The following is a 57,671-nucleotide window of genomic DNA, read 5'->3' as shown; positions in this document are numbered from 1 at the left end:
CTTGCTGTCGATAGTAACCATTTAACCGTGTTGGCGGCAGTCGCCAAATCAAGTAATTGATATTTTTGTGATACTTGCTCTCTTCGGACTCAAATCCTAACATGGACCTTCTTCAACGCGCTGCCAACCGATCATCACTTCGGGTATGTCTTGCAGCGCAGTGGCACTTGCTGACTAAGGATAATAATGACAACCCTCTCTCCCGACGGCCCCTTCCGCGGCCGTCCCGTTATCGCGTTGCTGGCCGTCGTGGCGCTGATGCTGGCCGCTGTCAACCTGCGTGGCGGCCTGGTGGTGGTGGGCCCACTGGTGATGGAAATTCGAGCCGCGCTGGATATCGGCGCCAGTGCCTTCAGCCTGCTGACCACGCTGCCCTTGCTGTGTTTCGGTGTCATGTCCATTTGCGTGCCCTGGCTGACCCGTCGCTGGGCGCCCCAGTGGCTGTCCATTGCCGGCCTGATGGTGATAAGCCTGGGCGTGGGGCTGCGGCTGGTCGACAATTATCCGCTGGTGATCCTCGGCACCCTGTTGCTGGGCTCGGCCATCGCCGTGCTCAACGTGTTGATCCCGGGGCTGGTGAAAGCCTTTTTCCCGCGGCAGGTGGGGCTGATGACCGGTCTGTATTCCGTGACCCTGAGCCTGGGGGCGGGCATGGGCGTGTATCTGGCGGTGCCGATGCTGGAGCAGTTTGGCAGCTGGCGCTATCCGGTGGCGCTGTGGGCGATACTGCCACTGGTCTGCCTGCTGTTCTGGCTGCCGATGCTCGGGGTAAAAGGGGTGGGACGGCCGGTCAACCCGGTGCGCATCAGCCTGTGGCGAGACAAACTGGCCTGGTCCATCACCTTCTACATGGGGCTGCAGTCGTTTTATTTTTATTCCATGGCGACCTGGCTGCCCAAAATTCTGCTGGAAAACGGCCTGGACGCCCATGAAGCCGGCACCGCCACCGCCTTGATCAACCTGGTCAGCATTCCTTTCAATCTGCTGGTACCGATACTGGCGGCCAAAATGCGCAGTCAGCGGATGCTGGTGCTGGGTACCTTTCTCGTTTCTTTCTCCGGCATCGCCGGGCTCTGGTGGCAACCGGCGGCGGCCCCCCTGCTGTGGGCCTCGCTGATTGGCATGGGCTGTGGCAGCGCACTCAGCCTGGCGCTGTCGTTTTTTGTGCTGCGGGCCGGCAATACCGCCCAGGCCACGGCGCTGTCTGCCATGGCCCAGAGTATCGGCTACCTGCTGGCGGCGCTGGGCCCGGTCTCGCTGGGTTTGCTGCGTGATATCGGCGGCGATTGGCAGTGGGCGCTGTTGCTGATGCTGGCGTTACAGTTGGCGCAACTTGCCGTTGGCAGCTTTGCCGCTCGTCCCATCAACGTGGTGCCGGATCAGCAACGGTAACCCGGCTCCGGCTTGTCTCCCCGCTGCCTATACTTGGCGGCACAGAGGGAGGATTTGTCATGAAACAGGTTGCTCTGCTGGTGCCCCTGGCGCTGGCCCCGGTCGGCATCGGCGCACAGGTACCGGAACCCCCTCCGCTGCAACTGGCGGCGGACTATCAACAGCAGGATGTGGTTCACTACAGGGTCAGCGAAAAGCTGGACGGGGTGCGGGCCTACTGGAACGGGCGCGAGCTGCTGTCACGCGGCGGCCATCGTTTTTCGACGCCCGACTGGTTTGTGGCCGGCTTTCCCGATACGCCACTGGACGGTGAACTCTGGCTGGGGCGAGGACGATTCGAAGATCTCTCGGCCGCGGTGCGCCGTTACCGGCCCGACGAGGCTGAATGGCGACAGCTTCGTTTCATGGTATTCGACCTTCCCGCCAGCGACTTGCCGTTCGAGGCTCGCCTGAGTGCGCTGGAACGACTGTTTCTGCATCTTGATACCCCCTACCTGGAGTTGATTGAACAGCGCCGGCTGCCCGATAACACCGCCCTGGCTGCCTATCTGGCCGAGGTGGAAGATCTGGGGGGCGAGGGGCTGATGTTGCGCCACCGCGACAGCCGTTATCTGCCCACGCGCAATCAGGATCTGCTCAAGCTCAAGCGGTTTCAGGATGCGGAGGCGATCGTGCTGGCGCACCTGCCCGGACAGGGCAAATATGCGGGCATGCTGGGTGCCCTGCTGGTGGAAACGGAAGATGGCCGGCGCTTTCGGCTGGGCACCGGTTTCAGCGATGGGCAGCGACAACAGCCGCCGCCGGTGGGCAGCATGGTAACCTATCGTTACCGGGGCGAGACCGGTCAGCGATTGCCCCGCTTTGCCAGCTTCGTGCGAGTCAGAAACGACGCGCCGGAGCGGCCCTGAGACTGGCCTGGCGTCGGTCTCGGGAGTAAGGTGGGGGTCATTATCCCTATCACCTCGAGGAACCTCGTTTTGTGTCTTATCGCCTTTTGCTGGCAGCCGGAACAGCGCCGGCTGCATCTGCTGGCCAACCGGGACGAATTCTATGCCCGCCCCACGGCGCCGGCCCACTGGTGGCCGGATTATCCCGACATCTGGGCCGGGCGTGATTTGCAGGCCGGGGGCACCTGGCTGGGTATGAGCCGGAGTGGGCGCTTTGCCGCCCTGACCAATGTGCGGGAAGGCGGGGCCCGCTCCGGGGGGCGTAGCCGGGGCGAGCTGGTGGCCGATTTTCTGGCCGGCGAGCAGGATCCCGGAGCCTATTTACGTCACAAGCTGGTCAAAGGCGATGATTACGCCGGTTTCAACCTGTTGGTGGGGGAGCTGACCCGTGGTGAGCTATGGTATGGCGGCAACCGCCCGGGGGCGGATGCCCGCCGGCTGGAGGCGGGGCTCTATGGCCTGTCCAACGCCATGCTCGACACCCCCTGGCCCAAGGTGGAGCGGCTCAAGCAGGGGTTGGCCACACTCGGCCCGGTGCATGAAGGAACGGCGTTCGGCCTGCTGGATGACGACACCCGGGCCGCGCTTGAGCATCTGCCCAATACCGGCGTCGGCCCTGAGTGGGAAAGTCTGCTGTCGTCCATCTTCATTCAGAGTCCGGACTACGGCACCCGGGCCCAGACGGTGCTGTGCGTCGAGCAGGGCAGGGTGGCGATTACCGAGCAGGGACGGGGGCCAAAAGGCGCCGCGCTGGAACGACGACAGGCAAGCTGGACGCTGGAGCGGACCGAGACTAACAAGGGGCAGGGGAGCCGCGTCTGATTCCGGAGCGGCTGTCGGCCGCGTACTGATGCGGTTTGTTATGCCGGTTCATCCGAGGGCCCGACCCAGAACAGTGGGTTGTAAGCAACTTCCCAGAGATAACCATCCGGATCAGAAAAATAACCTGCGTAGCCACCCCAATCCGTTTTCTGAGCGGGCTTCGTGATAACGGCACCGGCTGATGCAGCCTGAGCAATGACCTGGTCGACCTCTTGCTCCGAACTCACATTGTGCGCCAGGCTGAATCCGGCGAATCCGCCTGATTCTTCAGACACCGACGCATCGGTCGCCAAAGCTGCACGGCCGTACAATCCCAGCCAGGTACCATTCAGCGTAAAAAACGCCACCTCAGGTGGAGAGTCCATGCGCGGAAAACCGAGTCCCCGCTCGTAGAACATTACAGAACGCGGCAGATCACTCACACCTAAAGTGATCATGCTAATCCGTGGTTTCATCATTATTGCTCCCTGCGTACGGCTGTGCCCTGTTATGAGACTGGCGCATACTATTGGTTTACTATCATCTGAAAACCGCCGTAAATAAGCCGACTTCCATCAAATGGCATCGGGTTATCCTGCATTCGTGGATCTTCCATAATTGCCTTCATACCAGCGTCTCTTGCCTGTCGAGAGGGCCATATCACCCAGGAAAAGACGACCGTTTCATCTTCACGGCATTGCACGGCCTGTGGAAATGACGTCTTTTCACCCGACGGTACGTCGTCCCCCCAGCACTCAACCAATCGCGTTGCACCGTGTTCTTTGAATAGCTGGGCCGCTTCAGTTGCATGGCGAATATACTCATCTTTGTTTTTCGTAGGCACTGCGGCGACGAAGCCTTCTACATAGTCCATTGCTAATCCCCTTTAGCTTCATAATGTTTTAATACTACGCAGGCGCATGCACACGGAGTTGAAATTTGTTTAAGTCTTTTGCAAGTCATTGTTATCAATGAAGAGTTATCATTGTTGCTCTAAATGAAAAACGGGCCCCGCAGGGCCCGCTGTAGTTATAGGCAATCGCTATAAACAATCCGGCATGAACCAGTTCGCGGTTGCCCTTTCAGGGCTGCTCTGCGGAGGCCAGGCGGGCTGAACGCCGGTTGAGCAGACTATAGAGGCCGAAGGCGGTTACAAAGGACAGGGGCGCCGACAGGTTGCTCCACTGTTCGCCCGCCATCATGCAGCCGATTCCGAGTCCCGCTGCCGCCAGCCAGGCACCCAGGCCGGCCGAACGTAAACGAGGGGCCTGCTCGCCGTAGCGTACCGTGCCCGGGTCGAAGAAAATATGGCTCAGCGCCAGACCGACCCAGGCCACCACGAAGATGCCCTGATAGGCCAGCGCCTGCAGGATGAACTCGAACACATTGGTCAGCATCAGCAGATAGACCACCACGCCCACCAGCACGCCGCAGACCAGCTTGGGCAGCCGCAGCCCCAGCCCTTTTTCCAGACAGCTCTGCAGGTTGATGGTGGCCAGATAGAAGTTGGCGGTGTTGATGCGGGTCTGGCTGACCCAGACGAAGGCCAGACCCGCAAGGCCCATCAGCTTCAGCAGAGCCAGCACCACCGACACCTCGGTTACGGGCCCATCGGTGGGAATACTGGCGGCCAGGAATATGCCGACCACGCCGTTGACCAGAAAGGTAAACGCATAGAATGGCAGGCCGAAATTGAAACGGGCGTGGTAGTCGGCGTCTTCCTCTTTGCCCATGCGGGCATAATCCCAGGTGTACATCATCAGGATCCACACCCCCATGAAGTAGCTGAAGCAGCGCCACCAGCCGTCGGCTGGCGCACCGCCTTCCGGCCCCAGTTGCAGCCAAGTATGGCTGTAGCCGTAGGTGTTGAGGGTCATCAGCACCGCTGCCGCCAGCCCCAGCAGGTAGAAGGGCAGCAGCACGCCGTTCAGCTTGTCGAGCCAGCGCTGCACGCTGCCCAGCACCAGAGGCACGCTGTATAACACCACCAGCAGATAGGCCTGGTTCAGGGTCAGGGACGGAAAGTAACCCTGAATGGCCACCGCAATCACCGAACCTTCGAACACTCCGTAATAAATGGCGGTGGCGAAGAAGATCAGGGTGGCAAGGGCCGCCCCCGATCTCCCCAGCAGGGTCTGGGAAAAAAGCCCCACCGACAGCCCGGTACGGATGGCATGGCGGCTGATAACGGCATTGATCAGGCTGTAGCACAGCGCCGAGAGGCCCAGACCGATAAGGGTATTGACGGTGCCGTAATTAATGGCCAGGGTGGCAGACACGACCAGCCAGAACATGGCACTGCACACCGACCACCAGGCCATGGTAAGGCCGAAACGGGACATGCGTGCGCTCTGGGGCACGGGTGAACGGGTAAAGTCCGGATCCGAACTCCGGGGATGCGAAATATTCGCCATGGCAAACTCCTTTTCACTCGGGATAAGGCTCAACCTCTGTTGAGCCATTACTAACCCATGCAGCATAAAAGGAACCGACAGGAAGAAAATTGCACCTGAGCGCATCGGCTATTGCCAGCCAGCGCATCACTGCCCGGTGCGCCAGTGGTCAAAAACGGGTGCACCCATCGTCAAGTCGGCCAGGGAAAACGGCTTTTATACTGGCTGCGTAACTCGGCGGTTACAAGCTGTTAACCGCTGTTCAGCCAGTCATAAAACGGAAGGTAGACGATGGCCACACATGTAGATCCCATAACCCTGGCGGTGGTGCGCGGAGCGCTGGAAACCACTCAACGGGAGATGACCCTCACCCTGGAAAAGACCGGGCGCTCCAGCGTGTTCAACCTGGCTCACGATTACAGTAACGCCCTGTTCGACCATTTTCCCGAGATGATCCTGCAGGGCCAGGACATTCCCATTCATCTGGGCTCGCTGATCCCGGCGATGAAGGCGGTGGCCGAGTTCTTCGACGGCGACGTTCAGGAAGGGGATGTCATCTACCACAACGACCCGGCCTACAAGGGCAGCCATATTCTCGACTGCTGTATGTACAAGCCGGTGTTCTACAAAGGCGAACTGGTGTTCTGGACCGTATGCAAGGGCCATCTCACCGATATCGGCGGTCCGGTGCCGGCCGGTTATAACCCGGATGCCAAGGAAATTTATGCTGAAGGCCTGCGCATTCCACCGGTCAAGCTGTGGGAAAAGGGCAAGCGCCGAGACGACGTGATCAACCTGCTGCTTACCAACATGCGCGCCCGTCGGGATCAGGAAGGGGACATCAACGCCCAGTTCGGCGCCTGCCGGGTGGGGGAACGCAACCTGCTTGCCCTGCTCGACAAATACGGGGTGGACACGGTCAAGGCCTGTATTGCCGAGCTCAAGGACATGGCCGATCGGCAGATGCGTTCACTGATCCGCGACGTGCCCGACGGCGTCTACCAGGGCAGTGCCGTGCTGGAAGACGCGGGGCACGGCTTTGGCGAGATGGAAATCACCAGTACCATCACGGTCACCGGCGACCAACTGCACATTGCCGTGCAGAGTCCGCCGCAAATCCCGTATTTCATCAACTCTTACGAGGGTAACTCCCTGTCCGGCGTTTATCTGGGCCTGATGATGTTCGCTCAGCTCCCGCCGCCCTATAACGAGGGTCTGTATCGCTGCGTAACCGTGGATTTGGGCGAAAAAGGCACGTTGTGCAATGCGGTGGAGCCGGCGCCACACGTTAACTGTACCACCACCCCGATGGAAACCCTGACCGACGCCGTGCGCCAGGCCCTGGAGCAGGCCGCTCCCGAGCGGGTCACCGCTTCCTGGGGTCATGCCAGCGGTATCAACATTGCCGGCATCGATCCGCGCAGCGGTGAGCAGTACGTGACCATGGTGCTGGCGTCCATTATCTCCGGTGCCGGTGCTACCCAGGTGATGGATGGCTGGCATGCGGTGGGGCCGCTTTGCTGCTTCGGTGCGCTCAGCTCCGGCGATGTGGAACTGCTCGAATATTCCTACCCTATCATCATCCATCGCTATGGTTTGCTGCAGGACAGCGGCGGTGCCGGCAAGTTCAGGGGCGGCTCAGGCACGGCCTGGGTAGTGGAGCCGAGGGGGCACGAGATGCAGGTGATTGCCTTCGGCGAAGGCCGACAGATCCCCACCATGGGGGCGGCGGGTGCCGAGAACCGGCTGCTCGAGCCCAAGCTGGGCAAGCTGGTCGTGACCACCCCGGAGCAGGAAACCGTGCACAAACACAACACCATCATCACTATCAAGCCCGGTGAGCGGGTGACCAACATCAACCCGGGCGGAGGCGGCTATGGGCTGGCTCTAGAGCGGGATCCGGAGGCGGTACAGCAGGATGTACGCAACGGTCTGGTATCGCTGGAAGCGGCCGAACTGGAATACGGCGTCAAACTGAACCCCGAAGATCTGAGCATTGACCTGGCTGCAACCGACCGCCTGCGTGGCTGAACCAATTAAAAGGTAAGGAAACTGATTATGCGTAGTAAATATCGCCTGGGTGTGGATGCTGGCGGCACCTTTACCGACTTTGTACTGGCCGAGAACGATGGCAACATTCGGGTGTTCAAGAGCCCGTCTACCCCCGAGGACGGCACCATCGCCATCCGCAACGGTCTGGGCCAGATTGCCGAAGCCCTGAACAAGCCGGTGAGTCAGATAGTGCAGGAATGCGATCTGTGCATCAACGGTACCACGGTGGCACTCAACGCCCTGATCGAAAAAAAGGGCGTCAAGGTCGGCCTGCTGTGCAGCACCGGTCACGAAGACAGCATCGAGATCCGTCTTGGCCACAAGGAAGAGGGTTATCGCTACGAGGCCGACTTTCCGCCGGCTCACATGATAGTACCGCGCCATTTGCGCCGGGGCATCGACGGTCGTTTCCTGGCCGACGGTACCGAACACAGCCCGCTCAACGAACAGCAGATCCGCGAGGCGGTGGCCTGTTTCAAGGAGCAAGAGGTCGAAAGTGTGGCCATTTCCTTCCTGTGGGCGGTGCGTAATCCGGCTCACGAGCGACGCGCCAAGGAACTGATCGAGCAGCTGATGCCCGGGGTGTTCGTGTGTACCGGCAGCGAGGTCTATCCGCAGATCCGTGAGTACACCCGCACCTCCACCACCATCGTTAATGCCTACCTGAGTCCGGTGATGCGCCGCTATGTGGAACGTATCGACGATTACTTCAAGAGTCTGGGTGCCAGGTATCCGGTGCGTTATTTCCAGTCTAACGGCGGCCTGGCGATTGGCGAGGCCATGCAGGGCAGGGCGGTCAACGCCATCAACTCGGGCCCGGCTTCGGCGCCCCAGGCCGGCCTTTATGTGGCCCGGCCGTTCGACATCGAGAACGTGATCACGGTGGACATGGGCGGCACTTCGTTCGACATCACCCTGACCAAAGACAGCCACACCAACCTGAGCAAGGACATTGACTTTTTACGCTACCGTATCGGCGTGCCCATGATCCAGGTGGAAACTCTGGGCGCCGGCGGCGGCTCCATCTGCCAGGTGGACGAGTTCGGCATGCTGCAGGTGGGACCGGAGAGTGCCGGTGCCACCCCGGGTCCGGTGTGTTACGGCAAGGGCGGCACCCGTCCCACCGTGACCGACGCTAACCTGGTACTCGGCTACCTTAACCCGGATGCCGTGCTGGGCGGCACCATACGGCTGGACCGGGATGCGGCCTGGCAGGCGGTGAAAAAGCACGTGGCCGATCCGCTCGGTATCAGCGTGGAAAAGGCAGCCTATGGCATCAGTACCATCGTCAACCTCAACATGGTCAGTGGTATCCGCAGGGTGTCCATCGAACGAGGTTATGACCCGCGAGATTTCGCCCTGATTTGCGCCGGTGGCGCGGCCGGCATGCACATTACCGCGCTGGCCGAGGAAATTGGCAGCCGTACCGTGCTGGTGCCCAAGGTGGCTTCCGTGTTCTGCGCCTTTGGCCAGGTTATCTCGGACGTGCGCTACAACTATCTGGCCTCGGAGCCCATGCCGATCCACCGGGAGGCGGATCTGAGCCTGCTCAACGAGCGCTTTCACGAGCTTGAGCGCCAGGGAACGGATCACCTGCTGGCCGACGGCTTTCAGATGGACGACATCGGCCTGTCACGCAGCGTGGAAATGCGCTACCAGGGCCAGATCCACGAATGCCCGGTGGAGCTCCCCGGCGGAGAAATAACCCCCGACACGGTAGACGCCCTGCTCGAGGCTTTCCATCGCCGCCACGAAGAGCTGTATACCTACAGCGAGCCGAACAACCCGGTAGAGCTGGTGAACATTGAATCGACCCTCACCGGCCGGGTGAGCAAGCCACCGGTACAGCAGCTGGTGGCTGCGGGCCGCACTCAGGCTGATGCCCTGACTGGCCACAGGCAGATGCTGTTCGATGCCGATGGTCACTGGATTGAAACCGGTGTGTACAGCGGCGAGCGGTTGGACGTAGGCCTGGAGATCATGGGGCCGGCGGTGGTGGAAGAACCGACCACCAACATAGTGGTGCGCCCGGGCTGGTGCCTGGTGCTGGAGTCCAACAATTGTTACCGGCTGACCAGAGTGAAGTAATGTAACCGCTTTGTCACAATGTCCCTTGTGATTGCCGCTGGTCCGGGTTTACCATGGGCCAGCGGTTTTTTTGACCGGGCAAGACGCAATGGATTTGCGAAGGAGTGAGCATGCATTCATGCCATCTGACCAACCTGCTGCCGGTGCCGGAGCGGCAGGAGTACTGGCAAGGGGTGATAGGAAGTACCTATTTTGATCTGGCGTTGCGCTTTACCGAACAACATCGTTTTTACGGTCAGCTGTGGCGCTGGGAAGTGGCGCAGTTCGGCATTTCTTTTCTGAGTAGTTCCCCCACCAGTTACCGACGTCTGCGACAGCATATCAACCCGCACGACGATAATCATTTCCTCATCACCATTCCCGAGCGGCAGGAAGTGCGCTTCAGCCAGGAGCGGCGTAGCGTGCGCTGCCGGCCCGGTAACTTCATTCTGGAACGCAGCGACAAGCCCTATGAATTTGAATACGGTCAGGATAACAGTCTGTGGGTGTTGCGGGTTCCGGGTTCCTTGCTACGTGCCCGACTGCGGTTTCCCGAGCGCTATCTGTTCAGCGAGTTCGATCGCAGCCAGGGACTGGGTGCCATTTTTTTTGATTTCTTCCACAGCATCATACATCAGGTGGCCTATCTGGATGACCGCCAGACGGAAGCTCTGTTACGTCAACTGATAGAGCTGTTCGCTCTGGCAGTTGAGGGCGATCAGCGAGCCATCGGCAGCGAAGACAGCGGCTTGTGCCAGGTGCACCTGCAACGGGTCGAGCAGTATATTCGGGAACACATCCGTGATCCTAATCTGAACCCGGAACAGGTGGCGGCGGCCTGCGGCATTTCCACCCGCTATTTGCACAAGCTGTTTCAGGAAGGGGAGTTCAGCGTGGGTCAGTGGGTTCGCGAAATCCGTCTGCAGGGGGCCGAGGCGGAAATCCGCCGGAGTAGCAGCGGTCGCACCCTGGCCGATATCGCCTACAAGTGGGGCTTCAGCGATCAGGCCCACTTTTGCCGCAGCTTCAAGCGCCGGTTTGGCATGACCCCCAAGGAAGCCCGACAGCCGGGTGTCTGAGCCGGGTGCCTGGCAGCTGAACCCTGTACTGACCATGAAAAAGGCGGACCCCTGGGTCCGCCTTTTTCATTCGACAAGCCGTGAAACCGGAGCCTGCACCAGATCGCGGTTTTCCTTTTCAGCCTCGCGTACATCCTTGAGCACTGCCTTGAAAATCAGCAATATCCACAGAGTGAGGAAGGGCCAGATGAGAATATAGGCACCCGAGATCAGTTCGCTCAGGAGGCAGGGTGAGATCATGAACGAACATAGATCACACTTTTCAAAATACAGGGCGCTGTGGTTGTTCGTAATTTGCCCACTTTGATAGGGGGCTCTCGAAATATTGAGCGATAAAAACGGGGGCGATTAAAAAGCAGACACTCATGCTCTCACCCTGGCTCAGGAGGTCTTCTTGGCAAAACGAGGGGATATTCAGGCTGGCCTTAGGTCATCGTTGTGAAAATCTCATCGCTAACGGTGAGCTTTGGTGAGCTTTTCCGTATCACCCCTTGCTAGCATGAGGCTTATTTTGCAGATGAAGTTGTTCAGTTTAATAACGGCAGCTTCACGACACAAATAGAACGGGCAAGGGAAAAATGTTTTGCAAAAAAATAAAAGCCGAAAATGAAACATTGCGGCAATCACTGTCCGGCAGGGAAAGCATTATCTCGGCTATCTCGGAAAACGTGGCCGTCATCGAGTTCAGGCCCGATGGCACCATCATGGATGCAAATCCTCTTTTTCTGGAACTGACCGGCTATCGACTGCCCCAGATAATCAATCAGCATCACGCCATGTTCTGTGATCAGGACTATGTGAACACGCAGGATTACCTGGCGTTCTGGCAACGCTTGAAAGAGGGAAAGTCCCACCGGGGCACCTTCCGCAGGTTTGATGCTTTCGGCAGTGAGGTCTGGCTCGAAGCAACTTATTTCCCGGTGAAAGGCGAGGCCGGTCAGGTAGACAGAATACTGAAAATTGCAGCAGATGTGACCCGGGATACCCTCAGCCTGCGTTCTCATATCTCGGTGAGTCAGGCGTTGGACCGTTCTATGGCCGTCATCGAGTTCAGCCTGAAGGGAACATTCTTGCTGCCAATGAGAATTTCATGAGGGCCACCGGCTATCAGCTCGCCGAGCTCAAGGGATATCATCACCGTATTTTATGTGATGGTGATTTTTATCATGAATATCCCGACTTCTGGGCATCATTGGCCGCTGGCGTGTTCAACTCCGGCAGGTTCAGGCGATTCAGACGTGACGGAGTGCCGATTTGGCTGGAGGCGACCTATAACCCGATCAGAGACGCCGACGGAAAGGTGATCAGAGTCGTCAAATTTGCTACAGATATCACCGACCAGGTGTCGAAAGACGACAGAATTGAGCAGGCCGCTCTGCTTGCGCATACTACGGCGCATCAAACAGCCGGTGAGATCGAAAACAGTCAGCAAGCCATTACCTCGGCCATGAATACCTCGGTGTTGATTGCCGACAGAGTCAAAACAACGGAAGCCGTGCTGGACAGGCTGAATGAGCAGGCCAAAAGTATTTCCGATATTGTGGGTACGATAAGCAGTGTTGCAAGTCAGACCAATCTGCTGGCGTTGAATGCCGCTATCGAGGCGGCTCGAGCCGGTGAGCAGGGGAGAGGCTTTGCCGTGGTGGCCGATGAGGTCAGACAACTGGCATCCAGAACCACCAAGGCGACGGAAGAAATAGCCGTTATCGTGGCCCAGAACAGAGAAGTCACTCAGGAGGTCGTCGAATCCATTTATGAGATCGACGCCTATTCGGAGAAATCCCGGCAACAAATCATTCAGGTCAGGGACATTTTCGACGACATCCTGGCCGGTGCCAAGCAGGTGGTCTCTGCCGTCGAGACATTGGGTTAGGGCTCCGTTGTCGCAGGTGCTGAAACCCTTGTTCAACCATAGTGCATGGTAGCGGCGTATCTTACATGACATTCATATAAAACAGGTTTCTGATGTTACCAAGTAGCTACAATCAGGCTCTCGTGGTCTGTTCCGTTCTTGTCGCCATTCTTGCGTCCTACACGGCTTTGAACATGGCCAGCAGAGTGTCCAGTACGTCGGGCAGGTCCGCCTTGTTGTGGCTGATTGGCGGCTCTTTCGCCATGGGGTTTGGCATCTGGTCAATGCACTTTATCGGCATGCTCGCTTTCCAGCTGCCCATTACGCTGGGCTATGACGTCCCCCTTACCCTGCTTTCATTGCTAATTGCCATCGTGTCCTCGGCACTGGCTCTTTATCTGGTCTGCAAGGACTCCTTGCCCTGGGGGCGGCTGGTGTCGGGCGGTGTACTGATGGGGCTGGGTATTGCCAGCATGCACTATACCGGCATGGAAGCCATGCTGATGACGCCGCGTATCATTTATGTGCCCTGGATATTTGTGCTGTCCATCGTTATCGCCATTCTTGCTTCGGTGGCAGCCCTGTGGCTGGCTTTTCGTCTGCGTCAGGAGGTCAAGCGGGCCACCTTTAGCCGCATTGGCGCGGCGCTGGTCATGGGCTGTGCCATCATCGGCATGCATTACACAGGGATGGCCGCCTCGAAATTTCCGCTCAACAGTTTTTGCAGTGCGGCCAACAGCGGCATCGATACCAAATGGCTCGCCGTGCTGGTTATCATTGTGAGCCTGGCCGTTTTTGCCATTGCGCTGATCGTGTCGATGCTGGATGTACGCACGGACCGGCTGGCCAACTCGCTCGACCAGGCCAATAACGAGCTGATCAAGCTGGCCCTGCATGACAACCTGACCCTGTTACCCAATCGTGTCCTGCTGAACGACCGGCTGGAGCAGGCGATACACCGGGTCGAGCGAAAGGGGGGCGAGTTTGCGATTCTCTTTCTGGATCTGGATGGTTTTAAAGCCATCAACGACATGTATGGCCATCATGTGGGCGATCTGTTGCTGAAGGAAGTCTCGCACCGCCTGCTGGCGAATACACGTGAAGGTGACACAGCGGCAAGACTGGGCGGGGACGAGTTTGTGCTGTTGATGGAGCCGGATTCACCCGAAAACTCTGCCGTTCTGGCCCAGCGGGTGATTGAGGCGATAGAACAACCCTATCACATCTCGAATCTTCCCCTGTACGTCTCGGCCAGCATCGGCATTGCCATTTATCCCCATGACGGCAAGACAGAGCACGAGCTGATGGTGAACGCCGACGCCGCCATGTATCACGCCAAAAAACAGGGTCGCAACGGATACCGTTTTTTTGAACACAATATGAACACCGACGTGCACCTGCAAATGCAACTGCAGCAGGATCTGCGCCAGGCGATTCACCGCAACGAGCTGGTGCTGCACTATCAGCCAAAACTGGTGGCGCCGGATGGCCCCATGACGGGGCTGGAAGCCCTGTTGCGCTGGCAAAGTCCCAAACACGGTTGGTTGACACCGGATCGTTTCTTGCCGCTGGCCGAAAGCTCCGGGCTGATAGTCCCTATCGGCAACTGGGTCATCAACGAGGCCTGTCGGCAGATGAAAGCCTGGTACCAGCAGGGGCATTGCGACTGGAGTGTGGCGGTGAATCTGTCCGCCGTTCAGTTGGAGCACGCGAGTCTGGTGGAGGTGGTCCGCACGGCATTGGCGCAACACGAGCTGGCGCCCTCGCACCTGGTGCTTGAAATCACCGAGTCCACTGCCATGCGCGATGCCGAGGCCAGCCTGAAGGTACTGAACCAGCTGTCTGCACTTGGCGTGTCCATTTCCATCGATGACTTTGGTACGGGATACTCCAGCCTGCTGTACCTCAAACGGCTGCCGGCCAATGAGCTGAAAATCGATCGCGGCTTCATTACCGAGCTGGCTCAGGGTAACGATGACGAAGCCATCATTCAGGCGATCATTGCGCTGGGTAAGACACTGGGCATGAAAATCGTTGCCGAAGGCGTGGAAACGCCGGAGCAGCAGGAACTGTTGACCCGGCTGGGGTGTAATACCCTACAGGGGTACCTGCTGGGCAAACCGGCTCCGGCCGATGTGCTGCCCGGCACGACGGCACAATCCAGTCCGGATATTGAGCTGTCTCCCGCTTTCCAGTAACTCTTCTCATCTTTTCTCTGCTCCCCGAGCCCGTCCGGGCTCGGGGTTTTCATTGCCAGTCTGTTTGTGCTTCCCACCATCGAGTAACGTGTATAAGATCGCCCCTCAAAACAGTCTCGTTTGGACTCTTCCGTTATCAGCAGCTTAAAACAGTCAGTCATGCCCATCATCAGCAATGTCATTGAACGCCTTCTGTCCGCCAGGCTGTTTTTGATCATGGGGGTTATTTCATTATTTTACTGCCATTTAGCTCTGGCTGAGGCGCCCGGGCATGCTGAGCCCCGATATCGGATAGAACGGCTCCAGGTGAGCGAGATAGGGGAAGAAAACAGAAGGTGGGCGTTTATCCGTCGGCTCCCGCGGGCGGAGATAGCACTGCCCTGGTCTGGCGGCTTTACACCCCGGCCGGATTTTTTTCTGCTCACCCTGACAACCGAACGTGATGATGAGCACCTGATCCTCGAGGTATCGCCGACTTTTCTGGAAAAGGTCACCCTGCAGCCACTCTCCGGCGGTGCCCTGGTCAACTACAGCTCCGACGCTCAGCTCAGGGGACTGGCGGCTCCTCCCAGTGACGGCGGCAACGACTTCAGGTATCCGGTATTCGATCTGAGCATGACGGAGCGGGGCGAACATTATTTTTTGCTGACTCTGGACAGTCGATCATCCAGGGCTCTCAAGCTGTCCTTTTATCCGGCCGACGACTACAGCCACAAGGAGATAAGGTCGGCGACCGGCTTCATGTTCTTTTATGGCACCCTGAGCATGCTCGCCCTGATGACATTATTTACGGGCATTGCCATAAAGGAAAAAATCTACCTGATTTACTCTTGTTATGTGATTGCCAGCACCGGTATTCACTTCATCGCTCAGGGCTGGGCGAAAAGCATGAATATGTCGTTTGGGCCCGTTTCGCAACTGGATATGATGGTGCTGATGATGTGTCTGACCCTCATGACCGGGGTCGAGCTGATTCGCATCACCAACTTTCAGCTGCACTATCCCACACTGTGGAAGTGGACCCGGGGTTTGTGCTGGTTGATTGCCATTGTTTCTGTCTGCTTGCTGTGCCTTGGTCATTACGCTTTTGTATCGGCCAGCCTGCAATTGGTCTTTCTCTTTCTCATGGTTTACATCACGACCATGGCGACGATCATGAGTATCAAGGGAGAAAAGGCGGCCAGGCTATATCTGGTGGCCTTTCTGATACACAACACTTCGACCATCCTTGCCATACTGAGAAGCTTCGGAATACTGCCGGTAAACGACATCACGCTTTTTTCGATCAACTTCACCATTATCATCCATGCGCTGTTTATTTATCTGGCCATTACCAACAAAATCTACACCCTTAAACTGAACTCGGAGAGACTTGCTCAAACCGAGCTCAAGCTGAACTTTGAAGTCAGGATCAGAGAGCTGCAAGGCCGGTTTTTCAAGCTGCTGACGCACGACTTTCGCACGCCCATCAGCATCATATGCAACGAACTGGAAAACACAGCCCCCTGTCAGTCCCGAAGCATGGAGAGCGTAAGAAAAAATGCAACCAGGCTGGAACAGATGATTGATCAATATATTGATACCAGCTTCCATCTCGACCTGGCTAAAAAAGAAGCCGCTCCAACAGATATCGGCTCTCTGCTGGAGCGGGTGGTATCCAACTTTCAGTTCACATGCCACGATCACGACATCCGGGTGGCATCCTCTTCCCCGCAGGAGTGGAACATCAATGCCGGTATGCTGGAGATCATCATCGGAAACCTGATCAGTAATGTGATTCGGCACAGTCCCGGTGGCACCCGCTGCCAGATTGAGTACTGGACGGGCAACGACCGGCTTTATCTCGGGGTGAACGATAATGGCCCGGCCATCGGCAACCTGAAAAAAGGGGTCGGTTTAACTCTCACCTGGGAAGCCGTAGAATCCTTGGACGGGTCTATCAGCTTTTCTTCCTGCCACCAACAAGGGAACCTGTTCATCCTTTCTTTTCCTGCCACGATGGCATCAGAATGACGCTGAGCCGGTATTATCAATGCGCTCGGTCATGATGGTTTTTTCGATTGCAGCCGACATTCATGGGGATGGGTCATGATCACGATTTTTGTTGTAGAAGACGATCCCGTCTGGAACCAGACCGTGAAAGACGCTCTGGTCAAAGCAGGATACCGGGTGACCAGTTGTCACACTTTATCCGACTTGTGGGACTCACTGGCCGATACCAGGCCCAATGCCATTATTCTGGATGCCCGGCTGCCCGACGGCAGTGGTTTTGACGCGCTGGCGCGCATCAGGAAAGCATCGCCTCATAGCTGTATTCTGATGCTGACCGGCATGGTGCAGAGCCAGTTCAGAATAAAGGGCTTACTCGACGGGGCCGACTGTTATCTGACCAAGCCGGTGATAACAGACGAAATATTGGCCAATCTTTGTGCCCTGTTGAGGCGCACGCCTCAGCAGCAGCGGCAAGTGCAGCCGCTGTCCTTGTCCATCGAACGACAGAGCCTGATATCGCCCAATGTCGGGGATATACCGTTAACGCCTCAGGAATACACGGTATTCAGGGTGATGGCGTTACAACCACTGCATCCGGTCAGTAAAAACAAACTGATTTCATCGCTGGGCTATCAGGAGTACGAATACGATAACCACCGGCTGGAAACCCTGATGTACCGTCTGCGGCGCAAGCTGAAAAACATCGAGAACGAGCTGAGCATCAAAGCCGTTTACGGCAAGGGTTACTGCATCAGTCACCCGGTGCAGATTATTTCGTGATCCTGGAGGGTCTTTATCCATTAAGACTCACATGACTCAAAAAGGCGAGCTCGGCAGTCCGCCTACAGCTTGATGACTCACCGATGTTGGCAGCCTGATGCCATGTTCAGTGCTGGGTATTCAGCTGCGTCAGCAGGGCGCCCAGATCGTTGTGGATGTACCGCTCATCGACGCAATGGGCCAGGTTGTCGTTGATAAAGCGCACGAAGTTGGCGGCGGCATAGGGCATGCGCCGGTTGCCGTGGCAGACCAGATACCAGTGGCTGCCGAGCGGAAATCCGGGAATGGCCGGGCGCCCCAGCTTGTGCTCGCCCTCGGCCAGGGTGTGTTCCGACAACACCGCCAGCCCCAGCCCCTGCTCCACGCTCATGCGGATCACCTCGTTGCTCTCTATCTGCATGACCCGCTTCAGTTGCAGGTTGCGCTTGCGCAGCCATTCTTCAAACACCAGCCGGGTGGCGCTACCCGGCTCGCGCAGCAGAAAGCGCTCTTCCAGCAAGGCCGAGAAATCGGCGGGGGGATGGTGCACCGCCCAGTGATCCGGTGGAGTGATCAGCACCAGCGGATTATGGATAAAACGGCCACTCAGGGTGTGCTCGCCGGTGGGAGGATGGCTGAACAGGTAAAGGTCGTCCTGCTGGTGCCGGTGGCGATCCAGAATATAGCCCCGGTTACCGACGCTGATGGATACTTCGACTCCCGGGAAGCTACGGTTAAAGGGCCCCAGCAGGCGCGGCAGTATGTATTTGGCGGTGGTGACCACGCCGATGCTGAAACTGCCGCGGGTGCCCTGGCGCGCGTCCTGCAAAAAGCCGTTGAAGTCTTCGAACCGGCTCAGGGCGTCCAGTGCCGCATGGTACAGCTCGGTGCCGACCAGAGTAGGGGTGATGCGCCCCTCACCGATGTTCAGCAGCGGCTCGCCCACCGCTTCGGCCAGGCGCTTGAGCTGCTGGGACACGGTGGGCTGGGTCAGGTGCAGCTGGCTGGCGGCCCTGGATACCGAGCCCAGGCGCACCACGGCCACATACACCTGCAACAGACGAAAAGTCAGATGGCGAACATTCATTGATGATTATCTATATTGGTTGTCATTAACATTTATTGGTAACTATATCTCGTGTTTCGCATTATGTCTGCCATCTTCAGGGTCAACCAGGCATCGGCACTGCCCTCATCCGGTTGACCACAGTGACAACATCATGACAAGAGAGGAATTCATGCCAGATATAGTGGTGGCGTTTTTTTGCGCTGGGTGTGGTGGCGGGGCTGGCCCGTTCGGATCTTAAGGTGCCCAAGGCGGCCTATGACACCCTGAGCATACTGTTGATGCTGACCATCGGTTTCAAGGGCGGGCTGGCACTGCACGGCAACCTGCACTGGGGGCTGGTGCCGGAGCTGCTGGCGGTGGCGGCGCTGGGGGTACTGATCCCGCTGCTGTGTTATCCGGTGGCTCGCCGGCTGCTGCGCCTCGATCAGGCCAACAGCGCCAGTCTGGCGGCACATTATGGCTCGGTCAGCGCCGGTACCTTTGCGGTGGCGCTGGCCTACGCCCAGAGCCTGAGCCTGGACATTGCGCCCGAGACCACCCTGTACCTGGTGTTGCTGGAGCTGCCCGCCATCATCGTCGCCATTTCTCTGTACAAGCGGCTGTCGGGGCAGGGCGTGCAGGCCGGTCATGGTAGCGTCTGGCACGAGGCGCTGACCAGTCGGGGCGTGGTGCTGCTTACCGGCGGCGTGCTGATTGGTTACTTCTACGGGCCCCAGCAGGCGGCGCCGGTGAGTGATTTGTTCATCGGTGCCTTCAAGGGACTGCTGGCGCTGTTTTTGCTGGAGATGGGACTCTGTGCCGCCAAGGCGCTGTGTCCGGTGCCCTGGCGGCGCTGGCCGGTGATGCTGTTTGCACTGCTGGCGCCCTGGTGCTGGCCGGGCTGGGTACCCTGATGGCCCTGCTGTTGGGGTTGCCGCAAGGCACGGCGCTCATTCTGGTGGCGCTGGTGGCCAGTGCCTCTTACATAGCGGCGCCGGCGGCCATTGGCGCCGCCATCGACAAGGCAGACATCGGGCTGGCCATGCTGGCGTCGCTGGCGGTGACCTTTCCCTTCAACGTGCTGGTGGGCATTCCGCTCTATGCCCGCTGGTTGCAGAGCTTTTACTGACCATGAAAAAGGCGGACCCGAGGTCCGCCTTTGTCGTTGCAATGGTCGTTACCACTGTCGTTACAACCGTCGTCAGTGGTATTACACCAGCTCACGATTTTCTTTTTTGGCCTCGCGTACATCCTTGAGTACCGCCTTGCAAATGACTACCAGTATCCACAGGGTGAGGGCGGGCCAGATCAGGATATAGGCTCCCAGGATCAAATCGTTCATTATCAGGACTCCTTGGCAAGATGAGCGGAATTGAGCGACGCCGGCGCGGTTTCGGCGCCGAGCCCCTGGTCGTAGTGACCAACCCGCTGTTTGATGAGATCGAAGTCGAACTGCTCCCGGTCAAGCAGGCTGACCACCACGCACACCAGGGTGCTGACACCGTAGGCGACCAGGGATGACAGCAGTACCGTGTATTCACGCAGAAAGCCGGTGGCAAAGAACATCAACGCCAGAGCGGCCAGTATGCCCGCCACAAAACCGGCGTGCTTGCCCAGAAAACCGAATGCCATCAGCCCGATCACCACGCCGCCGCCAATGCTGGCCAGCAGCTCGAACAGCACGGCGATAACACCGGTCATGGGCACCAGCTCGAAGCGGGCCACGCAGAACATGAGCAGGGCGGCCAGCACCGAGCTGGTGAAGGCGCGGTTGGTAACCCGGTTCCAGAAGCAGCTGGCGATCACCGGGAACACGATGGCGCCCCACAGCGCGCCTACAAACACCAGCATCACCAGAATATCGAGCGAGAAGCTGGCGAACACGATGCCCACCATGGTGGCCACTATCATGGTCATCCGGCCGATGAACAGCATGCGCTTGGGACAGGCCTTGCCTTTGGCGATGTTCTTGCCGTAGACGTCGGCCATCATGATGGCCGACAGCGCCGACAAATCCGAGTCGGCGGTGGACGACAGGGAGCCGATCACCAGAATGAAGAACAGGGCGATGAATACCGGTGGCAGATAGGCGGACACCATCTGCGGGATCAGGTTGTTCATGTCGCCGTTGAGCGGCTCTACCCCGGTAGTCAGGGCCATCAGGCCGATCATGCCCAGACCGATGACGATGGCGCCATAGCCCAGGGTGGCGGTGATAAAAGTGGGTTTGATGTGTTGCTCGTTCACCGCGAACAGGCGCTGGGAAATGGTCTGATTGCCGATGGCATAGGCCAGCACGGCCACGAAGTAGGGTGCTCCCTGGTGCAGAATGGCGTCGGTCGAGAACAGGTTGGCCTGCTCGGCGGTCAGGTTGTCGAAGCCGTTCATGACTTCGGCCGGGCCACCCATGGCGAACAGCACCGCCGGGATGATCACCACGGCAATGGCCATCAGCGCGATCAGCTGGGCGAAGTCGGTCAGCACCGAGGCGCGAAAACCGGACCAGAGCGTATAGCTGAGCACCCCTGCACCGGCGATGATGACCCCGGTCTGGAACGACAGCGGCGACAGCACCGACACCAGGGCACCGGCGGCGGTGAAGTTCACCATCAGGCTGATGATGCTGCCCAGCAGGTTGGACAGCGCCAGGATCAGCTGGCTGGAAGAGCCGTGGCGGGCGTGAATGATTTCACCCAGGGTATGGGCCTTGGGCGCCAGCGCCCGGAAACGGCGGCCGAAGGGATAGATGAACAGTATCATCAGCGCGCCCCACAGACCGTAATGCAGAGGGCCGGATACCCCGTAGGTATAGCCCGAGGTGGCGGCGGCGTAGAAGGATGCGGCCCAGATCCAGGTGGCGGTCATGCTGGCCGCCCCCATGCCGAAGCCGACGCTCTGGTTGGACACCATGAAGGCGTCGGTGTCTTCCTGTTCTTTCTTGATAAAGGTGGTGATCAGATAGGTACCGCCATAGAAGGCGGCCAGCAACAGCAACACAGTGGTGCTGGAAAATTGATAGAGTTCCAAGTTCATCTCCCTGTTCATGCGAGTGAAACGGGCATACGCGCAGGCAAAGGCGACCGGATGAACGGCACCTGAGCTGACGCAGGTTAAGACGACCTGGCTAGCGGCAACGGACGCGGAGATCCCGTAGAAAACGGATCGGCAATAAATAAAGACTGTGATTTAGAGACGTTGGCGATAGCCTGGTAATGTGCGGTCGACGGCACTGGGCCGTGAGCTAGGGTAAAGATTCAATGGTGCCGAACATATGGCGAATGCCTCCTTTGTGTACAATCCTTCCGATTTTGCGGGGACAATACCTTAGCCCCAGACTCGGGTAATGTCCACCCCCGGGGGTTTGCCGACTAGCCGCCAAACCGCCGTTTCGTTATAATCCGCGCACCCCCAGATCCACCCATATGCTGAACGTTGTTGAAACGTCTCTGAAACGTTGTTGAACAGGAGTAGTCATGCAAGCAAAAGTTGCCGTCATCATGGGTTCCAAGAGTGATTGGCCCACCATGCAGGGTGCCGCGGACATCATGGATAAACTGCAGGTCGCCTATGAAGTGGAAGTGGTGTCGGCGCACCGCACCCCGGACCGACTGATGGAGTTTGGCGAACAGGCCGTGGCGCGCGGTTTTGAAGTCATCATCGCCGGTGCCGGCGGTGCCGCCCACCTGCCGGGCATGGTGGCGGCCAAGACCCGGTTGCCGGTGCTGGGCGTGCCGGTACAGAGCCGTGCCCTGAACGGCATGGACAGCCTGCTGTCCATCGTGCAGATGCCCAAGGGTATTGCCGTGGGTACCCTGGCCATCGGTGAGGCCGGCGCCTTCAATGCGGGCCTGATGGCATGCCAGATCCTGGCCAACAACGATCCGGCCCTGGCCGAGCGGCTGGAAGCCTTCCGCCAGGCGCAGACCGAGACCGTGCTGGACAATCCGGACCCGCGGGAGGAAGCATGAGCCGAATCTGGGTACTGGGCGCCGGCCAACTGGGCCAGATGCTGAAACATGCCGGCATGCCGCTGGATCTTGAGGTGTGCCCGGTAGACATCGAGTCGGAAGAGACCTTTCCGCTGCAGCCCCACGAGCAGGTGACCGCCGAGCGGGAACAGTGGCCGGACACCGCCGCCACCCGTCAGCTGGCCGCGCACCCGGCGTTCGTCAACCTCGAGACCTTCCCCATTCTGGCCGACCGCTTTACCCAGAAGTCGCTGATCGACAAGCTGGGGCTGGCCACCGCGCCCTGGCAACTGGTTGAAACCGACACCAGCGCCGAGCAACTGCATCAGCAACTGGGCGAGCGGGTGCTGCTCAAGCGCCGCACCGGCGGCTACGACGGTCGCGGTCAGCACTGGTTGCGCGAGCCGGGCCTGGACGCCATACCCGACGACTGGCACGAGCAGGCCATCGCCGAGCAGGCCATCGACTTCGATGAAGAAATGTCGGTGGTGGGCATGCGGGGTGCCGACGGTCAGTGCTTTTTCTACCCGCTGACCCTGAACCTGCATGTGAACGGCATTTTGCTGGGTTCGGCGGCGCCATTGGCGCGGCTGGCGCACCTGCAGGCGGAAGCCGAGCGGATGCTGGGTACCCTGATGAACGACCTCGATTACGTGGGCGTGATGGCGATGGAATGTTTCCGGGTCGGGGATCACCTGCTGATCAACGAGCTGGCGCCGCGGGTGCATAACAGCGGTCACTGGACCCAGGCCGGTGCCAACATTAGTCAGTTCGAGGCCCATCTGCGTGCCGTGGCCAAGCTGCCCCTGGTGCAGCCTACCGTTAAAAACACCAGCGTGATGGTGAACCTGGTGGGCACCGAGCGCAACGATGCCTGGCTGTCGGTACCCGGTGCCGAGCTGTACTGGTACGGCAAGGACGTACGTCCCGGCCGCAAGGTAGGGCACATCAACTTCTGCCTCGACAGTCATGCGGACACCAAGGCCGCCCTCGACCAGCTGCAACCCCTGCTGCCGGTCAACTACGTTCAGGTACTGAACTGGTTGCGCAGCCAGCTCGACTGAGCCTTCAAGCCCCGCTTCGGCGGGGCTTTTTATTAGTTGTGTTGCCGTCACCGCTTCAACTGACGAGCCCTGCATTGCCTCTCGCCTCACATTGATATTCTGTTTCGTTTTCGCCGAACTTGTTATGCTGAATATCTACTCTATTCGATAGGAAGTATCGCCGATGGCAGCGGAGGCTTTCACCCAATGGCTGGTCCGGCACAAGGGGCTGGGCTGGATATTACTGGTTGTGGTGCTGCTGTTCTGGCTGTGGCGGGGGGAGCTTTATCAGGCACGGGTGGACGCGCCGGCGGCAGAGCCGGTGCCGGCCGCCGAGGCATATCATGTCGAAGTGATGACCCTCGATGCCGAACCCTACCAGCCCGGCGTGATGTTGCAGGGGCAACTGTTGCCCCTCCGTTCCCTGATATTGCGGGCCCGGGCCGGCGGCACCCTCATCGAGCTGCCCAGGCTCGGACAACGGGTCAGTGAGGGCGACAGGCTGCTCACCCTGAGCGACGATGGTCGTACGGTCAAGCTGGCGCAGGCCGAGGCCGAACACCGGTTGCGTCAGGCCGAAGTGACCGCCGCCGCCCGGCTGTGGCGCAAGCAGATGATCGCCGAAACCAATTATCTGGCCTTGCAGTCGGCGGCCGCCATGGCGCAGGCGGAACTGGCCGAGGCCCGGCTGGCGCTGAGTCATACCCGCATCGAGGCGCCCTTTGCCGGCAGCATCGACGCCCTGCCGGTGGAGCGGGGGCACTTTGTGCAGACCGGTGACGCATTGCTGACCCTGGTGGATGTGTCTACCCTCAAGCTCACCGCCGCCGTGCCTCAGCAGCAGGTGGCCGGCCTCGCTCCCGGATTGCCGGTGACGGCGGAGCTGCTGGATGGCCGTGAACTGCAAGGAGAGCTGGTGTTTGTCGCCCAGTCCGCCGATGCCGCCACCCGCAGTTTCGCGCTGGAAGCCCGGCTGGATAATCCGCGGGGCTGGCGGGTGGCGGGGGCCAGTGCCGGGCTGCGTATCGCCCTGCCGGCGCGGCCCGCCCATCGGTTGTCGCCGGCGCTGCTGGCGCTGGACGATAACGGCCGACCGGGCGTGCATATCGTGGACGAGCAGAACCGAATGCAACGGGTGCCGGTGACGCTGCTCAGCATCACCCCCGACGAGGCCTGGATCGGGGGTCTGCCGCAGCCGGTGCGGATCATCACCCGGGGGGCGGGTTTTGTGATCGAGGGCAACACCGTCAGGGTCCGTGACGCGGAGCCGGTGCGATGAGGGCGCTGATCGCCGCGGCGGTGTATCGCAGCCGCGCCACCCTGATGGCCTTTCTGTTTCTGCTGCTCGGCGGTGTGGGTGCCTATCAGGACATTCCCAAGGAAGCCAACCCGGACGTCACCATCCCCATGATGTATGTGTCCATGCGGCTGGAAGGCATCAGCCCGGAAGATGGCGAGCGGCTGCTGGTACGGCCGATGGAGCAGGAGCTGCGCACCCTTGAAGGGGTGAAGAAAATGACCTCCACCGCCAGCGAGGGTTATGCATCGGTGATGCTGGAGTTCGATGCCGGCTTCGATCCCAAACAGGCGCTGCAGGATGTGCGGGAAAAGGTCGACTCGGCGCGCAGCAAGCTGCCGCAGGAGGCCGATGAGCCGGTGGTAAACGAAATCAACGTGGCGCTGTTTCCGGTATTGTCGGTGGCCCTGTCCGGCCCCCTGACGGAGGCCGAGCTGGTGATGACGGCCCGGCGACTGAAAGACGAGATTGAAGGCATTCCCGAGGTGCTGGAGGTGGACATCGGCGGTGATCGGGAAGATCTGCTGGAAATTCTGGTCGACCCCCAGGTGCTGGACGGCTACGGCATCGATTACACCCAGTTGTTCAACCTGGTGTCACGCAATAACCGGCTGGTGGCCGCCGGCAGCCTGGATACCGGCGCCGGCCGGCTGGCGATCAAGGTGCCCGGGGTCATCGAGGATCTGGACGACGTGCTGGGCCTGCCCATCAAGGTAAGCGGCGATCAGGTCGTTACCTTCGGCGATGTCGCCACCCTGCGGCGCACCTTCAAGGATCCGACCGGTTTTGCCCGCATCAACGGCGAGCCGGGGCTGGTGCTGGAAGTCAGCAAACGCGCCGGCGCCAACATCATCAACACCATCGCCCGGGTCAAGACCCTGCTGGCAGAAGCCGAGCCGCTGCTGCCGCCGGGGGTGGAAATCAACTACATCATGGATCAGTCAGTCCAGATAGAAGACATGCTCTCCGACCTGCTCAACAACGTGCTCACCGCCGTGGTGCTGGTATTGATCCTGATCCTCGCCACCATGGGCGCACGCTCGGCCATCATGGTGGGACTGACCATCCCCGGTGCCTTTCTTGCCGGTATTCTGATCATCTGGGCCATCGGTTTTACCATGAACATCATCGTGCTGTTCTCGCTGATCCTGGTGGCGGGCATGCTGGTGGATGGCGCCATCGTGGTGTCGGAGCTGGCCGACCGACACCTGCATGAGGGGCAGTCGCCCCGGCAGGCCTGGCTCAACGCCGCCCATCGCATGAGCTGGCCGGTGATCGCCTCCACCGCCACCACCCTGGCGGTGTTTGTGCCGCTGCTGTTCTGGCCCGGGGTGGTGGGGGAATTCATGAAATACCTGCCCGCCACCGTCATCATCTGCTTGCTGGCCTCACTGGCCATGGCGTTGATTTTTTTGCCCACCATGGGCGGCCTCAGCCGGCGCAGAACCCGCCATCGGGTGCCGGTTACGGTGCCGGGGCTCAATCAATACCGGAGCCTGCTGAGCCGGTTGCTGCAGCGGCCCGGTCTGACCCTGGTCGGCACCCTGGTGCTGATCGGGCTTATCTATGCCGGTTACGCCCGCTTCAATCTCGGGGTGGAGTTCTTTCCGTCCATCGAGCCGGATAGCGCCCAGTTGCAGGTGCGTGCCCGGGGCGATTTGTCGGTGCATGAAAAAGACGCCATCTTGCGCGAGGTAGAAGGGCGCCTGCAGGGTCTGAGCGAGGTCAAGGCGTTGTATGCCCGCAGTTTTGCCATGCCCGACAACCAGATGGGCACCGATGTGATCGGGGTGCTGCAGTTTCAGTTTACCGACTGGTATCTGCGTCGGCCGGCCAGCGCCATCAAGGACACCATGCTGGCGCTGACCGGGGATATTCCCGGCGTGGTGCTGGAGTTCAGACAGCAACAGATGGGGCCGGGCGCGGCAAACCGGTGGAACTGCAAATCAATGGCAGCGACGAGCGCCGCCTGGCGGCGGCCACCGATACCCTGCGTGCGGCGATGGAAGCGCTGGGGGGCTTTATCGACATCGAGGACGACCGCAGCCTGCCCGGCATCGAATGGCGGCTGAGTGTGAACCGTGAAGCCGCCGCCCGGCTGGGGGCCGATGTGCTGAGCGTGGGTAACGCGGTGCAGCTGGTGACCAATGGTCTGAAACTGGCGACGTACCGGCCCGAGGATGCCAGCGACGAGGTAGACATTCGGGTGCGGCTGCCGGCCGGTTTTCGCTCGTTCGATCAGCTGTCTCGGCTGACCCTCAGCACCGCCCGTGGCCAGGTGCCGCTGAGCCATTTCGTGACCCTGACCCCGGCGCCGAAAATCGGCACCCTGCATCGGGTGGACGGCCGGCGCACCATCACCATCAAGGCCGACATTGCCGAGGGCTTTCGGCTGGACGAGCGGCTGAATGCCCTGAGCGAGCAAGTGAACACCTTGCCCGACGGCGTTGGTCTGGTGGTGGCCGGAGAAGACGCGGATCAACGCGAGGCGGGGCAGTTTCTGCTCAACGCCTTCGGGGTGGCCATTTTTTTGATGACGTTGATCCTGGTGACCCAGTTCAACAGCCTGTATCAGACCGCGCTGGTGCTGTCGGCCATTGTGTTTTCCACCGCCGGTGTGCTGATGGGGTTGCTGCTGAATGGCCAGTCGTTCGGCATCGTCATGGTGGGCATGGGCATCATCGCCCTGGCGGGCATCGTGGTGAACAACAACATCGTACTGATTGACACCTTCAATCAGCTGCGCGCCGAGGGCATGAGCCCGACCGAGGCGGCGCTGGAAACCGGCTGCCTGCGCCTGCGCCCGGTGCTGCTGACCGCCATTACCACCGTGCTGGGGCTGATGCCCATGGTGCTGGGGGTGAACGTGGATCTGCTGGCACCGAGCCTGGGCCTGGGGGCACCTTCCACCCAGTGGTGGACCCAGTTGTCCAGCGCCATCGCCGGCGGCCTGGCCTTCGCCACCCTGCTGACCCTGCTACTCACCCCCTGCATGCTGGTACTGGGGGCGAGACGCGCTGCACGCCTCAGCCAAACACCGCCAGCTGATTGCGATAGGGGCTGATATCGCCGATGTGTTGCGCGACCCATTCCGGGTTGTAGTAGGTATCGAGGTAGCGCTCGCCGCCGTCGCACATCAGGGTAACCAGGGAGCCGCGCTCGCCGTTTTCCTGCATGCGTTTGGCCAGCTGCAGCACGCCCCACAGGTTGGTGCCGGTGGAACCGCCGGCCTTGCGGCCCAGGATCTGCTCCAGCCAGTGCAGGGTGGCGATGCTGGCGGCGTCCGGCACCTTGATCATCTCGTCGATGACCTCGGGCAGAAAAGACGCTTCCACCCGCGGGCGGCCGATGCCCTCGATGCGGCCCCCGGCCTGGCTCACCAGACTGGCATCGCCGCTCTGGTAGCTGTCGTAAAACACCGAGTTTTCCGGATCGACCACCACCAGCCGGGTGTCAAGTCCCAGATAGCGGATATAACGGCCTAGGGTAGCGGAGGTGCCCCCGGTGCCGGCGCTCATCACGATGGCGTCGGGAACGGGGTGGGGCTCTTCGGCCAGTTGGCGGAAGATGCTTTCGGCAATGTTGTTGTTGCCGCGCCAGTCGGTGGCCCGCTCGGCAAAGGTAAACTGATCCATGTAATGACCGCCGTTTTCCCGCGCCAGTCGCTCCGCCTCGGAATAGACCTCGGCGGCGTGATCCACAAAATGACAGCGTCCGCCCAGACGCACCACCTGCTCGACCTTCTTGCAGGTGGTGTGACGCGGCATCACGGCGGTAAAGGGCAGGCCCAGCAGCTTGGCGAAATAGGCTTCGGACACCGCAGTGCTGCCCGACGAGGCCTCCACCACATGGGTGCCCTCTCTTATTTTGCCACTGCAGATGGCGTGCAGAAACAGCGATCGCGCCAGTCGGTGCTTGAGGCTGCCGGTGGGGTGGGTGCTTTCGTCCTTCAGATAGATATCGATGCCGTCGAGACCGGGAACGTCGAGCCGGTAAAGGTGAGTATCAGAGGTGCGCAGCTGATCGCTGGACAGGGTCTTGAGGGCGGTGCGGGTCCAGTGGTTCATGGTCGGGGTATCCGTGATGAAGGTAGCAGGAAAGAACCGGGCGGTTCTGTCATGGGAAAATTATATCCCCGATACACGGGAAAATTTTTTCTGTATTTCCTGTACTGATGTTATTTTTTAGAAATATTTTCTACTTTCCTTGGGTTAAGCGAATGGATATTTTCGACAGGCAGATCCTGATGCTGTTGCAGCAGGATGCGACCATGGCGCTGAAAGATCTGGCCGAGGCGGTCAGCCTGTCTGTGACCCCGTGCTGGAAGCGGGTGAAAAAGCTGGAAGAGGCCGGCTACATTCGCGGCCGGGTGGCATTGCTGGATGCGGACAAACTGGATCTGGGGCTGTCGGTGTTCGTGCAGCTCAAGACCCAGCGCCACGACAGCCGCTGGTTGGCGCAGTTTGCCGAGACCGTCACCGCCTTCGACGAGGTGGTGGAGTTCTATCGCATGTCCGGCGAGTGGGATTACATGCTGCGGGTGGTGGTGGCGGACATCACGGCCTTCGACCGCTTCTACAAGAAGCTGATCACCAGCACCGAAGGTCTGTCCGACATCACTTCCAGTTTCGCCATGGAGCAGATCAAATACACCACGGCCTTGCCTCTGGGCAAGTAGGTCATCATGGGAGGCCGCGTCGCGGAGCTGGGTTCAGCGACGGCTCGTCTGCCCGCCGGGCCCCGGCGGCCATGGTGTTCATGGCAGTACCCTTCACGATTCGGCAAGGTCATGCGGGTGTCATTTTTTGGTCATCCTGTTGTCGCCACCCTCTGCTATCTTTAGGAAGCTTTTTACCTGAGGGAGACGGAAACATGGGTGCGAAAAAAATTCTGATGCTGGTGGGCGATTACGTGGAAGACTACGAGGTCATGGTGCCGTTTCAGGCGCTCTTGATGGTTGGCCACCAGGTGCATGCGGTTTGCCCCGATAAAAAGGCCGGTGAGCAGGTGCGCACTGCTGTGCACGACTTCGAGGGCGACCAGACCTACAGCGAAAAACCCGGCCACAACTTTACCCTGAATGCCAGCTTCGACGAGATAAACGAAGCGGAATACGATGCCCTGCTGGTACCGGGCGGGCGTTCGCCGGAATACCTGCGCCTCAACCCCAGGGTGCTGGAGATGGTGCGCCATTTCGACGATGCGGCCAAACCCATCGCCGCCGTCTGCCATGGTCCCCAGTTGCTGGCCGCCGCCGGCGTGCTCAAGGGCAGGTGCTGCTCCGCCTACCCGGCGACGGGCCCCGAGGTGGCGCAGGCCGGTGGCGAGTGGAAAGAGATTCAGGTAGATGAGGCTCATGTTGATGGCCATCTGGTCACGGCACCGGCCTGGCCCGCGCACCCGGCCTGGCTGGCAGCCTTCCTGCAGCTATTGGGAACCCGAATTACCCTCTGATGTTGTTGCCTCCCACCGTACCCGGTGGGAGGTGAATTAGAGGGCCATCTCCCCCCGCCAGTTCGAGCGGGTGCCTTCAGATCCCGCCAGCAAGACGGCTGTTAAGGGTTGGCAAAACCCATGGTTCGCTTTAGTCTGACCGGGCCGATATTCATCTTTCCAAGAAGTGACCCGCTTGGCAACTGTGCCCGAACTCAGTTTTTCCATCCGTTCCTACACCCTCTCCGTGAGCGCCCATCGTCACGCCTATGCCCAGCTGGTGCTGCCGTTACAGGGCAGCATTGATATCGAGCTGGCCGGTCAGCGTGGCCGGGTCGGGCCGTCCCGGTGCGTGGTGATCCCGGCGGGAGAGCGGCACAGCTTTGCCGCCGAGCAGCAGGCGCGGTTTCTGGTGGTGGATCTGCCGACGCTGCCCGCCGCCATGCAACAGCTTGATACCCCCTTCGTGGCCCTGCCTGCGGGCCTGCAGCGCTACAGCGAGTTTGTAGAGACCCAGTTGCAGCAGCAGAGCAATCCGGAGCTGGCCCGGGACATGGGTCGGCTGTTCTATCAACTGCTGGAGGCGCAGGACTGGCAACCCCGGCTGGATCCGCGTTTGCAGCGGGCGGTACAGCACCTCAAGCAGGATCTGTCTCGTACTCCCAGCCTGAGCGAGCTGGCGGCGGTCAGCTTCCTGAGCGTCAGCCAGTACAAGGCCCTGTTCAAACAGCAGCTGGGCATGAGCACGGGCCAGTATCTGCAACAGCTGCGTATGGAAAAGGCCCGGTCACTGCTGGCCTTTACCGATATTCCCATCACTATCATCGCCGAACGGGTCGGGTTTCAGAATGCCTCGGCCTTCAGCCGCCGCTTTCGTGCCCACTTCGGGCTGCCACCCCGGCGGCTGCGCTAAAAGCATCTGCCCGGACAAGTCTGCCGGCTTCTGGGCACAGTCGGCTGGGCTATCTCCCCTTATACTCTGCAGCCATACATGTCTGTAGAGGAAAGAATCATGGCCACACTGCAAGGAATAATGGCAATCAGCCTGTGGAGCCTGCTGGCACTGCTGGGTGCACTGACCACCACCATACCGGCTTTTCAGCTGCTTTTTATCTGTTTCAGTGTCTCGGCACTGCTGATGTTTGCGGGACGACTCGTTCATCGCCGACCACTGTTGAGCCCGCCTGCGTTGAGCCCGGGCCAGTGGCTGGTGGGCATCGTCGGTCTGTTCGGCTTTCACTGGTGCTACTTTACCGCCCTGCAGTGGGCGCCGGCGCTGGAGGTGAGCCTGATAGTCTATCTGTGGCCGCTGCTGCTCAGCTTGCTGGTGGCCGGTCGCGGGCGGCGTCATCTTGCCGCACTGGGCGGCCTGCTCGGCTTCGGCGGGGTAGCGGTACTGATGGCCCCTTCGGGTGATGCCGGGCTGGCCGGAGATGTGCTGGTTGGCTACGGGCTGTCGCTGTGTTGTGCGCTGATCTGGGCCGGGTATTCCTGGTATCTGTCCCGGTCTCAAGGCCAGGCGGAGGACATCGGCTGGGTGTCACTGGTGGTGGCTCTGCTGTCGTTGCTGGTGCATCTGACCACAGAGCAGGGGCACTGGTCGTTTTCGATTCCGGAAGGGCTGGGGGCCCTGCTGCTGGGGCTGGGGCCGGTGGGTGGCGCCTTCTACCTGTGGGATCGGGGCCTGAAACAGGGCAACCGGGCACTGCTGGCCTCTCTCAGCTTCGCCACGCCCTTGTTGTCGTCTGTGGTGCTGGTGCTGGCGGGCATCAATGAATGGCGGCTGGCCACGGTTGTGGCACTGGTGCTGATCATGCTGGGGGCCGGGGTGGCCAATCTCAAGCCGCGATTGCCGGCGGCATTGAAGGAGGGGAGTGTATCCGGGTGATATGACTGAAGCGGTGGCCCTTGCAATCAGGCAAGGGCCACCGGCGGGACTAAGGTCTTAGAACAGGCGGCTGATGCCTACCACGATCAGCGGCAGGGCAAAGAAGACTCCACCGATATAGGCCACCACATAGCCCTTGTTGCGCTGGGCCTGGATGGCCAGGGTCTCGGCCATGACCACCGGAATCTGACGCAGGAACGGCAGCACATAGATGACGGCGATGGCCAGCAGGTTGAACAGCAGGTGCACCAGGGCGATTTGCAGGGCCACCGTGGCCGAGGCGCCGCTGATGGCGGTGGCCGCCAGCAGTGCGGTGATGGTGGTGCCGATGTTGCTGCCCAGAATGAAGGGGTAAACCTGCTTCAGGCTGAACACGCCGGTGCCGGCCAGGGGCACGATCAGCGAGGTGGTGGTGGAGGATGACTGTACCAGCACGGTGATCAGGGTGCCGGAGGCCATGCCCGAGGCGGGGCCGCGACCCACGGCGGTATGCAGTATGTTCATGGCGCGACCGACCATCAGGGTGCGCAACACCTTGCCGATCTGGGTGACCACCATCAGGATGAGGCCGATGCCAATCAGGATCAGCGCCACACCGGACCAGACACCGGGCAGCCAGGCCACGCTGGCCTTCAGGATGTCGGCGGCAGGCGACAGCAGCACTTTCATGAAGTTCATGCCGCTCATGCTGACGCTGGCGTCGCTGACCAGCAGGCCGGCAAGATACTCGGAGGCGGTGGCCAGGGGACGGAACAACAGCTCCAGCGGCAGCAGTATGGCCACGGCCAGGATGTTGAAGCTGTCATGCACGGTGGCGGCGGAAAAGGCCCGCTTGAACTCCTTGCCATTGCGGATATGGCCCAGGCTGACCAGGGTGCTGGTGAGCGAGGTGCCGATGTTGGCGCCCATGATCATGGGAATGGCGATGGCGATGGGCAGGCCACCGGCGACCATGCCGACGATGATGGAAGTCACGGTGCTGGAACTCTGGATCAGCGCGGTGGCGACCACCCCGACGATCAGCGCGATACCCGGGTTGGAGGCAAAGGCAAACAGCTCCTTGGCATCGCTGCCGGCGGCGGCCTTGAAGCCGGAGCCGATGGCGCCCACTGCGGCCAGCAGCACATAAATCAGGAATGATACCAGCAGCCAGGACAGCCAGTTGGACTGGACGTTACTTTCATTGGCCGAACCGGGAAGGGCGGTGGATTGAAGGCTCATCATGCATCCTCATCTCAAAGTTGGCGCCACTATGCCGAGCCTAGATGACACTTTTATTACAGTGGGGCAGTTTTGTGACAGTAGGATGTCAGTTTGGTCGGTTGTATTGCTGTGGGGGATGCGTTCGGGTCATAAAATTGCAATATGGTAGCGTTTTATTCTTTTTCATCGCGCATTGTGCAGACGGAATTCCTGCTTCATTGTGGCCGTAGTACCTGCTTGTCAGGCGACTGCCGAACGGTTTCACCATGCCGGCCCCCTCGGGTAAGCTAGGGGCCGGAACGGGATCAGGCGGGGAGTGACCATGGCGAAAGAGGCGGGGAAGGAAGCGAATGACGGCGAGTTTCATGCCCGCTTCTATCGTAACGGGCCCGATCACGCCGCCGGCGAGCAGATAGACTTTGTTCATGTTCGTCGGCGCTTCGATTTTCGCAGCATCGAGATAGGACGCTGGGTCACCCGGCCCGAGCGGGAGCGGGCGGCGGGCCTGTTTTTCGACGCCCTGTGCGATTTGATGCTGATCCTGCAGGGACCCGAGCCGCTCGTCTCCCTGCGGGGCACTCTCTCGTTACAATACGGCATCGGCGGCCGGCCCGGGGTGTCTGCCCATTACAATCCCGCCACTCGCTGCTTTTCGCTGGCCAAGAATGCCGGCCCCGGCAGCATCGCCCACGAGTGGTTTCACGCCTTCGATCACTACATGGCCGACAAGGCGATAGCCGGGGCCGCTCGCGGCGCCTTTGCCTCCCGGGCCTGGCTGAATGACGCGGCCACTCTGGACCACCCGCTCAACGATCTGCTGTTCGACTGCTTTCACACCATCTTGCTGGATGCCGACGGTGGTGAGCCCAGCCCTCTGTTCAAGGCCTCGGCGGCGACCGACCGGCGCCTGAACACCTTTTATTACAGCCAGCCGGAAGAACTTTGCGCCCGGGCCTTCGAGGCCTTTGTGCAGGACGCCGCCATCAAGAACGGCTTTCTGGTCAAGGGCACCAGGGCCACCAAAGAGGCCGAGCTGGGGCTTTATCCTCGGGGCGAGCAACGCGAGCGGATCAACGCCGCCTTCGGCCGTTACTTTCGCACCCTGGGCGCCGCCCTGCAGCGGCGTGGCTAGCCGCTTACAACCTTTGCCTGCTGTGCTATGGTGCCGCACCAGACTCGTTAGTACCCGGCCCATGACCAGCATGGGCCGATACACTCATCATTCCGTTTTTGGCAACACTGCATGCAACAAGGAGCTCCCATGAGCGACACAAACGACAACCACCGTGATCAGGTAAAGGCCGAGCGTCACCAGCAGCGACAGCAGAAGCTGAAAGAGGCGGTCGACGCCAAGGTGGCCGCGGCCAGTGACGAGCGTGGCGTGCTGATGGTGATCACCGGTAACGGCAAGGGCAAGAGCACCGCCGGCTTCGGCACCGTGGCACGGGCCGTGGGCCACGGCAAACGCGCGGCGGTGGTGCAGTTCATCAAGGGGGGCTGGGAATGTGGCGAACGCAACCTGCTGCAGCAGGTGGGCGTGCCCTTCGTGGTGATGAACACCGGCTTTACCTGGGAAACCCAGAACCGCGAGCAGGACATGGCCGCCTGCGAGCAGACCTGGCTGCCGGCGGAGAAAATGCTGGCCGACCCGAGCATCGATCTGGTGCTGCTGGACGAACTCACTTATATGGTGGCCTACCACTACCTGGATCTGGACCGGGTGCTGACCGCGTTGAAAAACCGCCCGCCACACCAGCATGTGATCATCACCGGCCGTGGCTGCCACCGTTCCATCATCGAGCTGGCCGATACCGTGAGCGAAGTGCAGTCGGTGAAACACGCCTTCGATGCCGGGGTAAAAGCCCAGCCGGGATTTGATTACTGAGGCTAGGGACCGCAAGCGAGGGCGGCAACGCCAGAATCCGGTCAATGGAAGGGTCAGGCGGCGTACCAGAGAATGGCGAAATAGTGGCAGCCGGTGCCGCCCATCACAAACACATGCCAGAGCAGGTGTCCGTACCGCAATCTGGAGTCGGTGACAAAGAACACCACACCGAGGGTGTAAGACAAGCCACCGGCCAGCAACCACAGCAGGCCCGCCGTGGGTACGTGTTCCAGCAGGGGATCCACCGCAATCACAACAAGCCAGCCCATCAACAGATAGAGGCCGGTGGAAAGAAAGGGGTGAGACAGGCTGTTGAATACTTTCAGCGTGACGCCCACCGCCGCAAGACTCCAGATCAGGCCGAACAGGGTCCAGCTCCAGGCGCCCTGCAACGCACCCAGCGCGAACGGCGTGTAGGTGCCCGCGATGAGCAGGAAGATAGCGGAATGCTCTATGGTCCGAAAGCGTTGCTTGGTCTGGCCGGGTGCCAGGGCATGATACAGGGTGGAGGAGAGGTAAAGCAGGATGGCGGTGGCGGCAAAGACACCGGTGCCGACCACGAACCCGGCCGACCCGCTCCGAACCGCATGCATGATGAGTAACGGCGTGCCGACCAGCATGGCGACCAGCGCCACCCCGTGGCTGATGCTGTTGGCGAGCTCTTCACCGCGTGACTGTTCACGAACGTGGCCGGATACCCTGTTGTGCATGATGGTGCCTCCCGTACTGTTTTTATTGAACGTCAGGGATCAGCCGAAGGCAAGGGAGGCCGGGTCTGGCGAGATGTGTTGGTGAGCGGCTCAGAGATCCCCTCATTTTTATTGCTCAGATAATGCCGAAGATGCGCTTGTATAATTTGTGCTGTGACAGATAGTAGGAAAATTTTTCCAACAGTTTGATGGCGTTTTCCTCTTTCATCTTCGGCAGCATCTGATAATAGATGCCCCCTTGTCGGAAGAAGGAGTAGGTACGGGTTTTACTGGTATTGGCTTTTATCGTCTTCTCCAGTCCGGCGGCGTCACCGGCCTTGCCGAGCAAAGTCAGCAGCACGATGGCCAGGGCGCTGAACAGGAACAGACGGTCGCGACGCTTGGTTGAACTGACATGGGTGTCAGCCATACCCATGCCGAACTTGTAGTCCTTGATGTCCCGAAAGCTGCTCTCGATCCCCCAACGCTTGCCGTACAACTTAAGGGCGTCGGCGGCACTCAGGTTACGCCGGTTGCTGGCCAGAAACCAAGCCTCTTTCATGTCCGCTTTCTTGCAGCAAAAGACCCGGGCGACGGGCTGTCTCTGGTTGGTCAGCTCCACGTCTTTCAAGGTGTGGGTACGACCACTGGGCGTCAGCCATGTCTTCGCCGGTTTGAGGTCTTTACCCACCGGGCAGAGCAGAATATTGTCTTTAAAACGAATGAGATAGTCGAATCCCAACTCGTCTTCCAGCAGGGCAAACAGACCGGTGTTGCCAAAACCCCGGTCGGCCACCACGGTCACGCGTACATCGGTCGGCAGACTGTTTTTCAGTTTCCACAACAGCTCGTCTTCATGGTCATTGCGCTTGCCTTTCAGCAAGGATTTTTGGTGCGTCTTCCACAGCAGCGGCGTGTTGCGTCCATGACTGGTCTGCATGCTCAGCACGATGCTGCTATGGTCGTCGGCATCGAACTCGGTCCAGTCCATGGAGACCACGATTTCCTTGCGTTCGGCCACCACGTAGGGTACCCAGTCGTCGAACAGTGACCAGATGTTGAGCTTGATGTTGCTCAGCAAACGGTCGACTTGCTTGATGGCGTATTTACGCTCAAGACCATTGGCCTGAGCCAGGCCGTTACCAATGGCATGAATGGCCAGCGAGCTGGATTCAATTACCCCCAAGGTGGCATTGGCCAATGAAAGCACGCGCTTGGCATGCATATCCTGGCCGAAGATGTCTTGCAGGTATTCTGAAATGGAAGCGCTGGTGATCATGATTGGTGACGTTGCCGAGTTTGGTTCAAAGGCGAGTAGTTTACCCGCCGGGCCGTGCCAGCTCTAGCTCATATAAGGGGATGGCTAAGGGTGAGCGGGGCGAGACCCGGATGCTGCGCTGGTTTTTATATAAGGAACCGTCTCACTGTCTCACTGGCTTAGGCTTATTGCGGGGGTTGTGCTGCATTTCGAAAAATAGTCGGGATCTCCAGCGGGTCTATATTACCCCAGTCGTTTTTTATTGTGTTGGTGACACTCCGGCTTTGCTCCTGAGTCATGATCTGCTGTAGTTCCTCGAAGCTGACGCCAAACATCCTGCCGGCCACCATCAGGCCATTGATATAACTTTTCGCCTGGGCACGCTCTGTCGGCGTTTGTTTCTCCTTGGTGAAATATTCTCTGAATGAGGCTTGAAGATGGGCTATAAATTCCTGTTTGTTATCCATGTTTATTTTCCTTTCCTTTTATGATTTAACGCAACGCACGCGTGGCTGCGGAATGGAGGCGAAGCCGTAATGTAGTAGCCGTGGCTGTGATCGTTAGAGGTTACTCTCATCCGCTACTCGCTTTTGCCCAACGTCAAATACAGCTGAATCTAGGGCAAATGTTTCTCGCATGCCGTCTGCTGTCACCGAGGTCCAAACCACCTCTCGCTGGACGAGGGACTCTATACCGGCTCCCGGTAGGTCAAGCTGATTTACTTGCCCCCAAGTAAGAACCGAGCCGCCTGCTTGAACAAATGCCTGTACTACGGTTTTCTCGTCCTCGCTCAAGCGGCCATAGATACGCTCTGCTTCTTCCAACTCCATTCGGCCCTGCGCTCGCCTTACCGTTCGCGCATGGACTCCGGTAGCGACCAATCGAACTAGCGGAAATGCAATGACTGCCGAAAACACAGCAATAACCCAATCTGATGACACAAGATAAGCTGACAGACCCACAACACCGGCAGCGGACGTCGCGATGCTGCGGCCCACATCAGTTTCCGCGTATATACGCTCTGCCCATTTATCCAGAGTCTTCAATATGCACTTCCAACATTATTTTTAATACTAAGCATGCGCGTATTTACTCATCGTACCTATTGTTTTTTTATTAATTTACTGATTTAAAATAGCGTTCAGATATTTGTGTTTGGCTGTGCGGCGATCAATATGCGTATGTTCGAATGCTCTGCGTCCGGTGCGGGGTATCTGTTCACTCGACGGCGTATGGTCGGATCGGCAGCTAGCGCCGGCTCTTGCAGGCGAACGGACCTTTCCTTGTGCCCGTTCTTGAGTCCATATCACTGCCATCTCGGATAAACTCATATGAAGCTTTCTCATTATAATCAGGGCGGGTTGCAGAATGGAAGTTAATAGAGGGCAGGATAAGCGATAAGCTTCAAGAAAAACCCAGGAGCGCAGTAACAGGCGACGTCGCGGAGCAGGCACAAAGGGGCTGCTCCGCCGACCTGTATCTGGCATGGCTGAAAAGTGCTCCCTGTTATGTCGGTATTGCCGCCATCCTTGGCGGCCGGATGTCATGCGCCGAGCAGCATCGAGCAGTTGGGTACCGTTGCTGGTTCGCGTGTGGTTATATCCGTTTGGTATATTTTTCGGCATGTTGTTTGCCAAGGGTCACGACCAGGACGCCACCCAGTACCAGTATCGAGGAAATGGTCAATTTGAAGGTGATCGCCTCATGTGCAAATAAAACGCCGCCGAATGCGGCAATGATCGGCACCGATAATTGAAAGGTGGCGGCCTGGGTCACCGTTAACCGTGCGAGTGCGGAGTACCAGATTGCATAGCCTAATCCGGAGGCGACCGCCCCGGACAAGATGGCCAACACCATGCCTTTATTGGATATCTGAACATCATCGAGCGTGGCAAGCGTCACCAGGGCGATAAAGGGAAGGGTTCTCAGAAAGTTGTTGGTTGTGTCAACAAGCGGGGTGTTGGAACCCTTGCCAGCCAGGGTGTAAAACCCCCAGGCTATGCCCGAAATCGCCATCAGTGCGAAGCCGGTCAGCGAAGGTGCGGACGCCCCTGGCATCAGCAGCACAAAGAGCCCCGACAAGGCGACCAGCAACCCCGCCCATTCAACCAGAATGAGTCGGTTTCCTTTCAACAGGCCATAAATGATCATCGTTGCCTGAACCGAGCCAAACAATATCAAGGCGCCGGTTCCGGTGTCCAGGCTGATGTATGCATATGAAAATGCGATGGCGTATAAAAACAGGAAGAAGGCGGAGGTCCAGCTTCCGCTGTTCAGGTTCATTTTTTTTCGGGTGCTGATGGTGACCAGAAACAACAGGAATACAACGCCGGAGAATAGCCTGATAGACGTAAAGCTGGCCGCATCGATGACATCATCATTCAGTGCCAGGCGACACAGAACAGAGTTTCCGGCAAAAGCCAACAGTGCCAGTACGGTCAGTGATATTGTTTTAAACATGGAGCATCGTAAATGTAACGCCTCGTTGACGAGTAAAAAATGGCCATTTCATCTGTAATGGCCATCCTATACATAAAAAATCAACCAGCCCGGAGATGTCGGACGGTTGACGCTCTGTTGAACCATTCGCCAGGCGATTACTGCCCTGCAACGGCCGCCGCAGACAAGGTGTTCAATACGCCGGCTATCTTGGTTAGCACCGCATCGCAACCTTCGATGTTGTGCCGGTTTTTCAAATATTCCGGGTTGTTGTACGACAGCCAGACCTGTTTATTTTCATCTTCCATGATTAACACCTTCTGCGGCAGATCAATGCCGACCTCCTGGGCACATTGCATTAAGGGTGTGCCCACTTTCGGGTTGCCAAAAATAATCACCTCGGTCGGGCGCAGCTCCATGTCTACACCGGCCGCATTCTGCTGATGATTGATTCTCGCAAACACGTTCAAACCCTTCTCTTTGGCAATGGTTTCAAAGCGGTCGGCGGTTGCTTGAGCCGTGTATGGGCTTTGCAATCTGATCAGGCTTTCCTCTGCACTTGCCGTGTATGAAATGAAAAGCGTTAACAGACCAAGCGATAAAATTTTCTTCATTTCAATACCTCATGCTGTTTGTCGAGATGATGGCGCCATGGCCGATCAGTTGTAAGGTGGCGTGTTTGATGCATTTGATGCATTTGATGCATTTGCTGCATAGGGTGCCGGAATAGCGGCTGCCGTTCGACAGCGCCCGGGTTACCACTCGTCTTCGGCCTCCGGATCGTAGCCCTTGTACTGCTCCGGCTTGCTGCCGGTTTCGGAGGCCACCCAGGGATACTGGCGGCCCGGCTGGGCTGCTCCGGGTTTCTTGCGGGATTTGGACACCTGGAAGATCCAGTCGTCACCAAAATCAAACCAGTAGAACAGTTTCTTGCCTTTGGGCAGGGGGAACAAGGACGCGATGTCGGCATCCAGCGAGTATTCTTCGCCGTCAAAATGGATGCGCTCCGAGCCGGTTTCCTTGCGGGAGATAAAAAACGAATACATGTGATCGTTGTCGAAACCGACCGCCTGCTGAATGGCATCATGCAGGTCATGCAACGACATGGTGTCTTCTATTTCCAGTTCGCAGGCCCATGCTTCTTCTGCATACATACCCGCGACGAGCTGGATAGACAAGGTGATGATCATGGTGGCCTCATGGTTGTCCGAAATGGTGATCCGAAATGGTTGACCGAAATCGGGTGGCTTGAAAAAAGCCCCACGGTTGCCGGCGGTGGGGCTGTTGTTACCGGGCGTACGCCTAGGGCTGATAAGCCGGCATGGGTGCCATGATATGCACATAGGGCGTATCTTTCCACATCACCCAGGGGCCACCATTGGTGTGATCGGTGGGCAGCCCTTCGAGCATGGCGGCATCGGGCACCAGTATCATCAGGTGTGGCAACGGTTCGCTAATCCACTCGTTGCCGGCGGCGGGCTCGGTGGCGTAAGGGTCGGTATTGCTCTCGGGAGTACCGCCCTGCAGCATGTAACCGAAGCCCATGCCCTTGTTGGTATGCGGCAGCTTGTTCATCCAGGCGTGGGCCCAATCCATCCAGACCGCGTCCAGACACATGGGATCGTTGCCGGGGGTGGCCGGCATATCCGGCAGGCAGCTCCAGCCGTTGTCGCCCTGGCGCAGCTCCGCCATTTCGTCGGCCATCTCGGCTGGCCAGTCGAGGATGGTGGCGGTGGCACTGATGGAGGGCGGGGCGGCGCTCATGGCGCTGGCAATTTTTTCTTCCGGGGTGGCGGCCAGGCTAATGCTGCAGCTAGCGCCAAGCATCAGGCCCAGCGCAACACGAGGAAGAGGAACCAGGTACTTCATGGTTTACTCCTTACTGGGATACTGCCGGCAGCCATCGGGACGATGAATGCTCTTTCTCCACAGTATTTTAGGCATAGCAGGAGGGAGATCGGTCGTCAATTGGCCGGGCAGCGGCAGCGGCGGTGCTAGACTTTAATGGAGTCAGATTCCATCGTGACGGCCGTGATGCCGCCAGGTACCGGGTTGGCGGCAGTTGCCGTTGACCGGTTTTTTATTGTTCAGTCTGCAATCCAAGGACCCGTTCCGAGGACCACGCCATGACAACCTTTTCCCAGAATACCGTTACCGCCCTGAAAGAGGCGGTAACAGGCAGCGTTGTGCTGCCCGACGATGCCAGCTATAACGAGCTGCGCCAGATATGGAATGCCACCATAGACCGGCACCCGGCGATTATCGTGCAATGTGCTGAGGCCGAAGATGTGCCCAGGGCGCTGCACTTTGCTCGTGAGCAGGGGCTGGAAGTCTCCGTTCGTGGCGCCGGCCATAACATTGCCGGTAACGCGGTCTGTGAGGGCGGCATCATGATCGACATGTCGAACATGACCCAGGTGCGGGTGGACGCGGTCAAAAAAATTGCCTACGTGCAGCCGGGCGCCGGCTGGGTGATATTGACAAGGCCACCCAGCAGCATGGTCTGGCCACGCCACTGGGCATCAACTCCACTACCGGTACCGCCGGTCTGACCCTGGGCGGCGGCTTCGGCTGGTTGACCCGGCAATACGGTATGACGGTGGATAATCTGCTTGCGGTGGATCTGGTCACCGCCGATGGCCGTCAATTAAGAGCAAGTGAACAGGAAAACGACGATCTGTTCTGGGCCATCAGGGGGGCGGGGGGCAACTTCGGCATTGTGACCGGCTTCGAGTATCGGTTGCATCCGGTGGGGCCGGAGATTACCGCCGGTCTGATCGTCTTTCCCATTGCCGAGGCCAAGCGGATGCTGCAGCAGTATCGGGATTACATGGATTCGGCCCCCGAAGCGCTCAACATCTGGGTAGTGATGCGCAAGGCGCCGCCGTTGCCCTTTTTACCCGAAGAGGTGCACGGTAAGGAAGTTGCGGTGCTGGCGGTGTTTTATGCGGGTGCTACGGAGGACGCCGAGCGGCTGATCGCCCCGCTGCGTGATTTCGGTACCGCCTATGGCGAACACATTGGCGTACAACCCTATGTAGAATGGCAGCAGGCGTTTGATCCCCTGTTGACCCCGGGTGCGAGAAATTACTGGAAGTCGCATAATTTCACCGAGCTCAAGGACGAAGCGCTGGATATCATGATTGACTTTGTCCACCGTCTACCCGGCCCGCAGTGCGAGATTTTTATCTGTATGGTCGGCGGTGCCGCTAACCGGGTCGCCGCCAACGCCATGGCCTACGGCCACCGGGATGCCCGCTTTGTGCTCAATGTGCATGCACGCTGGGATGAGATCGCCCAGGACGACACCTGTATTGCCTGGGCACGGAAATTTTTCAAGGCGTCCACCCCTTATGCTTCGGCCGGTGTCTATATCAACTTCATGACCGAGGAAGAGGGTGAGCGGGTAAAGGCGGCCTACGGCCCCAACTACGAGCGGCTGGTGCAGCTCAAACGGCAGTACGATCCGGAAAACCTGTTTCACCTGAATCAGAACATCAGCCCCTGATGCTTAATGGCGCCGGGTTGAACCGCTGATGGAACTCGGTGCCTGAGAGCACGATGTTATGAATAGAATTATGCAATAAGTTATGCAAAGAACGCGGCCTCATGCTGCGGACCTTTTAATCATCTCGGGCGGTTGTGTCTGCAGACGGCGGTTTTGCTGCCGATAATGGTACAGCCATCTGTGGGGCGCCGCGTGAAGAGTGGAGATTATGTGTATTTATTGAATATATATTTCTTTAATGTAGCTAAAAATTCATTTTTCTCGAATGGCCCCGGCTATGATATAACAGTTACATCTAAAACCCTGTCGGAATGCACTAATTGGATAATATTGAACATCTTTTCCTGCTGACCGGGATTTTGCTGTGTTTAAGCGTACTGGCTACCCTGCTGTCGGCACGCTCCGGCATCCCCATTCTGCTGATCTTTCTGTTGATTGGCATGCTCGCCGGCGAAAGCGGGCCGGGCGGCATCGAGTTCGAAAGCTATTCACTGGCCTACACCATCGGTAACCTTGCGCTCGCCATCATCTTGCTGGACGGCGGCATGCGCACGCGCATGGAAACCTTTCGGGTAGGGCTCAAGCCAGCCCTCAGTCTGGCCACCCTGGGGGTGGTGATCACCAGCGGCATTACCGGGCTGCTGGCCGTTTATATTCTGGATCTGAGCTGGATGCACGGTCTGCTGCTGGGGGCTATTGTCGGCTCTACCGATGCGGCGGCGGTGTTTTCGCTGCTCGGCGGCAAGGGCATGCACCTTAACCAGCGGGTAGGGGCCTCGCTCGAAATCGAGTCCGGCACCAACGATCCCATGGCCATTTTTCTGACCCTTACCCTGATCGGCCTGATCACCGGCGAAATGAACGGGGCCGGCGACACCCTGCTGTTTTTGCTGACCCAGTTCGGCGTCGGGGCCATTGCCGGGGTGTTGGGGGGCATTCTGCTGGTGCAACTGATAAAACGCATCGGGTTGGCCTCGGGTTTGTATCCCATTCTGGTCACCGGCTTCGGACTGGTGCTGTTTGCGCTCACGGCGTTACTGGCGGGCAGCGGCTTTCTGGCGGTGTATCTGGCCGGTCTGGTGGTGGGCAATGCCCGCCTGCGCCATATGGAGTCGATCTTGCCGGTATTCGACGGACTGGCCTGGCTCAGCCAGATCGGGCTCTTTCTGGTGCTGGGCCTGCTGATATCCCCCGCCGACATGTGGTCGATGGCGCTGCCCGCCAGCCTGATCGCGCTGGCGCTGATCTTTATCGCCCGGCCATTGGCGGTGCTGGTGGCACTGGTGCCGTTCTTTCGCTTCAACGCGCGGGAACTGGGCTTCATCTCCTGGGTGGGGCTGCGCGGCGCCGTGCCCATCGTGCTGGCCATTTTCCCGCTGATGGCCGGCATACCCGAAGGCTCCATGCTGTTTAACGTGGCCTTTTTCGTGGTGCTGATTTCACTGCTGGTACAGGGCTCCACCTTGCCGCAGGTGGCCCGGTTGCTGGACGTGGAAGTGCCGCCCGAGCCGGCGCCCCGGCGCCGCTCCATGCTGGGCATCTTCCAGGAAGACGACTTCGAGATGTTTCTCTATACCGTCAACAGCGAGTCGATAGACGGTATAGTAGTGCGTCAGCTCACCTTTCCGCCTCATTGCCGGGTGGCGGCGGTATTTCGGGGCGATAACCTGCTGCCGGCCTCGGGCAGTACCCGGCTGGCACTGAATGATGTGCTGTGTGTCATCGGCCGCAGCAATCACCTCAAGACCCTGAACAACATGTTTGGTGGCGATCTGGATGCGGCGCGCAGCAAGGCGCGGGCCTTCTTCGGTGACTTCATTCTGGATGCGGATGCGCGGATGGGCGACGTGGCGCTGATGTATGGCGTGGACGTGGATGCCAGCGAAGCGGAGCTTAATCTGGGTGACTTCATGCTGGCGCACAGCAACGGTCATCCGGTGGTGGGGGACCATTTCGTGCGTTACGACATGGTGTGGACGGTGGCCGATGTGGACGGCGATCGGGTACTCAAGGTGGGCCTGCGCGAGCACGACATCGATAAGGACTAATGCCGTTGGTGCGTCACCGTTTTTACGGGCCGATTACTGCGCCGGGATGCCGGCTTGGGTGCCGGATTCAGTACTGGTCTGGGTAAGAACGGGCTGCACGTCGGCCTGCCGGGTGGCCAGGCCGCCGGCCTTGAGCGACGCCAGTCCGCCTTTATCCATCACCTTTCGGTAGCCCAGCACCTGCAGGGCTTCACTGGCCTGCCGCGCACGGTTGCCGCCTCTGTCATACAGGTTCAAGGGGGTGTTTTTGTCCGGGTAGCGGGCGGTCACGCCTTGAGCGATACGGGTATGGGGAATATGAACGGCATCGGTCAGGTGTTCCCGGGCGTATTCCTCGGGGCTGCCGACATCAATCCATACCGGCTTGGCGGCCATGGCGGTGAACGACAGGCTCAGCAACAGACTCGGTAAGAAGGCGATGATCCGGTGGTGCATGGGGAATACCTCTGTTTGACTCAGGGACAAGTGTAAAACAGAAGCGGCGGGATCAGGCGGTGGTTAATTGCTGCTGCCGACAGAACCCGGCACAGCAATCAGGAAGTCCCCCGCCAGGCGGGGGATTACGCATCAGGACAGCAGGTACGCCAGTATTTCCACGACCTGCTCCGGCTGGCGGCAGGTGGCCTTGGCGGCTTCGTCCACTTCCTTCAACGCGTGATCGTGCTCGGCATCGTGCAGGGTAATGATGGGCTTGCCCGAGGCCACGGCAAAACCGGCATCGAAGGCGGCATTCCACTGCTTGTATTTGGGGCCGAAACGCACCACCACCAGATCGGCGGCCTTGATGTGGGTGGAGGTGCGGATGCTGTTGATGCCGGAGGCCTTGCGGTCGCGCCAGAAGTTGTCTTCCTCGCTGCCCAGAATGTTCACACCCACCATGTCGCTGGCATCGTGATCGGTAACCGCCGAGCTGAACTGCACCGCCAGGCCTGCGGCCCTGGCGCCGTCGATAATACGTTCACGCCAGTCGCTGTGGATTTCGCCGGACAGATACACGTTCCATATTTTCTGACTCATTATGCACTCCTTTTTGTTCACAAAAATGTTTTAAATTAAACACAGTTGTGAAAGGTTAACGCATTTCCACACCAAAATCAGCCCCGAGGTGGAGCCTTCAACGGGTGACGGTTTTTTCGCTAACGCGGCGCCAGCAGCTTGAGCAGTTTGCCGTTGCTGTCGTCGGTGAGCACATAGATGCCGCCCTCGCGGGCCTGCACCAGGGTGCGGATGCGGCTGTCCAGCTCGGTGAGCAGGTGCTGCTCCTGGGTGACCTTTTCGCCGTCCAGCGTGAGGCGAACCAGCTTGCGACCCTTGAGCGCCCCGATAAAGAGTGAGTCCTGCCACTGGGGAAATTCGCTACCGGTATAAAACAGCATGCCGGAGGGCGCGATGGACGGCACCCAGACCCAGAGCGGGTCTTCCATGCCGGGGGCGGTCGAGCCCTGGCCGATGACGCCACCGCCGTATTCCTGGCCGAAGGTGACCACCGGCCAGCCGTAGTTGGCTCCCGCTTTGATGATGTTCACCTCATCGCCCCCGCGCGGGCCATGCTCATGGGTCCAGAGCTGACCGCTGTGGGGATGAATGGCGGCCCCCTGCACGTTGCGATGACCATAGCTCCAGATGCCGGGCAGGGCATAGGGCTTGCCCATGAAAGGATTGTCTTCGGGTACCCGGCCATCATCATGCAACCGGATGATTTTGCCCAGATGATTGTCGAGCTGCTGGGCCATGTCCCGGGAGTGATAACGCTCGCCGGTGGTAATGAACAGATAGCCTTCGGGATCGAAGGCCAGGCGGGAACCGAAGTGGGCGCTGCCCGAGGTTTTGGGATGCTGCTCGAAGATCACCTGTTGCTCGATCAATCGGTTGCCGGTCAGTTTCGCCCGGGCCACGGTGGTGCCGGTGCCCCCGAGGCCGGATTGACTGTAGCTGAAATACAGCCAGAGATTGTCGGTAAAGTCCGGGTGCAGTGCCAGATCGAGCAGGCCGGCCTGGCCACCGCTGGCGATCTCCGGCAGACCTTCGATTCTGGTGCGGCTGCCGTCGGCATTCAGGCGCAGCAACTGGCCCCGCCGCTCGCCAACCAGTAGTTCGCCATTGGGCAGTTCCACCAGGCCCCAGGGGTGATGCAGTCCGTCGGCCAGAGTCTGGATGCGGTATTCGTCGGCGGCCAGCGGGGCGGCCATCAGAGTCAGTAACAGCAATAGCGTGCGCATGGTGTTCTCCCGTTGAGCCTCGGGCTAACTATAGCGGGGTTGGTCCGAAGCATTGGATTCAATGCGGCCTTGCTATGCCTAGGCTCCTCACTATAGTATCGATACACAGGCCGTTTAGGATGATCTGGCTTCGCTGGTAGCGGTGTTCTGCAGGTACAAGGAAAAGTACAACAATGAGTGATTTCAATCGTTTGTGCATGGCGGTATCACTGGTTTTTTGGGCGCCGGCGTTTGCCCAGGATTCATTCGATCTGAGTCTGCAGGAGCTGCTGAATGTCGAGGTCACCTCTGTTTCCAAACAGCGCCAGCCTGTCTCGGATGCACCCGCCGCCATCTATGTGGTGACCGCAGACGATATTCTCCGCTCCGGCGCCGCCTCTATTCCGCAGGCGCTGCGTGACGTGCCCGGCTTGCATGTGGCCCAGATCGATTCACAGAAATGGGCAATCAGCAGTCGTGGCTTCAATGGCCGCTACAACAACAAGCTGCTGGTGATGATGGATGGCCGAACCCTGTATTCACCGGAGTTTTCCGGAGTGTACTGGGAGGTTCAGGATTACCTGATGGCCGATATCGAGCGCATCGAGATCATCCGTGGCCCCGGTGCCGCCTTGTGGGGGGCGAATGCGGTCAACGGCGTCATCAATATCGTGACCAAGCACAGCTCCAATACCCAGGGGGGCTACGCACAAGCCACCGCGGGCAGTTACGAGAAGGGCAGTCTCAGCCTGCGTTACGGTGGGCAGCTCAACGATGGCACCAGTGCCCGCGGCTACCTCAAGGGGTTTTCTCGCGACTCCCTGAGCCAGTATCCGGAGGACATGGATCCGGCTCAAGGGCAGGCCATGCTGGCGAACGGGGTGAGTACCCGAAACGACTGGCGTCAGCTGCAGACGGGAGGGCGGCTCGACAGTCAGCTGGATGCGGCCTCGACACTGACATTGAGTGGTGATGTCTATCGTTATCGCATGCATCAGGTGTACCGCAGCCCAGACAATTCTCCGCCCTACTATGAACGGTATTTTGCCGACAGCTTCGATGCCGAAGGACTGAACCTGCTGGGCCGATATACCCGGGCATTGTCGGCCACTTCGGAGTTCAGCCTGCAGGCCTATTACGACCGTGCGGTGCGGGAAGAGGCGTTGTTTGGCTTCCGTACCGATACCGCCGATCTCGACTTTCAGCACCTGTTTGAGATGGGCAATGCCCATAGTATCGCCTGGGGACTGGGCTACCGGCATATTGAAGACGAGCTGGATCATTCTGCCGTTATCTTCGGGGGGGATGACAGCATAGGCACGGATCTGTGGAGTGCCTTTATCCGTGACGAAGTGACCCTGGTGCCGCACAGCCTCTGGCTCACGCTGGCGGCCCGGGTAGAAAACGGTACCTTCAGTGGCACCGAGTGGCAGCCCAACGCCCGCATCATGTGGCGGGCGAACGAGCAACACCGGCTGTGGAGCTCCATCGCCTATGCGGTACGCACGCCCTCCCGGGTAGAACTCACCCGCACTATTCATGCCAGCACCAGGCCTCCCGATGCATTTGTTCCTTTTCCTGTTGAAGTGTGGGTGGTGGGTAACGAAGGCTATGGCTCGGAATCGCTCTGGGCCTACGAGTTGGGTCATCGCTATTCGCCAAACGGCAGCCTTTCATTTGATACCGCGCTCTATTACAACGATTATTCCGAGTTGCGCGGCGCCGAAGATCCCGAGCCGGGGTCCCCGACGATCATCATGGTCAACAACGCACAGCAGGGCTACAGCTACGGGGCCGAATTGTCGGCGCAGTGGCGGGCTACCGATGATGTCAGGTTGCGCCTGAACTACAGCTATTCCGATGGTCGCTTCGACGGCATACAAGCGCAGAATACGCTGGCCCCGCAGCATATTGTCTCCCTCAATGGCGAGTGGGCCGTCAGGCCGGATCTGTCATTGAACGCCACCTGGCGTCATGTCTCCGATACCAACGTCATCGCGCCGTCGAGGGCAGAATTGCAGAAGCCCCTCGACGGTTTTTACGGGGTCGACATCGGGGCGCACTGGAAACCCATGCCGGATCTTACCCTGTCGTTGCTGGGTCTGGACCTTTTCTATGGCGATCACGTCGAGTACGAAGCCGAACAGTTTCATATCCCTTACCGGGTAGGGCCCTCAGTGCTGGGCAAGCTGTCCCTGCAGTTCTGATCTTCACACGAGGCGTCTATGAGCTATCCGGATTGGCGAAAACTGTTGCTGCTGCCGGCATTGCTACTGTCCACGCCGCTGCTCGGTGAGTCGTATGATATCGCCGTGCTGAAAGTGGCGCTGACCTACAACTTTGCCAAGTATGTGCACTGGCCCGACGTTCCGGCCCGGGCTGATCTCACCATGTGTTATTTCGGCGACGGTAATGATCGTTTTTTTGCCCAGGTGCAGGGCAAACGGGTGGGGGAGCGTTCGGTCGTGGTGCGGCGAACCGACTCGGTGTCGCGGGTTTCGGGCTGTGATTTGGTGTATCTGGGCACGAAGGAACGAAGCCTGATGACCCGTTTGCATTACCAGCTGGAGCGCCAGCCGGTGCTGACGATTTCCGATATTCCGGGGTATGTCAGTCAGGGAGGCATGATTGAGTTGATAGAAAGCGGCGATAAACTGCGGTTCAAAATCAACCAGCGTGAGGTGAAAAATGCAGGGCTGGATGTCAGTGCCCAGATCCTGAAGCTGGCACTGGAGGTCAGAAAATGAAGCAGAGACAGGTGGCGCTGCGCACCAAACTGGTGCTGGCCATGCTGGCGCTGGTGGTGTTGGTGATTCTCCCCCTTTCCTGGACGGCGGTGACCAATCAGCGTGACATGGCGGAGCAGCAGGCTCGTCAGGAACTGCTGTCGCTGGCCGACGTCGTTTCCGATAATACCTTGGCGGCGCTGCTGTTCTCGGATGCCATCTCGGCGCAGCAAACGCTGAATGGTTTGAAGGTCAAGCCGGATCTGGTCGCTGCCATGATTTTTGATGGGCGGGGCACCGTATTCAGCGACGTTGTCCGATCCTCCTCCTATGGGCGACCGTCCGAGCGGATGATCGGCTCGGTTCTGGAACAGGGCGATACCCTGATCCGACGGGGGCCGGGAGGATTGCGGGTCTATATCCCGATGCTGAGTGAAGGCGAGGTGGTGGGATTGGTGTATCTGCATGACAATCTGGCGACGCTGAACCGGAATATCGACCAGTTTTATCAACGGGTGATGATGACGGCCCTGGCCGCCTTTGGTCTCGGCCTGGTCATGGTGGTCTGGATCCAGCGCATGTTCAACGTGCCGATGGCGCGGTTTATAGCGACGATTCAGCGTATTACCGGTGACAATGATTATACCCGGCGGGCCCCCCTGACCACGACGCAGGAGTTCAACGAGCTGGCCAAGAGCTTCAACCACATGATCGCCGAGGTTGAGGGGCGGGGCAAGCAGCTGGAGAGCATCAACCGGGAGCTCGAACAGCGCGTACAGGAGCGTACCCGCGAGCTGGAGTCCGCGCTCGGTGCCGCCCAGGAGGCCAGTCGCGCCAAATCCGAGTTTGTGGCGGTGATGAGCCACGAAGTGCGCACACCACTGAACGGCATCATCGGGTTTGCCGAGCTGCTGAAGATCGGGAACTTCGACCGAGAAACCAACCAGACGGTGCTGATGCTGAACGACGCGGCCCAGTCGCTGCTGATCCTGCTGAACGAGATTCTGGATTTTTCGAAGCTGGATGCCGACAAGGTCGAGCTCGAGATGCGTGCGTTCGATCTGGGTGAGTTTATCGGGGCGGTGGCGGAAAACCATAGAGCCAAGGCGGCGCACAAGCAGCTGGAGCTGCGGGTAGAGCTCGGTGAGCCGGTCGTCGTCGTGGGCGATACGCTTCGGTTGCGGCAGATCCTGAACAATCTCATCGATAACGCCATCAAGTTCACCGATACCGGAAGCGTGACCGTCCGTGCCGATATTCGCCAACAGGACTCGGATACCTGGGTGACCCTGTCGGTCAGCGATACCGGCGGCGGTATTGCGGCGGACAAGCAAGACCATATCTTTTCGCCCTTTACCCAGGCCGACAACTCGATAACCCGCCTGCATGGCGGCAGCGGGCTGGGGCTGTCGATTTGCCGGAAGCTGGTCGAACTGATGAACGGCCGTTATGGCATCGAGAGCGAGATCGGCCAGGGCAGCCGTTTCTGGTTTACGGTGCCGCTGACCCGGGTCGCCGCTGGCGGCCGTGCCGAAGCACGTGATCAGGGGCCGGAGCTTAAATGTGGGACTCGGGTGATGCCAGGTTGTTCTATTCTGGTGGTGGAGGACAATCCGATCAACCAGCATGTCGCCCGCCGGCTGCTGGCCTCACTGGGGCACCGATGCGATATTGCGGCTCATGGTGCCGATGCGCTGCAGAGGGCCAGCGAGCAGAGTTACGATCTGATCTTCATGGATTATCACATGCCGGGAATGGATGGCGTGGAAGTGACCCGACATATTCGGCGGCTGGGCCCCCAGGCCCCCAATGACGGGGTGCCCATCATCGCCCTGACGGCCGATATTCAGCCGCAGGTGAGCAAGAAGTTCCGTTCGGCCGGTGCCTGTGATCTGCTGGTCAAACCGTTCACCCGTGCGAACCTGCAACTGGTGCTGGAGAAGTGGCTTGGTCGCGAAGCGGAAGAGCCGGCATCGGGTACAGTGGTGCCGGCGGCGGTGAAACCGGAGCCGTTATCGGGGGAAGCCTCACCTCCTGCGGTGGTGGATTTTGGGGTGCTGGACGACCTGGCCCAGATGGATGAAGAAGGTGAGGATCTGGTCCGGGAGATGATAGCGCTGTTTGATGCTCGGGTGCCGATGCTGATCGCACAGATGGAGCAGGCAATGCGCGACGAGGATGCAAAGGCGCTGTTCGAGAGTTCGCATTCCTTGAAGTCCAGTGCGGGAAATCTGGGGGCAGCACAATTGTTCGCGCTGGCGAAACAGGTCGAGGCGGTGGGCCGGCGAGGCACCACGGCGCCGGCGGGCGATCTGGTTGCTGCCTTGCGTGGCTGTTATGCACAGACCTGGCAGTTACTGCAACAGAGGCTGGGAGGCTTCGTCAATGAGTGAGAGCAGGGAAGCGAGAACCGTATTGCTGGTGGACGATGACCCGGCGATCCGGCTATTGATGAAGCGGGCGCTCAGGGGGTCGGATTTCACCCTGATTGAGGCGGAAAACGGTGAGCAGGCATTGCAGCAGTTTGAAACTCATCTTCCCGATCTGGTACTGCTTGATGTGACCATGCCGGTCATGGACGGTTTCGAGTGTTGTGAGCGGATACGACGGCATCCGGCATCGAGCCAGTGTGCCATCGTGATGGTTACCGCCATGGAGCAGCCCCGGGATATTGAACGGGCACTCGAGGTGGGAGCCACCGACTTCATGACCAAGCCACTCAAATGGCCGCTGTTTACCCACCGGGTGCACTATATCCTGAACGCGAACGAAACGCTCAAGGCGCTGGGTCGTAACCAGAGCAAGCTGGAAAAAGCGCAGTCCATCGCCCACCTGGGATATTGGGAGTGGGATTTTCACTCGCCCGGTATCGAGTGCTCGGCCGAGCTGTACCGGATGCTGGGGCTGCCGACCGGATCGAAGCGTATCAACTATGCGCGAGTGCTGCACCTGGTCCATCCGGAAGACAGATCGAGGTTAATGTTGGCGGTGCGCAACCTGGTGCGGGGAGGGCAACGGTATGATCTTGAATACCGCCTGCTCGGTCTCGACGGGCGAGTGGTCAACGTTCACGACCGGGCGGAAGTGATCGACAGCTTTGGCGACAGGCGGATGACCGGTACCCTGCACGATATCACCCGTCACAAGCGTTCGGAACAGGAAGCCGCCTATTATGCTCATTACGACTCGCTCACCGCACTGCCGAACCGCCGGTTGTTTATCGAACAACTCGAGGCCGCTCTTGCCCATGCCGACCGGCAAGGAGAAAGTCTGAGTCTGCTGTTTATAGACCTGGATCGCTTCAAACAGATTAACGACAGCTACGGGCATCATGTGGGGGACGAATTGTTGTGTGCGGCCGCAGAACGCATCAGGCAAAGTGTGCGGGCATTCGATGTGGTGGCCGCAGGCAAGGAGGATCTCTCGAACATCGCGCGGTTGGCAGGGGATGAGTTCACGGTATTGCTGCCAGACGCGAAGTCACCGGAAATGGTCGCCGGTATTGTTCAACGGATGCTCGATGCCTTCGCCGAGCCGTTCGAGCTGAAGGGCCATCGAGCCTATGTCACCGTGAGCATTGGGGTTGCCTGTTACCCCGGTGATGGCGTCAATTCGCAAACCCTGCTGCAACACGCCGATATGGCCATGAATCACGCCAAGCAGGCAGGGCGGAACACGTTCCGGTTTTTCTCCACCAGTATGAACCAGTGTCAGCGGGAGCAGCTGGAGCTGCAGAACGATATGCATGCGGCGCTGGAGAATGGTGAATTCGAGCTCTACTACCAGGCGCAGGTGGATGCTCATTCCAAGTCGGCCAACGGATTCGAGGCGTTGTTGCGCTGGAATCATCCGACCCGGGGGTTACTGACTCCCTATACCTTCATGGATATCGCCGAAAGTACCGGTCTGATCCTTCGCATCGGTGCCTGGGTGTTGCTGGAAGCCTGCCACCAGGCCAGGGCCTGGCAGAACGAGTATCAGAGAGAGGTGCGCATGGCCGTCAACCTGTCGGCATTGCAGTTCAATGACACCCGTCTGGCCGGGCAGATTGAGCATGCGCTGCTTGAGTCAGGACTGTCGCCGCACCTGCTGGAACTGGAGATCACCGAGTCTGCGATTATCACCAATATGGCGGAAACCAACTATGTGCTCTTTGGTCTGAAACGTCTGGGTGTGAAACTGGCGATCGATGATTTCGGTACCGGATATTCTTCGCTGAACTATCTCAGAAACTTCCCAATCGATACCCTGAAAATCGACAAGTCATTCGTCGACTACATCGACCGGAATGACAAGGACGCCGCCATTGCGCGAACCATAGTGCAGCTGGCCGAGAACCTGGGGTTGTCCACCGTTGCGGAAGGGGTTGAAACCTTGAGTCAGCAACAGGTGCTTGAAGGGATGGGATGTCAGGAATTGCAGGGGTATCTGTACAGCAAGCCGATTACGGCGACAGAGGTGGAGAACCGTTATTTCAAGTGATGACGGGGGGCTTCAGACACTCTGCCCAGGCGGGCAGAGTGTCTGGTCAGTGCCTTACTCGAAGTAAGAGCAGCAGTAATCCACCAGGCTGTGGATCTTGAGCTTGAAGATGGCATTGGCGGGCACGTTGAAGGATTCGCCGCCCTTGATGCTCTGCCAGCTGTCGCTGCCCGGCAGCTGCACTTCCAGCTCGCCGTCGAGAATTTCCATCAGCTCGGCGGCGGCGGTGTCGAAGGTATACTCGCCCGGCAGCATGATGCCCAGCGTCTTGCGGCTGCCATCGGCAAACTTGACCACCCGGCTGGTGACTTTGCCACCGTCGTAGACATTGGCTTTCTTGATGACGGTAACGTTGTCGAATTGAGTCATGATACTTCCTGTAACAATGAAAAAACGGGTTCATGGTTATAGCACAAGGCCGGAGCCTTGAAACCGGTTTTTTTGCCGATGACCGCGAGATCCCGTTTATGCTTAACAGCAAGCGATGATGGCATCAGCGGGCTTCATGCCCGCAGTGCGGGGTCTGTCGGTTGCATCGTCGCCATACCAACAGCGATAGTTCAGCGATCAATCAGGGAACATGCCATGGAAACATTAGCAGAGGTGGTGACCCGAACCCCCTTGCTGACCGGCACCTCGGTCGAGCAGAAACGGGAAGAAATCCGGCGCTACTTTCATCAGACCTTTACCCTTTACGAACAGTTGTTCGACTGCATCAACTGCGACCAGGCCTATTATCTGCGTCCGGAGCCCCTGCGCCACCCGCTGATTTTCTATTTCGGTCACACCGCCGTGTTTTTCATCAACAAGCTGCTGCTGGGCAAGTACCATGACCGGCGGCTGAACGAACGGCTGGAGTCGATGTTCGCCATCGGCGTCGACGAAATGTCCTGGGATGATCTGGACAGCACCCATTATGACTGGCCCACGGTGGCCGAGACCCGTGCCTATCGTGCTCGAGTACGAGAAGTGGTCGACCGGCTGATCAGCGACATGCCGCTGACCCTGCCCATTACCCGGGATTCACCGGCCTGGATAGTGCTGATGGGCATCGAGCATGAACGAATTCACCTGGAAACCTCGTCGGTGATCATGCGCATGTTGCCGCTGTCATACCTGGATGCACATCCGTTGTGGGCGGCCTGTAGCGAGTCGGGCCCGGCGCCGCAAAACAGTTTGCTGCCGGTGGCGGGCGATACCCTGACGCTGGGTAAGCCGGCGACCGCGGCTACCTATGGCTGGGACAACGAATACGGCCACAAGACCGTTGCGGTACCCTCGTTCAAGGTGGCGAAACACCTGGTATCCAACGGTGAATTTCTGGCTTTTGTGAGCGCGGGGGGTTATGACGAGCCCCGATTCTGGACCGAAGAGGGGCAGCGCTGGCTGAGCTATACCGGGGCCACAATGCCGCGTTTCTGGACGCACCGTAACGGCGAATATATGCAGCGTAATCTGCTGCAGGAAATGCCGTTGCCACAGGACTGGCCGGTAGAGGTGAATTACCTGGAGGCTAAGGCCTTCTGTAACTGGAAAGCCGAGCAGAGCGGCACCCACATACGGCTGCCGACCGAGGCGGAATGGACCCTGCTGCGTAACCGGCTCGACGTCGATCAGCCGGACTGGAAGACGGCACCCGGTAATATCAACCTGGAGTATTATGCCTCGCCCTGTCCGGTGAACCGCTTCGAGCAGCGGGGGCTGTTTGATGTGACGGGCAACGTCTGGCAGTGGACCGAGACCCCGATAGACGGTTTCCCCGGCTTTGAAGTGCATCCGCTCTATGACGACTTTTCTACCCCGACCTTCGACGGCCGCCATAACCTGTTAAAGGGGGGCTCCTGGATGTCGACCGGCAACGAGGCCACCCGTTATGCCCGCTATGCCTTTCGCCGCCATTTCTTTCAGCATGCGGGCTTTCGCTACATTGAATCCGACAGCAAAGAGGTTCCCATGGACGTGGTAAATACCTATGAAACCGATGAGCTGGTGGCCCAGTATCTGGAGTTCCACTATGGCGACCATTACTTTGGGGTGCCCAACTACCCGGTGGCCTGTGTGCAGGTGCTGCTGGCGCAGACGCCGGACCTGAACCGGGGCCGGGCCCTTGATCTGGGGTGCTCGGTGGGGCGAGCCAGCTTCGAACTGGCCCGTTATTTCAAGCAGGTGGACGGCATCGACTTTTCCGCTCGTTTCATCCAGCACGGCTTTCAGCTCAAGGAAAGTGGCCAGACCCGCTTCGCCATCCCCACCGAGGGAGAGCTGGTGGAGTTCAAGGAAAGCCGCCTCGATGAGCTGGGTTATGCTGGGCTGGCCGACAGGATTGATTTTGTGCAGGGCGACGCCTGCAACCTCAAGCCGCGCTTTACCGGTTACGATTTGATCTTCTGCGGCAACCTGATCGACCGGCTCTACGATCCGGCGCTGTTTTTGATCCAGGTACACGAGCGGCTGAATGCCGGTGGCTATCTGGTGCTGACCTCGCCCTATACCTGGCTGGAAGACTACACCCCCAAAGCCAGGTGGCTGGGGGGGATCAAGGTCAATGGCGAGAACTTTACCACCCTGGATGGGCTGAAAGCCGCCCTGATTGATCGCTTCACGCTGGTGGGGCAACAGGATATTCCCTTCGTGATCCGCGAAACCCGACGCAAGTTTCAGCACAGCCTGGCCGAGATGACGGTGTGGCAGCTGAAATAAGCCGGCTCCGAGCGGCTGTAATGAATGAGCAGGCGTAGGGTAGAATTTATTCGGCCAAGGGGGATACGCAGGCCTGGCGGTCCAGAACTCTATGGGACGGGCTGGCTTACGGTTTTTGTAGCCGCCGCTTCAGCTGGCGGATCAGACCACACAAGCCCTTCAGGCGATATGCAGTTCTTACAGACATGCCGTTGCCTGCAGGCTTGCGCCGGCTAAAGCGGCGCCTACAATCTCGCCTCTGGTGTTCAGACAAAAAAAGCCGGTCATCAGACCTAATGCCGATCAGTTAAGCCAGATCGCTTGACGATCCCGCTCAGAAGATCAAA

Annotated in this window: 50 protein-coding genes and 3 pseudogenes; 32 read left to right on the top strand and 21 right to left on the bottom strand. The window is 59.1% G+C overall.

Annotated elements, in window-relative coordinates; translation table 11 throughout:
* Nucleotides 1–186 precede the first annotated feature (186 nt).
* From BFR47_RS03800 to BFR47_RS03790, 3 genes are all read left to right on the top strand, one after another.
* The gene (locus BFR47_RS03800; RefSeq protein WP_071471842.1) at nt 187–1,392 is read left to right on the top strand and encodes a CynX/NimT family MFS transporter; all 1,206 of its coding nucleotides are present in this window, start codon (nt 187–189) and stop codon (nt 1,390–1,392) included.
* A 59-nt stretch (nt 1,393–1,451) separates the two neighbouring features.
* On the top strand, nt 1,452–2,300 hold the full coding sequence (locus tag BFR47_RS03795; RefSeq protein ID WP_071471841.1) for a DNA ligase: 849 nt from the start codon (nt 1,452–1,454) through the stop codon (nt 2,298–2,300).
* Between the two features lie 69 nt (nt 2,301–2,369).
* On the top strand, nt 2,370–3,161 hold the full coding sequence (locus BFR47_RS03790) for an NRDE family protein (protein ID WP_071471840.1): 792 nt from the start codon (nt 2,370–2,372) through the stop codon (nt 3,159–3,161).
* Between the two features lie 38 nt (nt 3,162–3,199).
* On the opposite strand, the gene BFR47_RS03785 is transcribed toward BFR47_RS03790, so the two are convergent.
* From BFR47_RS03785 to BFR47_RS03775, 3 genes are all read right to left on the bottom strand, one after another.
* Nucleotides 3,200–3,619, bottom strand: a complete 420-nt coding sequence (locus BFR47_RS03785) for a VOC family protein (RefSeq protein ID WP_245748782.1) — start codon at nt 3,617–3,619, stop codon at nt 3,200–3,202.
* Nucleotides 3,620–3,666: 47 nt separating this feature from the next.
* Entirely contained in the window at nt 3,667–4,014 is a 348-nt protein-coding gene (locus BFR47_RS03780; RefSeq protein ID WP_071471839.1) for a DUF1428 domain-containing protein, read from the bottom strand.
* Nucleotides 4,015–4,222: 208 nt separating this feature from the next.
* A complete protein-coding gene (locus BFR47_RS03775) occupies nt 4,223–5,554 on the bottom strand; it encodes a purine-cytosine permease family protein (RefSeq protein ID WP_071471838.1) in 1,332 nt (443 codons plus the stop codon).
* Between the two features lie 270 nt (nt 5,555–5,824).
* Here BFR47_RS03775 and capB point away from each other — a divergent pair, with 270 nt between their 5' ends.
* The 3 genes from capB to BFR47_RS03760 all read left to right on the top strand — a co-directional run bounded on the left by capB (nt 5,825) and on the right by BFR47_RS03760 (nt 10,731).
* Nucleotides 5,825–7,564 (top strand): caprolactamase subunit beta, encoded by a 1,740-nt coding sequence (gene capB / locus BFR47_RS03770; protein WP_071471837.1) that lies wholly within the window; start codon nt 5,825–5,827, stop codon nt 7,562–7,564.
* Between the two features lie 27 nt (nt 7,565–7,591).
* Nucleotides 7,592–9,673: a caprolactamase subunit alpha gene (gene capA / locus BFR47_RS03765; RefSeq protein WP_071471836.1), complete on the top strand. Its 2,082-nt coding sequence runs from the start codon at nt 7,592–7,594 to the stop codon at nt 9,671–9,673.
* Between the two features lie 110 nt (nt 9,674–9,783).
* Complete coding sequence (locus tag BFR47_RS03760; protein WP_071471835.1) at nt 9,784–10,731, top strand: helix-turn-helix domain-containing protein; 948 nt, start codon at nt 9,784–9,786, stop codon at nt 10,729–10,731.
* A 66-nt stretch (nt 10,732–10,797) separates the two neighbouring features.
* Here BFR47_RS03760 and BFR47_RS17935 read toward each other — a convergent pair whose 3' ends face one another.
* The gene (locus BFR47_RS17935) at nt 10,798–10,971 is read right to left on the bottom strand and encodes a hypothetical protein (protein WP_175514053.1); all 174 of its coding nucleotides are present in this window, start codon (nt 10,969–10,971) and stop codon (nt 10,798–10,800) included.
* Between the two features lie 338 nt (nt 10,972–11,309).
* On the opposite strand from BFR47_RS17935, the gene BFR47_RS17380 reads away from it, so the two are divergent.
* The 6 genes and pseudogenes from BFR47_RS17380 (at nt 11,310) to BFR47_RS03740 (ending at nt 17,553) form a co-directional block, all read left to right on the top strand.
* Nucleotides 11,310–11,825 carry a PAS domain-containing protein gene (locus tag BFR47_RS17380; RefSeq protein ID WP_083398997.1) on the top strand — a complete coding sequence of 172 codons (516 nt, stop codon included), beginning with the start codon at nt 11,310–11,312 and terminating at the stop codon, nt 11,823–11,825.
* Nucleotides 11,822–12,016 (top strand): annotated as a pseudogene (locus tag BFR47_RS19390) (PAS domain-containing protein); the annotation flags it as partial. The gene BFR47_RS17380 and the pseudogene BFR47_RS19390, both read left to right, overlap by 4 nt.
* 162 nt (nt 12,017–12,178) lie before the next feature.
* Nucleotides 12,179–12,604: a methyl-accepting chemotaxis protein gene (locus tag BFR47_RS19385; RefSeq protein ID WP_425433985.1), complete on the top strand. Its 426-nt coding sequence runs from the start codon at nt 12,179–12,181 to the stop codon at nt 12,602–12,604.
* Between the two features lie 92 nt (nt 12,605–12,696).
* Nucleotides 12,697–14,781 carry a putative bifunctional diguanylate cyclase/phosphodiesterase gene (locus BFR47_RS03750; RefSeq protein WP_071471834.1) on the top strand — a complete coding sequence of 695 codons (2,085 nt, stop codon included), beginning with the start codon at nt 12,697–12,699 and terminating at the stop codon, nt 14,779–14,781.
* Nucleotides 14,782–14,940: 159 nt separating this feature from the next.
* Nucleotides 14,941–16,794: a sensor histidine kinase gene (locus BFR47_RS03745; protein WP_071471833.1), complete on the top strand. Its 1,854-nt coding sequence runs from the start codon at nt 14,941–14,943 to the stop codon at nt 16,792–16,794.
* Between the two features lie 75 nt (nt 16,795–16,869).
* Nucleotides 16,870–17,553 carry a response regulator transcription factor gene (locus tag BFR47_RS03740; protein WP_071471832.1) on the top strand — a complete coding sequence of 228 codons (684 nt, stop codon included), beginning with the start codon at nt 16,870–16,872 and terminating at the stop codon, nt 17,551–17,553.
* A gap of 106 nt (nt 17,554–17,659) precedes the next feature.
* Here the strand turns inward: BFR47_RS03740 and BFR47_RS03735 are convergent, their stop codons facing one another.
* A complete protein-coding gene (locus tag BFR47_RS03735; RefSeq protein WP_071471831.1) occupies nt 17,660–18,619 on the bottom strand; it encodes a LysR family transcriptional regulator in 960 nt (319 codons plus the stop codon).
* A gap of 188 nt (nt 18,620–18,807) precedes the next feature.
* On the opposite strand from BFR47_RS03735, the pseudogene BFR47_RS03730 reads away from it, so the two are divergent.
* Nucleotides 18,808–19,709 (top strand): annotated as a pseudogene (locus BFR47_RS03730) (sodium-dependent bicarbonate transport family permease).
* An 81-nt stretch (nt 19,710–19,790) separates the two neighbouring features.
* Here the strand turns inward: BFR47_RS03730 and BFR47_RS18080 are convergent.
* Nucleotides 19,791–19,922 (bottom strand): putative transporter small subunit, encoded by a 132-nt coding sequence (locus tag BFR47_RS18080; RefSeq protein ID WP_217645434.1) that lies wholly within the window; start codon nt 19,920–19,922, stop codon nt 19,791–19,793.
* Between the two features lie 2 nt (nt 19,923–19,924).
* Nucleotides 19,925–21,613, bottom strand: coding sequence for a sodium:solute symporter family protein (locus BFR47_RS03725; protein ID WP_071471830.1), 1,689 nt, complete (start codon nt 21,611–21,613; stop codon nt 19,925–19,927).
* 440 nt (nt 21,614–22,053) lie between these two features.
* On the opposite strand from BFR47_RS03725, the gene purE reads away from it, so the two are divergent.
* The 5 genes from purE (at nt 22,054) to BFR47_RS18975 (ending at nt 27,952) form a co-directional block, all read left to right on the top strand.
* Nucleotides 22,054–22,548 carry a 5-(carboxyamino)imidazole ribonucleotide mutase gene (gene purE / locus BFR47_RS03720; RefSeq protein WP_071471829.1) on the top strand — a complete coding sequence of 165 codons (495 nt, stop codon included), beginning with the start codon at nt 22,054–22,056 and terminating at the stop codon, nt 22,546–22,548.
* Entirely contained in the window at nt 22,545–23,612 is a 1,068-nt protein-coding gene (gene purK / locus BFR47_RS03715; protein ID WP_071471828.1) for a 5-(carboxyamino)imidazole ribonucleotide synthase, read from the top strand. Before purE ends, purK begins: the two co-directional genes overlap by 4 nt.
* Nucleotides 23,613–23,775: 163 nt before the next feature.
* Nucleotides 23,776–24,870, top strand: coding sequence for an efflux RND transporter periplasmic adaptor subunit (locus tag BFR47_RS03710; protein WP_071471827.1), 1,095 nt, complete (start codon nt 23,776–23,778; stop codon nt 24,868–24,870).
* Entirely contained in the window at nt 24,867–26,960 is a 2,094-nt protein-coding gene (locus BFR47_RS18980) for an efflux RND transporter permease subunit (protein ID WP_281245931.1), read from the top strand. Before BFR47_RS03710 ends, BFR47_RS18980 begins: the two co-directional genes overlap by 4 nt.
* Nucleotides 26,858–27,952: an efflux RND transporter permease subunit gene (locus BFR47_RS18975; protein WP_281245933.1), complete on the top strand. Its 1,095-nt coding sequence runs from the start codon at nt 26,858–26,860 to the stop codon at nt 27,950–27,952. The genes BFR47_RS18980 and BFR47_RS18975 overlap by 103 nt, the downstream gene beginning before the upstream one ends.
* Here BFR47_RS18975 and BFR47_RS03700 read toward each other — a convergent pair.
* A complete protein-coding gene (locus BFR47_RS03700; RefSeq protein WP_071471826.1) occupies nt 27,915–28,955 on the bottom strand; it encodes a PLP-dependent cysteine synthase family protein in 1,041 nt (346 codons plus the stop codon). The genes BFR47_RS18975 and BFR47_RS03700 overlap by 38 nt on opposite strands.
* A 152-nt stretch (nt 28,956–29,107) precedes the next feature.
* Between BFR47_RS03700 and BFR47_RS03695 the strand changes: the two genes are divergently transcribed.
* The 4 genes from BFR47_RS03695 (at nt 29,108) to BFR47_RS03680 (ending at nt 32,209) form a co-directional block, all read left to right on the top strand.
* Nucleotides 29,108–29,566: an Lrp/AsnC family transcriptional regulator gene (locus BFR47_RS03695; protein ID WP_071471825.1), complete on the top strand. Its 459-nt coding sequence runs from the start codon at nt 29,108–29,110 to the stop codon at nt 29,564–29,566.
* A 194-nt stretch (nt 29,567–29,760) separates the two neighbouring features.
* Nucleotides 29,761–30,342 (top strand): DJ-1/PfpI family protein, encoded by a 582-nt coding sequence (locus tag BFR47_RS03690; RefSeq protein ID WP_071471824.1) that lies wholly within the window; start codon nt 29,761–29,763, stop codon nt 30,340–30,342.
* A gap of 184 nt (nt 30,343–30,526) precedes the next feature.
* Complete coding sequence (locus BFR47_RS03685; protein ID WP_071471823.1) at nt 30,527–31,234, top strand: helix-turn-helix domain-containing protein; 708 nt, start codon at nt 30,527–30,529, stop codon at nt 31,232–31,234.
* A gap of 99 nt (nt 31,235–31,333) precedes the next feature.
* Nucleotides 31,334–32,209 (top strand): DMT family transporter, encoded by an 876-nt coding sequence (locus BFR47_RS03680; protein ID WP_071471822.1) that lies wholly within the window; start codon nt 31,334–31,336, stop codon nt 32,207–32,209.
* Between the two features lie 57 nt (nt 32,210–32,266).
* Here the strand turns inward: BFR47_RS03680 and BFR47_RS03675 are convergent, their stop codons facing one another.
* Nucleotides 32,267–33,430: a Na/Pi symporter gene (locus BFR47_RS03675; RefSeq protein WP_071471821.1), complete on the bottom strand. Its 1,164-nt coding sequence runs from the start codon at nt 33,428–33,430 to the stop codon at nt 32,267–32,269.
* Nucleotides 33,431–33,734: 304 nt separating this feature from the next.
* Between BFR47_RS03675 and BFR47_RS03670 the strand changes: the two genes are divergently transcribed.
* The gene (locus BFR47_RS03670) at nt 33,735–34,544 is read left to right on the top strand and encodes a CLCA_X family protein (RefSeq protein ID WP_071471820.1); all 810 of its coding nucleotides are present in this window, start codon (nt 33,735–33,737) and stop codon (nt 34,542–34,544) included.
* Nucleotides 34,545–34,673: 129 nt separating this feature from the next.
* Nucleotides 34,674–35,297, top strand: a complete 624-nt coding sequence (gene cobO / locus BFR47_RS03665; protein ID WP_071471819.1) for a cob(I)yrinic acid a,c-diamide adenosyltransferase — start codon at nt 34,674–34,676, stop codon at nt 35,295–35,297.
* Between the two features lie 53 nt (nt 35,298–35,350).
* On the opposite strand, the gene trhA is transcribed toward cobO, so the two are convergent.
* From trhA to BFR47_RS03625, 8 genes are all read right to left on the bottom strand, one after another.
* Entirely contained in the window at nt 35,351–36,007 is a 657-nt protein-coding gene (trhA, locus tag BFR47_RS03660; protein ID WP_071471818.1) for a PAQR family membrane homeostasis protein TrhA, read from the bottom strand.
* A 115-nt stretch (nt 36,008–36,122) separates the two neighbouring features.
* Nucleotides 36,123–37,265 (bottom strand): IS4 family transposase, encoded by a 1,143-nt coding sequence (locus BFR47_RS03655; protein ID WP_071471817.1) that lies wholly within the window; start codon nt 37,263–37,265, stop codon nt 36,123–36,125.
* Between the two features lie 164 nt (nt 37,266–37,429).
* Entirely contained in the window at nt 37,430–37,711 is a 282-nt protein-coding gene (locus BFR47_RS03650) for a hypothetical protein (protein ID WP_071471816.1), read from the bottom strand.
* A gap of 93 nt (nt 37,712–37,804) precedes the next feature.
* Nucleotides 37,805–38,290: a hypothetical protein gene (locus BFR47_RS03645; RefSeq protein WP_071471815.1), complete on the bottom strand. Its 486-nt coding sequence runs from the start codon at nt 38,288–38,290 to the stop codon at nt 37,805–37,807.
* A 550-nt stretch (nt 38,291–38,840) separates the two neighbouring features.
* Entirely contained in the window at nt 38,841–39,704 is an 864-nt protein-coding gene (locus BFR47_RS03640; RefSeq protein ID WP_175514054.1) for a DMT family transporter, read from the bottom strand.
* A gap of 137 nt (nt 39,705–39,841) precedes the next feature.
* Nucleotides 39,842–40,297, bottom strand: coding sequence for a DUF302 domain-containing protein (locus BFR47_RS03635; protein ID WP_071471814.1), 456 nt, complete (start codon nt 40,295–40,297; stop codon nt 39,842–39,844).
* A gap of 141 nt (nt 40,298–40,438) precedes the next feature.
* Nucleotides 40,439–40,873: an IS1096 element passenger TnpR family protein gene (locus tag BFR47_RS03630; protein WP_071471813.1), complete on the bottom strand. Its 435-nt coding sequence runs from the start codon at nt 40,871–40,873 to the stop codon at nt 40,439–40,441.
* Between the two features lie 112 nt (nt 40,874–40,985).
* Nucleotides 40,986–41,552 carry a hypothetical protein gene (locus BFR47_RS03625; RefSeq protein WP_071471812.1) on the bottom strand — a complete coding sequence of 189 codons (567 nt, stop codon included), beginning with the start codon at nt 41,550–41,552 and terminating at the stop codon, nt 40,986–40,988.
* 257 nt (nt 41,553–41,809) lie between these two features.
* Between BFR47_RS03625 and BFR47_RS18075 the strand changes: the two are divergent.
* From BFR47_RS18075 to BFR47_RS03615, 3 genes and pseudogenes are all read left to right on the top strand, one after another.
* Nucleotides 41,810–42,279, top strand: a pseudogene (locus tag BFR47_RS18075) (FAD-binding oxidoreductase); the annotation flags it as partial.
* Between the two features lie 3 nt (nt 42,280–42,282).
* Nucleotides 42,283–43,191, top strand: coding sequence for an FAD-binding oxidoreductase (locus tag BFR47_RS03620; protein WP_217645432.1), 909 nt, complete (start codon nt 42,283–42,285; stop codon nt 43,189–43,191).
* 320 nt (nt 43,192–43,511) lie between these two features.
* The gene (locus tag BFR47_RS03615; protein WP_071471811.1) at nt 43,512–45,239 is read left to right on the top strand and encodes a potassium/proton antiporter; all 1,728 of its coding nucleotides are present in this window, start codon (nt 43,512–43,514) and stop codon (nt 45,237–45,239) included.
* A 33-nt stretch (nt 45,240–45,272) separates the two neighbouring features.
* Here the strand turns inward: BFR47_RS03615 and BFR47_RS03610 are convergent, their stop codons facing one another.
* The 3 genes from BFR47_RS03610 to BFR47_RS03600 form a co-directional block, all read right to left on the bottom strand.
* Entirely contained in the window at nt 45,273–45,674 is a 402-nt protein-coding gene (locus BFR47_RS03610; protein WP_071471810.1) for a rhodanese-like domain-containing protein, read from the bottom strand.
* Between the two features lie 132 nt (nt 45,675–45,806).
* A complete protein-coding gene (locus BFR47_RS03605) occupies nt 45,807–46,256 on the bottom strand; it encodes a YtoQ family protein (protein WP_071471809.1) in 450 nt (149 codons plus the stop codon).
* A 119-nt stretch (nt 46,257–46,375) separates the two neighbouring features.
* Nucleotides 46,376–47,458 carry a PQQ-dependent sugar dehydrogenase gene (locus tag BFR47_RS03600; RefSeq protein ID WP_071471808.1) on the bottom strand — a complete coding sequence of 361 codons (1,083 nt, stop codon included), beginning with the start codon at nt 47,456–47,458 and terminating at the stop codon, nt 46,376–46,378.
* Nucleotides 47,459–47,631: 173 nt separating this feature from the next.
* Here BFR47_RS03600 and BFR47_RS03595 point away from each other — a divergent pair, with 173 nt between their 5' ends.
* From BFR47_RS03595 to BFR47_RS03580, 4 genes are read left to right on the top strand one after another with little or no spacing between them, the layout of a single operon-like run.
* Nucleotides 47,632–49,644: a TonB-dependent receptor plug domain-containing protein gene (locus tag BFR47_RS03595; protein WP_071471807.1), complete on the top strand. Its 2,013-nt coding sequence runs from the start codon at nt 47,632–47,634 to the stop codon at nt 49,642–49,644.
* An 18-nt stretch (nt 49,645–49,662) separates the two neighbouring features.
* Nucleotides 49,663–50,184 carry a YfiR family protein gene (locus BFR47_RS03590; protein WP_071471806.1) on the top strand — a complete coding sequence of 174 codons (522 nt, stop codon included), beginning with the start codon at nt 49,663–49,665 and terminating at the stop codon, nt 50,182–50,184.
* Nucleotides 50,181–52,556 (top strand): ATP-binding protein, encoded by a 2,376-nt coding sequence (locus BFR47_RS03585; protein ID WP_071471805.1) that lies wholly within the window; start codon nt 50,181–50,183, stop codon nt 52,554–52,556. Before BFR47_RS03590 ends, BFR47_RS03585 begins: the two co-directional genes overlap by 4 nt.
* Nucleotides 52,549–54,645 carry a putative bifunctional diguanylate cyclase/phosphodiesterase gene (locus BFR47_RS03580; protein WP_071471804.1) on the top strand — a complete coding sequence of 699 codons (2,097 nt, stop codon included), beginning with the start codon at nt 52,549–52,551 and terminating at the stop codon, nt 54,643–54,645. Before BFR47_RS03585 ends, BFR47_RS03580 begins: the two co-directional genes overlap by 8 nt.
* Before the next feature lie 54 nt (nt 54,646–54,699).
* Here BFR47_RS03580 and ppnP read toward each other — a convergent pair whose 3' ends face one another.
* On the bottom strand, nt 54,700–55,014 hold the full coding sequence (ppnP, locus tag BFR47_RS03575; protein WP_071471803.1) for a pyrimidine/purine nucleoside phosphorylase: 315 nt from the start codon (nt 55,012–55,014) through the stop codon (nt 54,700–54,702).
* 216 nt (nt 55,015–55,230) lie between these two features.
* On the opposite strand from ppnP, the gene ovoA reads away from it, so the two are divergent.
* On the top strand, nt 55,231–57,345 hold the full coding sequence (gene ovoA, locus BFR47_RS03570; protein WP_071471802.1) for a 5-histidylcysteine sulfoxide synthase: 2,115 nt from the start codon (nt 55,231–55,233) through the stop codon (nt 57,343–57,345).
* The last annotated feature ends 326 nt before the right edge of the window (nt 57,346–57,671 follow it).

Origin of the sequence: Oceanisphaera psychrotolerans (genome assembly GCF_001870485.1) — a bacterium.
GTDB lineage: Bacteria > Pseudomonadota > Gammaproteobacteria > Enterobacterales > Aeromonadaceae > Oceanimonas > Oceanimonas psychrotolerans.
The sequence above is the reverse complement of the archived record's forward strand: the minus strand, read 5'-3'. Positions and strand labels throughout refer to the sequence as shown.

Coding starts and splice junctions, on each gene's coding strand:
- BFR47_RS03800 (WP_071471842.1), top strand. CDS start 187: ATGACAACCCTCTCTCCCGACGGCCCCTTCCGCGGCCGTCCCGTTATC.
- BFR47_RS03795 (WP_071471841.1), top strand. CDS start 1,452: ATGAAACAGGTTGCTCTGCTGGTGCCCCTGGCGCTGGCCCCGGTCGGC.
- BFR47_RS03785 (WP_245748782.1), bottom strand. CDS start 3,619: ATGATGAAACCACGGATTAGCATGATCACTTTAGGTGTGAGTGATCTG.
- BFR47_RS03780 (WP_071471839.1), bottom strand. CDS start 4,014: ATGGACTATGTAGAAGGCTTCGTCGCCGCAGTGCCTACGAAAAACAAA.
- BFR47_RS03775 (WP_071471838.1), bottom strand. CDS start 5,554: ATGGCGAATATTTCGCATCCCCGGAGTTCGGATCCGGACTTTACCCGT.
- capB (WP_071471837.1), top strand. CDS start 5,825: ATGGCCACACATGTAGATCCCATAACCCTGGCGGTGGTGCGCGGAGCG.
- capA (WP_071471836.1), top strand. CDS start 7,592: ATGCGTAGTAAATATCGCCTGGGTGTGGATGCTGGCGGCACCTTTACC.
- BFR47_RS03760 (WP_071471835.1), top strand. CDS start 9,784: ATGCATTCATGCCATCTGACCAACCTGCTGCCGGTGCCGGAGCGGCAG.
- BFR47_RS17935 (WP_175514053.1), bottom strand. CDS start 10,971: ATGATCTCACCCTGCCTCCTGAGCGAACTGATCTCGGGTGCCTATATT.
- BFR47_RS17380 (WP_083398997.1), top strand. CDS start 11,310: ATGTTTTGCAAAAAAATAAAAGCCGAAAATGAAACATTGCGGCAATCA.
- BFR47_RS19385 (WP_425433985.1), top strand. CDS start 12,179: ATGAATACCTCGGTGTTGATTGCCGACAGAGTCAAAACAACGGAAGCC.
- BFR47_RS03750 (WP_071471834.1), top strand. CDS start 12,697: ATGTTACCAAGTAGCTACAATCAGGCTCTCGTGGTCTGTTCCGTTCTT.
- BFR47_RS03745 (WP_071471833.1), top strand. CDS start 14,941: ATGCCCATCATCAGCAATGTCATTGAACGCCTTCTGTCCGCCAGGCTG.
- BFR47_RS03740 (WP_071471832.1), top strand. CDS start 16,870: ATGATCACGATTTTTGTTGTAGAAGACGATCCCGTCTGGAACCAGACC.
- BFR47_RS03735 (WP_071471831.1), bottom strand. CDS start 18,619: ATGAATGTTCGCCATCTGACTTTTCGTCTGTTGCAGGTGTATGTGGCC.
- BFR47_RS18080 (WP_217645434.1), bottom strand. CDS start 19,922: ATGAACGATTTGATCCTGGGAGCCTATATCCTGATCTGGCCCGCCCTC.
- BFR47_RS03725 (WP_071471830.1), bottom strand. CDS start 21,613: ATGAACTTGGAACTCTATCAATTTTCCAGCACCACTGTGTTGCTGTTG.
- purE (WP_071471829.1), top strand. CDS start 22,054: ATGCAAGCAAAAGTTGCCGTCATCATGGGTTCCAAGAGTGATTGGCCC.
- purK (WP_071471828.1), top strand. CDS start 22,545: ATGAGCCGAATCTGGGTACTGGGCGCCGGCCAACTGGGCCAGATGCTG.
- BFR47_RS03710 (WP_071471827.1), top strand. CDS start 23,776: ATGGCAGCGGAGGCTTTCACCCAATGGCTGGTCCGGCACAAGGGGCTG.
- BFR47_RS18980 (WP_281245931.1), top strand. CDS start 24,867: ATGAGGGCGCTGATCGCCGCGGCGGTGTATCGCAGCCGCGCCACCCTG.
- BFR47_RS03700 (WP_071471826.1), bottom strand. CDS start 28,955: ATGAACCACTGGACCCGCACCGCCCTCAAGACCCTGTCCAGCGATCAG.
- BFR47_RS03695 (WP_071471825.1), top strand. CDS start 29,108: ATGGATATTTTCGACAGGCAGATCCTGATGCTGTTGCAGCAGGATGCG.
- BFR47_RS03690 (WP_071471824.1), top strand. CDS start 29,761: ATGGGTGCGAAAAAAATTCTGATGCTGGTGGGCGATTACGTGGAAGAC.
- BFR47_RS03680 (WP_071471822.1), top strand. CDS start 31,334: ATGGCCACACTGCAAGGAATAATGGCAATCAGCCTGTGGAGCCTGCTG.
- BFR47_RS03675 (WP_071471821.1), bottom strand. CDS start 33,430: ATGAGCCTTCAATCCACCGCCCTTCCCGGTTCGGCCAATGAAAGTAAC.
- BFR47_RS03670 (WP_071471820.1), top strand. CDS start 33,735: ATGGCGAAAGAGGCGGGGAAGGAAGCGAATGACGGCGAGTTTCATGCC.
- cobO (WP_071471819.1), top strand. CDS start 34,674: ATGAGCGACACAAACGACAACCACCGTGATCAGGTAAAGGCCGAGCGT.
- trhA (WP_071471818.1), bottom strand. CDS start 36,007: ATGCACAACAGGGTATCCGGCCACGTTCGTGAACAGTCACGCGGTGAA.
- BFR47_RS03655 (WP_071471817.1), bottom strand. CDS start 37,265: ATGATCACCAGCGCTTCCATTTCAGAATACCTGCAAGACATCTTCGGC.
- BFR47_RS03650 (WP_071471816.1), bottom strand. CDS start 37,711: ATGGATAACAAACAGGAATTTATAGCCCATCTTCAAGCCTCATTCAGA.
- BFR47_RS03640 (WP_175514054.1), bottom strand. CDS start 39,704: ATGTTTAAAACAATATCACTGACCGTACTGGCACTGTTGGCTTTTGCC.
- BFR47_RS03635 (WP_071471814.1), bottom strand. CDS start 40,297: ATGAAGAAAATTTTATCGCTTGGTCTGTTAACGCTTTTCATTTCATAC.
- BFR47_RS03630 (WP_071471813.1), bottom strand. CDS start 40,873: ATGATCATCACCTTGTCTATCCAGCTCGTCGCGGGTATGTATGCAGAA.
- BFR47_RS03625 (WP_071471812.1), bottom strand. CDS start 41,552: ATGAAGTACCTGGTTCCTCTTCCTCGTGTTGCGCTGGGCCTGATGCTT.
- BFR47_RS03610 (WP_071471810.1), bottom strand. CDS start 45,674: ATGCACCACCGGATCATCGCCTTCTTACCGAGTCTGTTGCTGAGCCTG.
- BFR47_RS03605 (WP_071471809.1), bottom strand. CDS start 46,256: ATGAGTCAGAAAATATGGAACGTGTATCTGTCCGGCGAAATCCACAGC.
- BFR47_RS03600 (WP_071471808.1), bottom strand. CDS start 47,458: ATGCGCACGCTATTGCTGTTACTGACTCTGATGGCCGCCCCGCTGGCC.
- BFR47_RS03595 (WP_071471807.1), top strand. CDS start 47,632: ATGAGTGATTTCAATCGTTTGTGCATGGCGGTATCACTGGTTTTTTGG.
- BFR47_RS03590 (WP_071471806.1), top strand. CDS start 49,663: ATGAGCTATCCGGATTGGCGAAAACTGTTGCTGCTGCCGGCATTGCTA.
- BFR47_RS03585 (WP_071471805.1), top strand. CDS start 50,181: ATGAAGCAGAGACAGGTGGCGCTGCGCACCAAACTGGTGCTGGCCATG.
- BFR47_RS03580 (WP_071471804.1), top strand. CDS start 52,549: ATGAGTGAGAGCAGGGAAGCGAGAACCGTATTGCTGGTGGACGATGAC.
- ppnP (WP_071471803.1), bottom strand. CDS start 55,014: ATGACTCAATTCGACAACGTTACCGTCATCAAGAAAGCCAATGTCTAC.
- ovoA (WP_071471802.1), top strand. CDS start 55,231: ATGGAAACATTAGCAGAGGTGGTGACCCGAACCCCCTTGCTGACCGGC.